Origin of the sequence: Paenibacillus cisolokensis, from assembly GCF_050481165.1 — a bacterium.
GTDB lineage: Bacteria > Bacillota > Bacilli > Paenibacillales > Paenibacillaceae > Paenibacillus_AH > Paenibacillus_AH cisolokensis.
On the sequence record NZ_JBCNFP010000018.1, the window covers coordinates 1 to 57,671 of the forward strand.

At 58.8% G+C, this 57,671-nt stretch carries 48 protein-coding genes and 1 pseudogene (1 of these 49 running past the window's edge); 38 read left to right on the forward strand and 11 right to left on the reverse strand.

Annotated features, from left to right (window positions below; genetic code table 11):
- The first annotated feature begins 214 nt into the window (after window positions 1-214).
- From biuH to ABEV74_RS03685, 9 genes are all read left to right on the forward strand, one after another.
- A complete protein-coding gene (biuH, locus tag ABEV74_RS03645; protein ID WP_430143489.1) occupies window positions 215-919 on the forward strand; it encodes a biuret amidohydrolase in 705 nt (234 codons plus the stop codon).
- A gap of 17 nt (window positions 920-936) precedes the next feature.
- Window positions 937-2,964 carry an allophanate hydrolase gene (locus ABEV74_RS03650; RefSeq protein WP_430143491.1) on the forward strand — a complete coding sequence of 676 codons (2,028 nt, stop codon included), beginning with the start codon at window positions 937-939 and terminating at the stop codon, window positions 2,962-2,964.
- A gap of 1,141 nt (window positions 2,965-4,105) precedes the next feature.
- Entirely contained in the window at window positions 4,106-5,647 is a 1,542-nt protein-coding gene (locus ABEV74_RS03655; protein WP_430143492.1) for an ABC transporter ATP-binding protein, read from the forward strand.
- Window positions 5,644-6,705: an ABC transporter permease gene (locus ABEV74_RS03660; RefSeq protein ID WP_213529133.1), complete on the forward strand. Its 1,062-nt coding sequence runs from the start codon at window positions 5,644-5,646 to the stop codon at window positions 6,703-6,705. Before ABEV74_RS03655 ends, ABEV74_RS03660 begins: the two co-directional genes overlap by 4 nt.
- A 3-nt stretch (window positions 6,706-6,708) precedes the next feature.
- Window positions 6,709-7,620: an ABC transporter permease gene (locus tag ABEV74_RS03665; RefSeq protein WP_062489142.1), complete on the forward strand. Its 912-nt coding sequence runs from the start codon at window positions 6,709-6,711 to the stop codon at window positions 7,618-7,620.
- A 90-nt stretch (window positions 7,621-7,710) separates the two neighbouring features.
- Window positions 7,711-8,889 carry a BMP family ABC transporter substrate-binding protein gene (locus ABEV74_RS03670; protein WP_213529131.1) on the forward strand — a complete coding sequence of 393 codons (1,179 nt, stop codon included), beginning with the start codon at window positions 7,711-7,713 and terminating at the stop codon, window positions 8,887-8,889.
- Window positions 8,890-8,911: 22 nt separating this feature from the next.
- Window positions 8,912-9,361, forward strand: a complete 450-nt coding sequence (locus ABEV74_RS03675; RefSeq protein WP_430143495.1) for a cupin domain-containing protein — start codon at window positions 8,912-8,914, stop codon at window positions 9,359-9,361.
- A gap of 5 nt (window positions 9,362-9,366) precedes the next feature.
- Window positions 9,367-10,065 carry a cysteine hydrolase family protein gene (locus ABEV74_RS03680; RefSeq protein WP_430143497.1) on the forward strand — a complete coding sequence of 233 codons (699 nt, stop codon included), beginning with the start codon at window positions 9,367-9,369 and terminating at the stop codon, window positions 10,063-10,065.
- 39 nt (window positions 10,066-10,104) lie between these two features.
- The gene (locus ABEV74_RS03685) at window positions 10,105-11,730 is read left to right on the forward strand and encodes a PucR family transcriptional regulator (protein WP_430143499.1); all 1,626 of its coding nucleotides are present in this window, start codon (window positions 10,105-10,107) and stop codon (window positions 11,728-11,730) included.
- Window positions 11,731-11,788: 58 nt separating this feature from the next.
- On the opposite strand, the gene erm is transcribed toward ABEV74_RS03685, so the two are convergent.
- A complete protein-coding gene (gene erm, locus ABEV74_RS03690; RefSeq protein ID WP_430143501.1) occupies window positions 11,789-12,592 on the reverse strand; it encodes a 23S ribosomal RNA methyltransferase Erm in 804 nt (267 codons plus the stop codon).
- Between the two features lie 459 nt (window positions 12,593-13,051).
- Window positions 13,052-14,317: a GTPase HflX gene (gene hflX / locus ABEV74_RS03695; RefSeq protein WP_430143502.1), complete on the reverse strand. Its 1,266-nt coding sequence runs from the start codon at window positions 14,315-14,317 to the stop codon at window positions 13,052-13,054.
- Window positions 14,318-14,937: 620 nt separating this feature from the next.
- On the opposite strand from hflX, the gene ABEV74_RS03700 reads away from it, so the two are divergent.
- The 21 genes from ABEV74_RS03700 to ABEV74_RS03800 all read left to right on the forward strand — a co-directional run bounded on the left by ABEV74_RS03700 (window position 14,938) and on the right by ABEV74_RS03800 (window position 36,428).
- Window positions 14,938-17,058 (forward strand): BglG family transcription antiterminator, encoded by a 2,121-nt coding sequence (locus ABEV74_RS03700; protein WP_430143504.1) that lies wholly within the window; start codon window positions 14,938-14,940, stop codon window positions 17,056-17,058.
- Between the two features lie 24 nt (window positions 17,059-17,082).
- Window positions 17,083-17,520 carry a PTS sugar transporter subunit IIA gene (locus ABEV74_RS03705; protein ID WP_062496323.1) on the forward strand — a complete coding sequence of 146 codons (438 nt, stop codon included), beginning with the start codon at window positions 17,083-17,085 and terminating at the stop codon, window positions 17,518-17,520.
- A 29-nt stretch (window positions 17,521-17,549) separates the two neighbouring features.
- Window positions 17,550-17,813, forward strand: coding sequence for a PTS sugar transporter subunit IIB (locus tag ABEV74_RS03710; protein ID WP_062496321.1), 264 nt, complete (start codon window positions 17,550-17,552; stop codon window positions 17,811-17,813).
- Between the two features lie 29 nt (window positions 17,814-17,842).
- Window positions 17,843-19,138 (forward strand): PTS ascorbate transporter subunit IIC, encoded by a 1,296-nt coding sequence (gene ulaA, locus ABEV74_RS03715; protein WP_430143506.1) that lies wholly within the window; start codon window positions 17,843-17,845, stop codon window positions 19,136-19,138.
- A 49-nt stretch (window positions 19,139-19,187) separates the two neighbouring features.
- The gene (locus ABEV74_RS03720; RefSeq protein ID WP_062496317.1) at window positions 19,188-20,180 is read left to right on the forward strand and encodes a phosphotriesterase family protein; all 993 of its coding nucleotides are present in this window, start codon (window positions 19,188-19,190) and stop codon (window positions 20,178-20,180) included.
- 13 nt (window positions 20,181-20,193) lie between these two features.
- Window positions 20,194-20,940, forward strand: coding sequence for a creatininase family protein (locus ABEV74_RS03725; protein WP_430143508.1), 747 nt, complete (start codon window positions 20,194-20,196; stop codon window positions 20,938-20,940).
- Between the two features lie 5 nt (window positions 20,941-20,945).
- The gene (locus ABEV74_RS03730) at window positions 20,946-21,674 is read left to right on the forward strand and encodes an SIS domain-containing protein (protein WP_062496313.1); all 729 of its coding nucleotides are present in this window, start codon (window positions 20,946-20,948) and stop codon (window positions 21,672-21,674) included.
- A gap of 19 nt (window positions 21,675-21,693) precedes the next feature.
- Window positions 21,694-21,963, forward strand: a complete 270-nt coding sequence (locus tag ABEV74_RS03735) for an HPr family phosphocarrier protein (RefSeq protein ID WP_062496311.1) — start codon at window positions 21,694-21,696, stop codon at window positions 21,961-21,963.
- A complete protein-coding gene (gene ptsP / locus ABEV74_RS03740) occupies window positions 21,963-23,699 on the forward strand; it encodes a phosphoenolpyruvate--protein phosphotransferase (protein WP_430143510.1) in 1,737 nt (578 codons plus the stop codon). Before ABEV74_RS03735 ends, ptsP begins: the two co-directional genes overlap by 1 nt.
- 161 nt (window positions 23,700-23,860) lie before the next feature.
- Window positions 23,861-24,640 carry a phytanoyl-CoA dioxygenase family protein gene (locus ABEV74_RS03745; RefSeq protein ID WP_430143512.1) on the forward strand — a complete coding sequence of 260 codons (780 nt, stop codon included), beginning with the start codon at window positions 23,861-23,863 and terminating at the stop codon, window positions 24,638-24,640.
- Window positions 24,641-24,702: 62 nt separating this feature from the next.
- The gene (locus tag ABEV74_RS03750) at window positions 24,703-25,755 is read left to right on the forward strand and encodes an SGNH/GDSL hydrolase family protein (RefSeq protein WP_430143514.1); all 1,053 of its coding nucleotides are present in this window, start codon (window positions 24,703-24,705) and stop codon (window positions 25,753-25,755) included.
- Between the two features lie 172 nt (window positions 25,756-25,927).
- Window positions 25,928-26,713 carry a protein-glutamine gamma-glutamyltransferase gene (locus ABEV74_RS03755; protein ID WP_430143516.1) on the forward strand — a complete coding sequence of 262 codons (786 nt, stop codon included), beginning with the start codon at window positions 25,928-25,930 and terminating at the stop codon, window positions 26,711-26,713.
- A gap of 197 nt (window positions 26,714-26,910) precedes the next feature.
- A complete protein-coding gene (locus ABEV74_RS03760; RefSeq protein ID WP_430143518.1) occupies window positions 26,911-28,173 on the forward strand; it encodes a ribulose-bisphosphate carboxylase large subunit family protein in 1,263 nt (420 codons plus the stop codon).
- A 21-nt stretch (window positions 28,174-28,194) separates the two neighbouring features.
- A complete protein-coding gene (locus ABEV74_RS03765; RefSeq protein WP_430143520.1) occupies window positions 28,195-29,571 on the forward strand; it encodes a four-carbon acid sugar kinase family protein in 1,377 nt (458 codons plus the stop codon).
- Window positions 29,572-29,611: 40 nt separating this feature from the next.
- Window positions 29,612-30,259 (forward strand): GntR family transcriptional regulator, encoded by a 648-nt coding sequence (locus ABEV74_RS03770; RefSeq protein WP_430143522.1) that lies wholly within the window; start codon window positions 29,612-29,614, stop codon window positions 30,257-30,259.
- Window positions 30,260-30,300: 41 nt separating this feature from the next.
- On the forward strand, window positions 30,301-31,323 hold the full coding sequence (locus ABEV74_RS03775) for a zinc-dependent alcohol dehydrogenase (protein ID WP_430143523.1): 1,023 nt from the start codon (window positions 30,301-30,303) through the stop codon (window positions 31,321-31,323).
- Window positions 31,324-31,413: 90 nt separating this feature from the next.
- Window positions 31,414-32,448 (forward strand): TRAP transporter substrate-binding protein, encoded by a 1,035-nt coding sequence (locus ABEV74_RS03780; protein ID WP_430143525.1) that lies wholly within the window; start codon window positions 31,414-31,416, stop codon window positions 32,446-32,448.
- A gap of 88 nt (window positions 32,449-32,536) precedes the next feature.
- On the forward strand, window positions 32,537-33,061 hold the full coding sequence (locus ABEV74_RS03785; protein WP_430143527.1) for a TRAP transporter small permease: 525 nt from the start codon (window positions 32,537-32,539) through the stop codon (window positions 33,059-33,061).
- Window positions 33,062-34,336, forward strand: coding sequence for a TRAP transporter large permease (locus tag ABEV74_RS03790; protein ID WP_062496293.1), 1,275 nt, complete (start codon window positions 33,062-33,064; stop codon window positions 34,334-34,336).
- A 95-nt stretch (window positions 34,337-34,431) separates the two neighbouring features.
- Window positions 34,432-35,094 (forward strand): class II aldolase/adducin family protein, encoded by a 663-nt coding sequence (locus ABEV74_RS03795; protein WP_062496291.1) that lies wholly within the window; start codon window positions 34,432-34,434, stop codon window positions 35,092-35,094.
- 47 nt (window positions 35,095-35,141) lie between these two features.
- Window positions 35,142-36,428, forward strand: coding sequence for an ArsB/NhaD family transporter (locus ABEV74_RS03800; protein ID WP_430143529.1), 1,287 nt, complete (start codon window positions 35,142-35,144; stop codon window positions 36,426-36,428).
- A 66-nt stretch (window positions 36,429-36,494) separates the two neighbouring features.
- Here the strand turns inward: ABEV74_RS03800 and ABEV74_RS03805 are convergent, their stop codons facing one another.
- The 3 genes and pseudogenes from ABEV74_RS03805 to ABEV74_RS03815 all read right to left on the reverse strand — a co-directional run bounded on the left by ABEV74_RS03805 (window position 36,495) and on the right by ABEV74_RS03815 (window position 38,441).
- A complete protein-coding gene (locus ABEV74_RS03805; protein WP_430143530.1) occupies window positions 36,495-37,184 on the reverse strand; it encodes a hypothetical protein in 690 nt (229 codons plus the stop codon).
- Window positions 37,181-38,073: pseudogene (locus tag ABEV74_RS03810) on the reverse strand (ABC transporter ATP-binding protein). The gene ABEV74_RS03805 and the pseudogene ABEV74_RS03810 overlap by 4 nt, the downstream one beginning before the upstream one ends.
- Window positions 38,070-38,441 (reverse strand): GntR family transcriptional regulator, encoded by a 372-nt coding sequence (locus ABEV74_RS03815; RefSeq protein WP_062496283.1) that lies wholly within the window; start codon window positions 38,439-38,441, stop codon window positions 38,070-38,072. The pseudogene ABEV74_RS03810 and the gene ABEV74_RS03815 overlap by 4 nt, the downstream one beginning before the upstream one ends.
- Before the next feature lie 195 nt (window positions 38,442-38,636).
- Here ABEV74_RS03815 and ABEV74_RS03820 point away from each other — a divergent pair, with 195 nt between their 5' ends.
- Together ABEV74_RS03820 and ABEV74_RS03825 are read left to right on the forward strand one after the other, a co-directional pair.
- Entirely contained in the window at window positions 38,637-39,530 is an 894-nt protein-coding gene (locus ABEV74_RS03820) for an aldo/keto reductase (RefSeq protein ID WP_430143532.1), read from the forward strand.
- Between the two features lie 126 nt (window positions 39,531-39,656).
- Complete coding sequence (locus ABEV74_RS03825) at window positions 39,657-40,775, forward strand: N-acetylmuramoyl-L-alanine amidase family protein (protein WP_430143534.1); 1,119 nt, start codon at window positions 39,657-39,659, stop codon at window positions 40,773-40,775.
- A 134-nt stretch (window positions 40,776-40,909) separates the two neighbouring features.
- Here ABEV74_RS03825 and ABEV74_RS03830 read toward each other — a convergent pair whose 3' ends face one another.
- From ABEV74_RS03830 to ABEV74_RS03855, 6 genes are all read right to left on the reverse strand, one after another.
- Entirely contained in the window at window positions 40,910-41,131 is a 222-nt protein-coding gene (locus ABEV74_RS03830) for a hypothetical protein (protein WP_062496277.1), read from the reverse strand.
- A gap of 99 nt (window positions 41,132-41,230) precedes the next feature.
- Window positions 41,231-42,052: a hypothetical protein gene (locus ABEV74_RS03835; RefSeq protein ID WP_430143536.1), complete on the reverse strand. Its 822-nt coding sequence runs from the start codon at window positions 42,050-42,052 to the stop codon at window positions 41,231-41,233.
- A 227-nt stretch (window positions 42,053-42,279) separates the two neighbouring features.
- The gene (locus ABEV74_RS03840) at window positions 42,280-43,206 is read right to left on the reverse strand and encodes a MerR family transcriptional regulator (RefSeq protein ID WP_430143537.1); all 927 of its coding nucleotides are present in this window, start codon (window positions 43,204-43,206) and stop codon (window positions 42,280-42,282) included.
- Between the two features lie 281 nt (window positions 43,207-43,487).
- Window positions 43,488-44,069 carry an LOG family protein gene (locus ABEV74_RS03845; protein WP_062496257.1) on the reverse strand — a complete coding sequence of 194 codons (582 nt, stop codon included), beginning with the start codon at window positions 44,067-44,069 and terminating at the stop codon, window positions 43,488-43,490.
- 157 nt (window positions 44,070-44,226) lie between these two features.
- On the reverse strand, window positions 44,227-45,300 hold the full coding sequence (locus ABEV74_RS03850) for a helix-turn-helix domain-containing protein (protein ID WP_430143539.1): 1,074 nt from the start codon (window positions 45,298-45,300) through the stop codon (window positions 44,227-44,229).
- Window positions 45,278-47,230, reverse strand: a complete 1,953-nt coding sequence (locus ABEV74_RS03855) for a cache domain-containing sensor histidine kinase (protein ID WP_430143540.1) — start codon at window positions 47,228-47,230, stop codon at window positions 45,278-45,280. The genes ABEV74_RS03850 and ABEV74_RS03855 overlap by 23 nt, the downstream gene beginning before the upstream one ends.
- A 242-nt stretch (window positions 47,231-47,472) precedes the next feature.
- On the opposite strand from ABEV74_RS03855, the gene ABEV74_RS03860 reads away from it, so the two are divergent.
- The 6 genes from ABEV74_RS03860 to ABEV74_RS03885 form a co-directional block, all read left to right on the forward strand.
- Window positions 47,473-49,782 carry an Ig-like domain-containing protein gene (locus tag ABEV74_RS03860; RefSeq protein ID WP_430143541.1) on the forward strand — a complete coding sequence of 770 codons (2,310 nt, stop codon included), beginning with the start codon at window positions 47,473-47,475 and terminating at the stop codon, window positions 49,780-49,782.
- Window positions 49,783-49,853: 71 nt separating this feature from the next.
- The gene (locus ABEV74_RS03865) at window positions 49,854-51,266 is read left to right on the forward strand and encodes an ABC transporter substrate-binding protein (protein ID WP_430143543.1); all 1,413 of its coding nucleotides are present in this window, start codon (window positions 49,854-49,856) and stop codon (window positions 51,264-51,266) included.
- Between the two features lie 24 nt (window positions 51,267-51,290).
- Entirely contained in the window at window positions 51,291-52,256 is a 966-nt protein-coding gene (locus ABEV74_RS03870) for a carbohydrate ABC transporter permease (protein ID WP_430143545.1), read from the forward strand.
- A 27-nt stretch (window positions 52,257-52,283) separates the two neighbouring features.
- The gene (locus ABEV74_RS03875; protein ID WP_430143546.1) at window positions 52,284-53,108 is read left to right on the forward strand and encodes a carbohydrate ABC transporter permease; all 825 of its coding nucleotides are present in this window, start codon (window positions 52,284-52,286) and stop codon (window positions 53,106-53,108) included.
- Window positions 53,109-53,220: 112 nt separating this feature from the next.
- Window positions 53,221-53,703, forward strand: a complete 483-nt coding sequence (locus ABEV74_RS03880; protein WP_430143548.1) for a class I SAM-dependent methyltransferase — start codon at window positions 53,221-53,223, stop codon at window positions 53,701-53,703.
- Window positions 53,704-54,641: 938 nt separating this feature from the next.
- Window positions 54,642-57,671 carry the 5' portion of a glycerophosphodiester phosphodiesterase family protein gene (locus ABEV74_RS03885; protein WP_430143549.1) on the forward strand. Its footprint extends 1,179 nt past the window's final position, so 3,030 of the gene's 4,209 nt are visible here — the first part of the coding sequence; the start codon lies at window positions 54,642-54,644; its stop codon lies off the right edge, out of view.

The following is a 57,671-nucleotide window of genomic DNA, read 5'->3' on the forward strand; positions in this document are numbered from 1 at the left end:
CCGTCAGGCGTTTTTCTTATTGGCTAAAACCGCACGCACGAGCAAAATGTCGAGCTGGGCTCGTCGTCAAAAGACATAGTTGTGGATGAAAAATAAAAATTTCCGTTTCGATCTGTTATCCGTGAACAATGACGCCAATCACTTTGGCGTTATATAATATAACATATATGGGACTATACTTTACACAAAAGTGACAAGAAAAGAGGCGATATGCGTGTTTATTCCAGGGAACCCGTATCCGTACCCCTATGACGGAGATTTCAGAGCCGACAATACGGCTTTGCTCGTCATCGACATGCAGACGGATTTTTGCGGCAAAGGCGGATATGTCGACCGGATGGGATACGACATTTCGCTCACCCGGCGGGCGATCGCGCCGATCGGACGTCTGCTTGAAGCGGCCCGGGCGATTCCGGGCTTCACCATCATCCATACCCGTGAAGGCCATCGGCCGGACCTGTCGGACCTGCCCGCGAACAAGAGATGGCGCAGCAGGCAGATCGGAGCGGAAATCGGATCGGAAGGTCCCGCGGGCAAAATTCTGGTCCGGGGCGAGCCGGGATGGGACATTATCGAGGAGCTCGCTCCGCTGCCGGGCGAAATCATTATCGATAAGCCCGGAAAAGGAAGTTTCTATGCGACCGACCTCGATCTCATTTTGCGGACGCGCGGCATCCGGAATTTGATCCTGACCGGCATCACGACCGACGTCTGCGTGCACACGACGATGCGCGAGGCGAATGACCGCGGGTACGAATGTCTCATTCTCGAGGATTGTACGGGGGCCACGGACATGGACAACCATTTGGCCGCGCTGAAAATGGTCACGATGCAGGGCGGAGTGTTCGGAGTCGTATCCGATTCGGAGAAGGTGATTCCGGCTCTTCGTTCGTTGGCGCGGCAGATGGAGAACAATTAAGGGGGTGAATCGTTTATATGGGAAAACGATTCGTGCCGCGCAAGCTGACCGTAAATTCGCTCCGAAAGGGATATCTTGCCCGAAATATAACGCCGGAAGACGTCGTGGGCTGCATTATCGAAAGGTCCGTCGCCGACGCGGACATGAATATTTGGATTACGCCGCCGCGCATGGAACGGATACGCCCGTATATCGAGCGGCTTGCCGCACTCGATCCCGCTAAGACGCCGCTGTGGGGCATTCCGTTCGCGATCAAGGACAACATCGATTGGGCCGGGGTGCCGACGACAGCAGGCTGTCCCGATTTCCAGTATGTGCCGGCGGAGCATGCATCGGCAGTCGCCCGTCTGATCGAGGCGGGCGCCATCCCGCTCGGCAAGACGAATCTGGATCAATTCGCTACCGGACTCGTCGGTACGAGGAGCCCGTACGGCGAAACCCATAATGCGCTGCGCCCCGAATTGATCAGCGGCGGTTCGAGCTCCGGCTCCGCCGTTGCGGTGGCGCGCGGGCAGGCGGCATTCGCGCTCGGGACGGATACGGCCGGATCGGGGCGGGTGCCGGCGGCGCTGAACGGCCTTGTCGGCTTCAAGCCGACAATAGGCGCCTGGCCGACCAAAGGTGTCGTGCCGGCGTGCGCCAGTCTCGATTGCGTTACGGTATTCGCGCATTCTGCGGAAGAGGCGCTGCAGGTGGACCGGGTGCTGCGCGGGCCCGACCCCGCCGATCCGTGGTCGCGAAGCGTTGCGCCGCCGATGCCGCGGATGCCGCACAAGCTCTGCTTGCCAGGGGAACCGTTGCGCTTTTACGGTCCGTACGCCGTGGAGTATGCCCAAGCCTGGGAGGCTGCGGTCGACCGCTTGAAACATTTGAACGTCGAGATCGAATATGTCGACATCCGGCTGTTCGCCCGGGCAGCTGCGATGCTGTACGACGGTCCTTACGTCGGGGAACGGTGGGCCAGCCTGGGAGGTTTTATCGACGACCATCCCGGAAGCGTGTTGCCGGTTACGGAACAGGTGCTGAGGTCCGGAGCGGCCGCGCGTTATGGAGCCGCTTCCGTATTCCGCGTTCAGCATCAGTTGCAGGAGATGAAGCTGGAAGCGCGCAAGCTGCTGGAACGCGCGGTGCTCGTGCTGCCGACGGCAGGAGGAACGTGGTCGCGCGAACAAGTGCGGGAGAGTCCGATCGAGACGAACAGCGAAATGGGCCGCTACACCAATCATTGCAATTTGCTCGATCTGTGCGCGCTTGCCGTGCCTGCAGGAGAGGCGGCGGACGGGTTGCCTTTCGGTATTACGCTGTTCGCGCTGGCGGAGGACGAAGGTCTGCTGTTCGGTCTGGAACGCCGTTTATCCGGAGGAGATCGGACAGTAGTAGCTTCGAGGGATGTGCCGAACGCCGCAGTGGAGGATATAACTGGGAATGTACCGGCTGCTGCGTCAGGGGATATAACCGGGAGTGTATCTGCTGCTGTATCGGGGGATGTAATCGGGAAGGTACCGGCCCCCGTAGCGGGGGATAGAACGGTGGATGCACCGGCTGTTGTATCGGGAGATATAACCGGAAATGTACCGGCTGCATCGGGGGATGCGCGAAACGATATGCCGGAGGATATACCGAATGATGTGCCGGCGTGTTCGGAGACGACCGAAAGCGGCGGCGCCCGGGCGGGCGTGCTTGTCGCGGTATGCGGTCTGCATATGCGCGGTTATCCGCTTGAAAGTCAGATGCGGGAGCTGGGTGCGCGATTTGTGCGCGAAGACCGGACGGCGGCCAAATACCGGATGATCAGGCTGCCGTCGACGCCGGCGAAGCCGGGGCTGATCAAGCAATGGCGCGGCGGTTCGTCGATTGCGATCGAAGTTTGGGAAATGCCTGCCGAGTCGTTCGGGCCTTTCGTATCCGCCATTCCGGCGCCGCTCGGCATCGGCAAGGTGGAGCTTCAGGACGGGACGGAAATTCCGGGCTTTATTTGCGAAGCGTATGCGGAGAACGAGGCGGAGGATATTACCGGCTACGGCGGATGGCGGGCGGCGACATAGCGTTTGGATGGAACAAAGACTATTTCCCGGTGCGGGAATAGTCTTATTTTGTAATGAGAGAAAGTATAAAATTCACTTCCTTTTTACCTGTCTAATCGTTCTCCCGTCCGTTGGTGCGCCATCGTCTTGCGTCTAATCGTTCTCCCGTCCGTTGTTGCGCCATCTTCTTCCGTCAAATCGTCTTCGGTTCGTCGATGTGTCCTGCCTTCCGTCATTGTCGCCCGTCTGTTGGTGGCCCCGCCTTCAGCGTCCCGTCTCCCGCTAGATTGCTTTGGCGAAATCCTGCGAAAGTGCAGGAATTTTTGCCCGAATAGATGACTATGGCGCGAAATCTTGCAAAAATACAGTAATTTTTGGAAATTTTCGCGTGTCTGGCTTAAACGGATCAAAAAAACTGCATTATCGCAGTAATTTTCGCGGTTTGGTTATTTTACGCCCGGAAAAGTTGCACTTTTGCAGCTTTGTCCTTTTATTGGGCTTCTATCTTCCGGATGCCAGCCGCCGCGGAGTCGGAGTAAAGCGCAATTTCGGGACCGGCGGCAGTTCACAGGGATGGTGGCGTGAGTGAATAAGGGGCCGGAGTCCGGAGGTTCGTAATCGAGCGCGCATGGCGGTGACGGCGCGGGTAAATAAAGCCCTGGAGGTTGGTAATCAGGCAGGCGGGGTTGGAGCGAATAAGGGCCCGGAGGTCCGCAAATGGCCCCGGCAGTGGTGGCGCGAGCGAATAACGGGCGTCCGGTGGGGTTGGAGCGAGTGAATAAGCCCTGGGGTTCGCGATTCGGACGCCTGGCGGGGATAGAGCGAGAATAAGGCCCTGCAGGTCCGCAACCGGCCGCGTGGCGGGGGCGTCGGGCTACCGCCCGGCGGGAATAGCGCGAGCGGATAAGGCCCTGGCCGCCATCCTGGTGTCTTTTGGCCTATATTTCACCGCGAAACAGTATCCGCCTCAGACAGGGACAATGGAGTTATTTCAGTTTATGTTATATATGTGTTAGTTTTATAGACAATTGATAAAACAAGGGCTGAAAAAATGTCAAAAATCGATAAAGAAAAACTTCGAAAAGTGTATTATAATTAGTTTTGTAATAATAACTAATCTATAAAGTTAGAAAACTTAACTCAAATGGGGGGTGGATCAGACATGAAGCCGTACGACAGCGAACATCCCTATCAACCGTCTCTCTTGAAAGCGACGGGCCTGACGAAGCGTTTCGGCGCTCTGGTCGCCAATCAGGGGATCGACCTGGAGGTGAAGCCCGGTTCGATCCATGCCATTCTGGGCGAGAACGGCGCCGGCAAGAGTACATTGATGAAGATGCTCTATGGCGTCTACGAGCCGGATGAAGGCACGATCGAGATGGACGGCGGTCCGGTCGCTCTGCATCCGCCGATTAGGGCGAGGGCGAAAGGCATCGGGATGGTGTTTCAGGATTTTCGCCTCGTTCCGGCGCTTACGGTGCTTGACAATATTGCGCTGGCCGTGGAGAAAGGCTGGCGGCTGAACAGAAGCAGGCTTCTTGCCCGCATCGAAGAAGTATCGGCGAAATACGGTCTGTCGATCGACCCCGATGCGTATGTCTGGCAGCTCGATCTCGGACAGCGCCAGCGGCTGGAAATTGTGAAGGTGCTGCTTGCTCCCGGTACGCGTGTCATTATTTTTGACGAGCCGACCAGCGTGCTCGTCCCGCAAGAGGTCGAAGCCTTTCTCCGCATGCTCGATTTGCTGCGCCGGGATCGTTACGGCATTCTGCTCATTACGCACAAGATCAACGAAGTGATGGCTTGCGCGGATGAAGTGACCGTGCTGCGGAGCGGCCGGATTGTCTATACTTCCGACCGCGAGCGGGGATTCGACGCCCGGTCGCTTGTCGAAGCGATGATGGGCGATAAGACGCTCAAGCCTGTGGCCAAGCCGCCGTCCGGTCGGGAAGGGGAAGCGCCTGTCCTGCTGCAGGTCGAGAACGGCACGATTGCCGGCGATCACGGCGAGACGGTGCTGGAGAACGTTCGGCTTTCGCTGCGCAAAGGGGAAATTACCGGCGTGGCAGGCATTTCCGGCAGCGGGCAGCGCGAGTTGGCGGAAGTGCTGTTCGGGCTCCGCAAGCTGTCGGGCGGCAAGCTGACCGTAGGCGGACAGCCGATCAAGGGAGGGCCGAAAGCTTTCATGGAAGCCGGCGTCAGCTTTGTGTCCGAAGACCCGATCAAGGAATCGGTCGTCCCGGGGTTTTCGATTCTGGAGCATATGGTGCTGGACGGCATTCCGCTTCGCGCCAAAGGGGTCGGAATCGATTGGAGCCATATTCGCAAAGCGCTGGACAGCAGCGCGGAGGCGAAGGCGCTCGCGCTTGCCGAGGCGAGCCGGCGCGCAGACCGGCTGTCGGGCGGAAATGTGCAGCGTATGGTGCTCTCCCGGGCGCTGATCCGTAAACCGGATGTGCTGATCGTCAGCTATCCGAGCCGGGGGCTTGATATCGGCACGACGCATACGATTCAGCAGCAGCTGATCGAGCTGGCGAGACAGGGAACGGCCATTCTGCTGTTCTCGGAAGATCTCGACGAACTGTTCAAGCTTTCCGACCGGCTCGTCGTACTGTCCGGCAAGCGGCTTCTCGGCCCCTATCTTCCCGCGGAAACCGATATATCGCAAATCGGCCGACGGATGCTGAAAGGAGAATCCGCATGAAACAACAAGCCGCTGCGTTGCCGCTGCAAGGCGCTTCCGATATATGGCGGAGCCGCGTCAGATCCGCTGGCGTGCAGGCGGCCGTCCTGCTTGCCCCGTTCGTCCTGTACGGCTTGTTCCTGCTCGCGAACGGCGTCAATCCGTGGACCTTGTACGTATCGATGATCCGGTCAACCTTCGGCGATCTGTACGGTTTGGGCGAGGTGCTGCTGAAAGCGACGCCTATTATTCTAACCGGCCTTGCCGCCGCGCTCCCCGCCAAAGCGGGTCTCGTCAATGTCGGGGGCGAAGGGCAGCTTGCGATCGGCGCGCTGTTCTCCACCTGGTTCGCCGTATTCTATCTCGATCAGATGTCCGCCTGGGTCGGCATTCCGCTCATGCTGCTCGCCGGCGCGCTCGGCGGGGCGGTATGGGCCGGCATCACCGCGGCGCTCAAAGTGAGCGGCCGGCTCAACGAGACGATTACGAGCCTGCTGCTCAATTATGTGGCGGCCTACACGGTCAGCTTTTTCGTTCACGGGCTGCTGAAGGATCCCGAATCGTTCAACTGGCCCTTCTCGCCCGAAATATCGCCGGCGCTACGGTTGCCGATCTTGGACGGGACGAGGCTTCATATCGGCTTCGCGGTTGCGATCGCATTCGCGGCGGTCGTCTGGTTCGTGCTGGCGAAGACGCGCGTCGGCTTCCGCATCCGCGTGCTCGGCAGCAATCGTCTGGCCGCGGAGCGGGCAGGATTCAACATCAACAGAACGTATGTCGCGGTGCTTCTCGCCGGCGGGGTTCTGGCAGGAATAGCCGGCATGATCGAAATTGCGGGAATCGAAGGGCGGCTGCGTCCCGAGACGGGAGCCGACTACGGCTACCTCGGATTTCTCGCGGCGATGATGGCCTGGAACCATCCCGTGCGGCTCATCGCAACCGGCTTTCTGCTCGGCATGATCAGTGTCGCGGGCAATACGCTGGAGATCGGCTCGGGATTGCCGTCGTCTTCCGTTCATATTTTGATGGGCCTTGTCCTGTTCTTTATTCTTGGCAGCAGAAGGCAGAAGGAGGGGTAAAGGATGATTGCCGATATTTTGACCGGCGCTCTGCGCTCGGGAACGTCCGTTATGCTGGCCAGCCAGGGGGAACTCGTATCGGAGCGGGCGGGCGTCATCAACCTCGGCACCGAAGGGGCGATGCTGGCCGGAGCGCTTGGCGGATTTGCCGTTACGGTATGGACAGGCAATCCGTGGCTGGGGGTGTTGGCGGGCGGCTTCTGCGGTATGTTGATCGCCGCGATACACGCTTTTCTGGTCTTGACATGCGGCGCCAATCAGCTTGCTGCCGGCTTGACGATCATGTTTTTTGCCATCGGGCTGACGTCGTTTTTCGGGCGGGAGTTCGTCAGCCAGCGGATCGTCGGGTTCAATCCGGTGCCCATCCCGCTGCTTTCCGATATCCCGTTCGTCGGCGGCATCCTGTTTAACCACGATCCGCTGACGTATTTGTCGATTGCGCTCGTCCCCTGCCTATGGTACGCGCTGTTCCGGACAAGGCTCGGCGTCATCCTGAGAGCGGCGGGCGAGCGGGAGGAAGTGCTGTTCGCAAGCGGGATCAATCCGAAGCTGGTCCGTTATTTGGCGGTGCTGGCCGGCGGTTGCCTCGCCGGCGTCGGCGGCGTGCAGCTGTCCGTCGCCTTCACCCACAGCTGGGTTGAAAATATGACCCAGGGGCGCGGCGTCGTCGCGGTGGCGCTCGTCATCTTCGCTTCGTGGAAGCCGGCGCGCGCCATGCTCGGCGCTTACCTGTTCGGCGCCGCCCAGGCTCTGCAGCTGACGGTGCAGCAAATGGGCTGGCCGATATCGACGTTTTTCCTGTTCATGGTTCCGTACCTGCTGACACTGGCGGCGCTTCTCGTCGTCGAGCGGAGAAAGCAGAGCGTAACGCCGGAAGCGCTCGGCAAAGTGCTGGCCGGGGATACGGGCGGTTGAGGAGACGGCGGATTTCAGGCAATCATTTCAGGCAATCATGTGTAAATCGTATGGATCGTATGGGTTGAGACCAACTGGAGGGAAACCGAGATGAAGAGAAGAGTATGGATAAAAGCGAACCAATGGATAGCCTGTGCGCTGACGATTGCCGTCCTCATGGCCGGGTGCAGCCAGCCGGGCGGCGGAGGAGGGGCTTCGGCGCCCGGCGCCGCGGACACGGAGTCCGCAAGCGGCGGGACGGCCGCTCCGGGAACGGGCGGAACCGCGGTCGGCTTTATTTTCGTCGGCACGAAAGACGATCACGGCTATAACCAGGCGGCCTATATCGGCAGCGAGGCGGTGGAGAAGGCTTACCCCGATCTGAAGGTGCTGCGGGCGGAGAATGTGCCGGAGACGGCCGAAGCCGAGCGGGTGATGGAGCAGATGATCCGGGACGGCGCCAAAATCATTTTCCCCACCTCTTACGGCCATCTCGATCCGGCGCTCAACGTCGCCAAACGGCATCCGGACGTCGCGTTTTTCCATCAGGGCGGATTGAAGACGGCGGAAAATCTGGGCACCTATTTCGGGACGATCTGGGAGCCGATCTATCTGGCCGGCGTTGCCGCGGGCAAAATGAGCAAAACGGGCAAGCTTGGCTATGTCGTGTCGGTGCCGATTCCGCAGGTGCTGCTTAATGTGAACGCGTTCCAGCTCGGGGCGCGGTCGGTCAATCCGAACGCGACGACCTCCGTCGTCTTTACCGGCAGCTGGTGCGATCCGGGGCAGCAGGCGAATGCGGCCAACTCGCTGATCGACGCCGGGGTGGATGTGATCACCCAGCATCAGGACTGCACGAAGACGATTATTGAAACGGCCGAACGCCGGGGCGTCATGTCGGTCGGCTACCATACCGACGCTTCGGAGCTGGCCCCGAACGGCTGGCTGACCGGCTCGAGCTGGAACTGGTCGGATCTGTTCGTCGATATGGTGAAGGTGGCGGTGAACGGCGAATTCAAGGGCAGCAAGTATGACGGCAAATATCGCGGCATGCTGAAGGACGACATCGTGCAGCTGGCGAATTTCGGCGCGAATGTGCCGGATGACGTGAAGGCGCTCGTCGAGGAGAAGAAGGCGGCGCTGATTGACGGCACGCTCCATCCGTTCGCCGGTCCGGTGAAAGATCAGACGGGGAACGTCCGGATCGCGGAAGGCGAGCTGCCGACGCTCGATGAACTCGAAGCGACGGATTATTTGGTAGAAGGCGTCATCGGGAATATTCCGAAATAACGGCATGGGAGGCGGCGGCAACATGACGGATGCGCGAACGATTGTAAAACGGGCGGCGGAGATGGACTGGTCGCTGATGCCGGACCATGTATCGCTGTACCACAGGGAAATTGTCTCGGCGGCCGAGGCGGATGCGCTTGGCGTCCGCGCCAGCTCGGTGCTGTGGGAAAAAATCGGGGTCGGCGGAGCCATTCTCCCCCATTATCACGATGTGGCGGAAATCATTCATATTACGGCGGGAAAAGTGCGGCTGCTGTGCAACGGCGAATGGCGGTCGTACGAGGCGGGCGACACCTTCCACGTTCCGGCCGGCGTCGTCCATTCGGTCGTGAACGATGACACGGCGCCGACCGAGCAAATCAGCATTTTTCTTCCGGTCGAAGAAGGGGCGCCGCGCAACCGCTATTTCGGAACGACCCAGGTGCCGGCGCCTATGCCGCCAGACCGTCCGCCCGCCGCGGAGGGAGAGTGAGCTCCATGCTTGCTCCGACGTATCAGGTGAGCGCGGCGCTGCCTTATCCTTACGAATGGCGGGCAGGCGCAGCCGCGCTCGTCATCATCGATATGCAGAACGACTTTTGCGCGCCGGGAGGCTTCGGCGAACGGCTCGGCAATGACATTTCGCCGGCGCGGGCGATCATTCCGGTCATCGCCGATGTGCTGGAAGCTGCGCGCGAGGCCGGGCTGCTGATCGTGCATACAAGGGAAGGGCATCTGCCCGATCTGTCCGACTGTCCGCCGGCGAAGCTCGAACGCAGCCGGCGGCAAGGCGCGGGCATCGGCGATGAGGGGCCGATGGGCCGCATCCTGATCCGCGGGGAGCGCGGTCATGCGATCGTTCCCGAACTGGCGCCGCTGCCGGACGAGATCGTGATCGACAAACCGGGCAAAGGCGCATTTTACGCGACCGGGCTTCATGATGTGCTGCAGGAGAGACGGATCGAGTCGCTGATCCTGTGCGGCGTAACGACCCATGTGTGCGTCCATACGACGCTGCGGGAGGCCAACGACCGGGGATACCGCTGTCTTGTGCTCGAGGATGCGACGGCCGCATTCGATCCGCGGGACCATGAGGCGGCGATTCGCATGGTGCGGCAGCAGGGCGGCATTTTCGGCTGGACTTCCCCGGCGGCGCCGTTCATCGCAGCGCTTCGAACCGGACATCCCGGCGCATAGATTCCGCCGCAACAGACCGGTATAGAAAGGATGGTAGCGATGGATTACGACATGCGGGGAGGACTGGCTGTCAAGGATCTGTTCGATATCCCCCATTTCCGTGAAGCGATTCTTCTCGGCGGCGAAGCGGGGCTGGAGAAGACGATCAGCCGGGTCAACGTGATGGAGGTGCCGGATGTAGCCGATTGGGTCCGCCCCGGCGAATTTCTGATGACGACCGGCTATCCGTTCAAGGACGACCCGGATACGCTGGTGACGCTGATCGCCGAGCTGGCGCAGAAAGGCGTCGTCGCTCTCGGTCTCAAGACGAAGCGGTTCGTCGACGCCGTGCCGGAAGCGGCCGTCCGGGCGGCCGACCGCTGCGGCATGCCGCTAATCGAGCTGCCTCCGGGGACGGCGTTTTCGGATGTCGTCAGGGAAGTGATGGAGCGGGTGCTCGTGTCGGAATCCAAAGAACTGACCGTCCTGCAAGGACGGGTGCAACGCCTGTCCCGCATGCTGCTGCATGGGGACGGGCTTCCCGCTTTTATGAACCATTTGCAGCTGATGATTCATCACCCCGTCGTCCTGCTCGATCCCGAGAACCGTCTTGTCGCGTCGCCTGACGCGGAACGGTATTGCCGGCTGATCGACGATGCCGGCTGGCATGCGCTGCGGTCGGCGCGCGACCGCGAAGCGAGCGTGCTGCAGGTTGCCGGCAGCAGCGTCCGGGTGCGGGTGATGCCGGTGTCCGCCGACCCGCTTCATCCGTATTTGCTGCTTGTATTCGAGGAAGGGGGCGGATACGGCATCGTCGATTCGCTCACCGTAAATTGGGCCGGCCGACTGCTCGGCTTCGAAATCAGCAATATGCAGGCGCGGAAAAAAATCGAGATGAAATATTTCGATCAGTTTCTGCAAGACTGGATGACCGGCCGGATCGTATCGTCCGTCGATTTGCGCCTGCGGGCGGAAGCGTGCGGATGGCCGCTCGAACGGCATGCCTCCTATATCGCGGGGGCGGCCGCTCTGGAGGACGGTCCGAACGATGCCAAAGAACAGCAGGAGTTGGCCAAGCGGCTGAACGGGGAAAGCGTATTGCGGGGCTGCGGCGGCATCAAATGGACCGTATTGGAGGGCGGGCTCGTCGTGCTTCTGACGTTCCGCGGCAACGACCGGGAGGAGGAAGAAGGTGCCGTGCAGGCGGCCTGGTCGATTTTGCAGTCCGTACTCCGGGGGAAACGGGCGGCGCTTTGTCTCGGCCGGACGGCGGACGGCACGGATGGCGTGCCGGACAGCTACCGCGATGCGAAACGGGTCGCCGAAATCAGGCGGGTGTGCCGGCTCGGGAACAATATTGTCCGGTATCGCGAGCTTGGTGTCTATATGCTGCTGTACCGGCTGCAAGGATCCGAGGAACTGGCGGAATTCAGCAGGATGTATGTCGCCCCGCTGCTGGAAATGGACCGCAAACAGCAGGGGTCGCTGTTGACGACGCTGCGCACTTATATCCATTGCAATTGCAACGCCAAGGAAACGGCCGAGCGGATGTTCGTGCACTACAATACGATCAGCTACCGGCTGGAGCGAATCCGCAACGAGCTCGGTCTTCGGCTCGATGATCCGGAGACGAAGCTGCTCGTCCAGCTCGCGCTCAAAGCGATCGATATCGGGGAAAGCGAATAGCAGGGCTTCCCGGAAATGATCCGGAATGTCGGGAAGCCCTGCCGCACATTGCACGGTATTATTTCCGCCTTGCCGGCCACCGGTGCCGCTCCACATGGGCGAGCATCGTGTGAAAGACGATTCCCCACTGCCGTTCATTCAGCCGGCAGATCGGATCGTTCCGATTAGCGCCGACCGCTCTCAACAGCTGCTTCAGCTGCGGCGGCGTATAGATGCCTTTCAGCGCTTCGTGAATCGGCAGATCGGGATACCGCAGCCCGTACTCCGCCAGCGCGATGAAGCGGGTGCGGTGTTGCAGCGGCACGGGCGGGCTGCTTTTGCGCCGGATATGAAGCAGCGCCGCGTCCACGCTCGGCGGGGGCGAGAAGCGGTGCCGCGGGACGACTTTGGCCAGCTTGATGTCGAACCACATTCTCCATGCCAAGAGCCGCGCGCTGCGAATACGGCGTGCGGTAAAGCCTTTCGCCGCGCCGTGCGCGACGATCAGCACCGCCCGTTGAAAAGCTTCCGCCGGCGAATCGAGCAGCCGGGTCAAGATGGCCGTCGTCATATAAAAAGGGATATTCGCCACGACGCAGAAAGGCTCTTGCGGGAGCCGCGTTATGGCAAAATCTTTTTCGACGACTGTAATATGGCGCAGCTCGCCGGTTCTTCTGCGCAGTGCTGCCGCCAAAACGGGGTCGTTCTCGACCGCCAGCACCTTGCCGGCTTTCTTCGCCAGCAGGAGCGTAATCGCCCCGGCTCCGGCCCCGATATCGACGACGGTATCGGTCGTTCGGATGCCGGCGATGCCGATCATTTCGAGAATGAGCTCGCGGTCCCGCAAAAAATGTTGTCCGTGGAGCTTGTCTCGCTCCGGCACCGCCAACGCTTCTTGGAGACGAACGCTCCTTCCGGACGGACGGCATCTAACCGCCGCGCGCCCGGCCTCTCGAACCGTCATTTCGGCTCAACCCAATCCGCTCAGGCATGCGTCATTGCACGCCAAAGGCTATCCTAGCGGTATTTTCGCATAGGCGTAAAAAGGCAGACCAAATCCGAGTCCTCTGCACACAGGCAGAGCTTTAAGCGCTATTCAGTTGGCGCAAAGCATGCGTACTCGGATTTTTTGGTCTACCATACGTAACCCTCCGTTCGGCTGAAAGCCGGGATATGGCCTAACCGTTCGACGAAACGAACGATCGAGATACGGTCTAACCGTTCGATGAAACGAACGATCGGGATACGGTCTAACCGTTCGATGAAACGAACGATCGGGATATGGCCCAACCGTTCGACGAAACAAACGATTAGGCGATTAGGCGATGCCCGGGTAACGGGCTTACAGCTCGATAAAATGAGCGCGGTATTTCTCGTAGTCCGCGGCTTTGCATTCGAGCCGCAGCCGCGTTCCTTCCGGTTCGTAGCTCGTTTCCTGCACATGAGCGTGCTCGTTGAAATACGCGACCAGCCGCGCCTGATCGTACGGAATGACGATTTCGCGCTGTACATAGCTGCTGAATATCTGTTCGCGTATCATGCCGACCAGCTCGTCGATCCCTTTCCGCTCCCGGACGGACAGGTATACGGAGCCGTCCTGCACTTGCGGGTACGGATGTTCCGTGATGTCCAGCTTGTTAAAGGCATAAATCATCGGAATGTGATCCGCGCCAAGATCCCGGAGCGTGTCGTTGGTCACTTCGATCTGCTTCTCATGATCGGGATTGGAAAAATCGACGAAGTGTATGAGCAGGTCGGCTTCGGCCACTTCCTCCAGCGTCGAGCGGAACGCTTTGACCAGATGATGGGGCAAACCGCTGACAAAGCCGACGGTGTCCGTCAGCAGGAACGATTTGCGGTCGGGCAGCTCGATGCTGCGCACCGACGTCTCCAGCGTGGCGAACAGCATGTCGCGGGCCAGCACCTGCTTCTCCGGTTGCGGATTGTACCGCTCGACGAGCGCGTTCATCAGGCTCGACTTGCCGGTATTCGTATATCCGACGAGACAGACGACAGGTATGTCGTTCTTGCGGCGCTGCTTCCGCTGGACCTGCCGGCGCGCGACCAGCTTCTCGAGCTCGTTCTGCAGTGCGGCGATCCGTTCTTCGATGCGGCGGCGGTCAAGCTCGAGCTTCGTCTCGCCGGCTCCTCTGTTGCGGAGCCCGGCTCCGCCGCCTTGCCGGCCGAGCGACGCGCGCAGCCCGACCAGGCGGGGAAGCATATATTGCAGCTGGGCGACTTCCACTTGCAGCTGGGCTTCTCTCGTCTTCGCCCGTTCCGCGAAAATATCGAGAATGAGCATGGTGCGGTCGATCACCTTTCGCTTGAGCGCCGCTTCCAGATTGCGAATCTGGGAAGGAGACAGCTCGTCGTTGAAGATGACGAACGCCTCTTCGTACGCTTCCAGCAGCGCGGCGAGCTCCTGGAGCTTGCCGGCGCCGATATAATGGGAAGGGTTGATACGAACGGCCTTCTGGCTCAGCTCGTCAACCACTTCCACCTGGCATGCTTCGGCCAGGCTGCGCAACTCCTCCATGGAGGAGGCAAAATCGGTGCGTTCCGGCAGGTGAACGCCGACAATGACCGCTTGTTGCTGTTGTTGTTTCATATTGAGATCATCCTCCGTTCCAAAAAAAAGCAATAAAAAAACACAGGCCGGCCGCCTGTGTCATCCGTGAAAACGGGTAGAGGATGCAGAAATAGCTATCCATGGAAAACGCGAACAAAGCAGCTGCATGCCGGAAACGACAGATCGCATACAAGGTACGACCGATCGCAACCGATGCCGGGAACGACAGATCGCACGCGGGGTACGACCGATCGCAACCGATGTCGGGAACGACAGATCGCACACAAGGTACGACCGATCGCAACCGATGTCGGCAGCCGAATGCTCAACGTTTGACGTAACGGGTACGTGAAAAAATGGACAGACCTATCCCGAATCCTCTGCGCACAGGCAGAGCCTTTGGCGTCATACAATTAGCCGCGCAAAGATCTGATCCGGATAGAATCTATCACACGTAACCCTCCGTTCCATTCGTTTGCATACGAGTGTACCACAACCGGCCCGTCTTTGGCAAACCCGTTTTGGAGAAGCCGCGAATCTATCGCCTATCCGTATAATTTTGCACAATAACACGGACAATAATTGCGCTGTTTTATTTTAATATCGTTAAGTACAATAGCTGACAAGAGAGAGTCGCACAAGGTTGGGAGGGCTTGTCCTTGCTGGATGAAAGAAGCGCTTCCATGCTCGCTTATTTGCAGGAAAAGCAGGATTACGTTTCGGTGCGGGAGTTGATGGGTGCGTTTCACATTTCGAAACGGACTGTTTATTACGATATGGATAAAATCGACGGCTGGCTGCGGTTTAACGGCATGGCTCCCGTCGAGCGGGTGCGCGGAGCGGGCTTTCGGCTGCCGGAGGAGACCCGTTCGCAGCTGCCCGCCAAAGCGGGAAACGCCCGAGTCTCCCAATATTATTTGTCCCGGGACGAACGGGTGGCCTGGCTCGGCTTGCATCTGATCCATCGGACGAAGCCGATGTTTCTGCACGATATGGAGCAATTGCTCCAGGTCAGCCGCGGAACCGTTCTTGCCACGCTGCAGCAGCTGCGGACCGAGCTCGCCGCTTTCGGCCTCGACATTGCGTTTCATCGCAAAGACGGCTACGAAGTGCGGGGGAACGAGAAGGATAAGCGAACGGCGCTCTCTCATATGCTTTCCGCGCTGCTGACCCATATGAGCTGGAAACAGTTCGTATCCCGGATGCGGGGGTTGGTCGGGGCCAATCTGTACCGCTCGCATTTTCCGCATTTAGGGGAAGACCGGCTGTCTTCCGTCTATGACATGATCGCTTCCGGTGAACGGGCGATCGGCATGGAGCTGGCCGACGAAACCATTGTTCATCTTGCCGCCCTGCTGCTGCTGTCCGCAGACCGGCTGGCTCAAGGGAAGCGGGTGACGATGGACGAGGAGGAGAAGCGGGCGCTGCGCAAGACACCGCAATTCCAGGCCGCGGTCAAAATCGCGCAGGAGCTCGAAAAGCTGTTCGGCGTGCCGTTTCCGGAGGACGAGATTTGCTATATGACGGTTCATTTGCTGGCTGCCAAGGTGAACAGGCTGGAGCGGGAATCCGACGATCAGGAAACCGCGCGTCTCCGCGAGGCGACCGGCCGGATGATCGATATGTTCGAACGTCTCGGCTGTGTTTATTTCCAGCATCGCGAAGCTTTGGAGAAGCAGCTGTTTCTCCATGTGAAATCCGCGTATTACCGGATCAAATACAATCTCAAGACCGAGAACCCGCTTACGGCCTCGATTATGGAGAAATATCCCGAAGTGTTCGAATTGACGAAAAAATCGGCGCTGCCGCTGGAGGAGTTGCTGGGCAAACCGATCGGCGACGACGAATTGGCGTATATGGCGATGCACTTCGGCGGCTGGCTGCGCAGGGAGCAGGTCAAGCCGGTCCGGCGCAAGTCGGCGGCGATCGTTTGCGTCAACGGCGTATCCGCCTCGCGCATGCTGAAAATCCAGCTTGAGCAATTGTTTCCGGCCATCGATATTACGGCCGTTCTGTCCTTAAGGGATTACGAGCATTTTACAGGCAAGGTCGATTTCATCTTTTCCACCGTGCCGCTGCCGAACAGCGAAGTTCCCGTCTTTACCGTCAACGCCATTATGAGCGATGCGGAGAAAGCCAGCCTGCTGAACCGGCTCCTTCCGCATCTGGATGGCGGAGCGGGGGAAGGGCCCGGTCCTTCCGCGCAGGCCATCGTCGAGCTGGTGAAGAAGCATGCGGTCGTTCGAAACGAAGGGCGGCTGCTCGAAGATGTCCGGCGATATTTGGCGGCGGCCCGAGGCGGGAGAGTGGAAGACCGGAAGCCGTCGCTCAAAGAGCTGCTGACGCCGGACCGCATGACGCTTCAGGGCGAAGCGGAGGATTGGCGGGCCGCGATCCGGCTCGCCGCGGAACCGCTGCTGAACGACGGCAGCATCGTCCGGCGGTATGTGCAGGCGATGATCGATAAAGTCGAACGCCACGGACCCTATATTGTGATCGGGCCGGGTATTGCGATCGCCCATGCCAGGCCGGAAGACGGCGTTGTCCGAAGCGCGATGGCGCTGCTGACCTCGGCCCGAGGCATCGACTTCGGCTCCGAACCGCGGCATCGGGTACGGCTTTTGTTCGTCATCGCGAGCGTGGACGGTGAGTCGCATCTGAGAGCTTTGGCGCAGCTGACGGAGATGTTCCGCGAGGAACGAAACCGTGAACGGCTTGCCCAGGCGACTGCTCCGGACCCAATCGTCCGGATAATCGAACAATATTCGACCTCTGTCTAAGCCCGAGTTGAGGAGGATGATAGGATGCGTTTTTTGGAACAAGACTTGATATCGCTGGATGCCGAGGCGAAGGACGCGGAGGAGGCGATCCGGCTGGCCGGCCGCCTGCTGGTGAACGGCGGAACGGCGGACAACCGGTACGTGGAGGCGATGGTGGCCGCTTATCGGGAGAAAGGGCCTTATTTCGTCCTCGCTCCCCATATCGCGCTGCCTCATGCGAAAGCGGAGGACGGGGTGAACGAGGCGTCCGTCTCCTTCGTTCGGCTCCGCCGTCCGGTACCGTTCGGCCATGCCCACAACGACCCGGTCGAGCTCGTCTTCGCGCTCGGATCGTCGTCCAGCGCGGATCATATTGCGCTGCTGCGCAAACTGACGACATTGCTCAATGACCCGGCGAACGTGCAGGCGATGAAAGAAGCCGCAACCGCCGGCGACATAGAGGCCTTGCTGGCAAAAGCTTGAAATCAAATCCAAAACGGGAGGTAATGGCGATGAAAGTGTTGTGCGTATGCGGATTAGGTCAAGGAACGAGTCTCATTTTGCGAATGAATGTGGAAAACGTTTTGAAGGAGATGGGCGTGCAGGCGGACGTCGAGCATACCGACGTTTCGACGGCTTCGTCCATGCCGGCGGATTATATCGTCACGAGCAACGAACTGGCGCAAACCCTGCAAGGGCATTCGGCCCAAATCGTCATCGTCAACAATTATTTCGACCTGAACGAGATTAAAGAAAAGTTGAAAGCCGTTCTATAGTTCTATAACCGAATAGGGGGGATTGTCCAATGGACGCTTTATTCTGGATTGCCACGAATATATTCGGAACGCCCGCCATTTTGCTCGGCTTTATCGTGCTGATCGGGCTGCTCCTGCAGAAAAAAACGGTCAGTCAGGTCGTCAGCGGAACGTTCAAAGCGGTGATCGGTTTTCTGATTATCGGCGCCGGCGCGAACGTCATCGTCAACGCTTTGAACGTGTTCGAGCCGATGTGGAAGGAAGTATTCGGCCTCGAGGCCGAATCGCTGGGGCAATTTCTCGGCCAGGACGCCTTTAATGGAAAATACGGCAGCGCCGTTACGCTCGCCATGCTCGTCGGCTTTCTCCTCAACGTGCTGCTGGCCCGGTTTACGAAGTTTAAATATATCTATTTGACCGGGCACATGATGTTCTGGACGGCTACCATTTTTGCCGGTATCGTCGTGCATGCGGCGGGGGATGTGGCGCAGTGGAAGCTGGTTGCGTTCATCGCGGTCATTCTCGGCCTGTACTGGACGCTGCAGCCGGCTTTGACGCAGCCGTTCATGCGCCAAATTACCGGCAACGACAACATCGCGCTCGGCCATACTTCCGCTTCGGTCGCGCTGCTCGGCGCGCTGTTTGGCAAGTGGCTCGGCAACAAAAACAACGACGCGGAAAAAATCAAAGTACCCAAAGGACTGGAATTTCTTCGCGATTCCAATGTCATTACGGCGCTCAGCATGGGCGTTCTGTTTCTGGTCGGCGCGCTGGTCATCGTGACGAAAGGCACGCCCGGCGCCCAGGAGCTGATCGCCAAGGCGGGAGAGCAAAATTTCATCATATACGCCATCATCCAATCGCTTACTTTCGCCGGAGGCATCGCCATCGTGCTGATGGGGGTGCGGATGTTCATCGGCGAGCTGGTTCCCGCTTTCAACGGGATTGCAACGAAGATCGTGCCCGGCGCGAAGCCGGCGCTCGATTGCCCGGTCGTATTTCCGTACGCGCCTAACGCGGTTATTCTCGGGTTTATCGGCGCTTTTGCCGGCGCGCTGATCTGGCTGGTCGTGCTGGGCAACACCGTTGCCTATATCTTCGTGCCGACGATGATCGTGCTGTTCTTCCACGGCGCTACGGCCGGGGTGTTCGGCAACGCGACCGGCGGCGTGCGCGGCGCATTGATCGGCGGTTTTCTGACCGCCACCGTCGTCGCATGGGGCCAGTACATTATGGTGCGCTTCCTCATTTCGTCGACGGTGCCGGATACGGCGATGTGGGCGGCCGATTCCGACATGTTCATCATCGGTCCGATTCTGCGCTTCCTGGCGCAATTGCTGTTCTGAACGTCCTGGCCGACGAACGCCAATCATCAAGATATGGGAGGGACGATCGATGAGTTTTATTCGGACGCTTGATGCCGACATTCCCAAAGAGCAGCTTGGCTTTACGTATTCCCACGAGCATATCGTATGCCGGCCGGCCTACTGGGCGGAACGCGGGGAAGATGATCTGCTGCTGGACGACCCGGAGAAATCGAAACGGGACGTTCTCGATTTCAAGCGGCATGGCGGGCAGGCGATCGTCGACGCGACGGCGATCGATTACGGGCGCGACGTGCCGGCGGTTCATCGCATTATGAAGGAGACCGGCGTCCGCATCGTCGGCACAGCCGGCTTCAACAAGAGCTTTCTGTGGAATGCCAAGGTTAAGGAAGAGCTGAAGCCGCTGATCGGCAACTACAACACGTATTACGAATGGATCGAGGCGAAAAGCGTCAACGAACTGGCCGATTTCGTCATCCGCGAAGTGGAGGAAGGGCTGGAGGGCACGCCGTTCAGAGCCGGACAGGTCAAATTCGGCACCGGCTACAACCGGATTACGCCGCTGGAGGAGAAGACGCTGCGCGCCGTCGCCCGCGCGCACCACGAGACGAAAGCGCCGATTCATTCCCATACGGAAGCGGGGACGATGGCTCTGGAGCAAATCGAGCTGCTCCGGAGCGAGAACGTCGATCTGAGCTTCCTCAGCCTTGGGCATATGGACCGCAATCCGGACCCGTATTATCACGAGCAGATCGCGAAAACCGGCGCCTATTTATCCTTCGACGGCATCGGCAAAATCAAGTACGCGCCCGAAAGCACGCGTATCCACCTCATTTTGGAGCTGGTCCGCAAAGGCTATGAGGACCAGATTCTGATTAGCGGGGATACGGCCCGCAAAACGTATTACAAGCATTACGATTACGGTCTCGGGCTGGAATATATTATCGCCAAGTGGGTGCCGCGATTTGTGGACGAGGCCGATCGGGCCGGGTTTGACGGACGCAAGCTGATCGAGAAATTTTTCGTGACGAATCCGGCCAATTGCTTCGCTTTCAAACGGTAAAGGAGCGGGAAGCATGATTTTTCAAGACGAAAATTCATTCGATATCGCGGCCAAAATCGAACGGATGCCGTGCGCGATTTTGCCGATCGGCGCCGTCGAGGCGCACGGCCCGCATCTTCCGCTCGGTACGGACAACCTGCTTGCCGAACGGCTCGCCCGCCGGCTGGCGGAACGGACGGACAGCTTCGTCCTGCCTACCCTTCCGTACGGCCAGGTATGGAGCCTGCAAAACTTTCCGGGCAGCATTAACGTTTCGAACGAAGCGCTGGTCCGGATGCTTTACGACATCGGGGAAAGCCTTGTCCGGCAAGGCTTCCGCATTTTTGTCATGCTGAACGGGCATCTCGGCAACGCGGTCGCCTTGAAGGAAGCGGCCCGACTGTTGTACCGGGATTATCCGGAGCTCAAAGTCTACTATTTCTTTTACCCGGGGGCGAAAGAAGCGATTAACGAGGTGCGGGAATCGCCCTCTTCGCACTCTTCCTATTTTCACGCGTGCGAGCTGGAAACGTCGTATATGCTGTATTTGGCGGAGGAACATGTGGATATGTCGAGAGCGATCAGCGATCCTCCGGAGATCGGCCTGGAGGCCGACTGCACGCCGACCCCGTGGGAGACGTTCACGCAGACGGCCGTGCTGGGGGATGCGACGCTGGCCGCGAAGGAGAAAGGCGAGCGGATCATCGAAGCGACGCTGGCCGCGATGACGACGATGATTCAGGAAGCCAAACAACGGATTCATACCGGCAAGGAGAAGTGATACGGTTGCTGCACACTTATTTCCGGCATATTCGTCAAATGTTGGACGAGATTGAAAAACGGCAGGCGGAAGCGGTCGGCGAAGCGGCCGCGAAAACGGCGGAAGCGATTATGAACGGCGGCGTCATTCATTTCTTCGGCTGCGGACATTCGCATATTTTGACCGAAGAAGTGTTTTACCGCGCCGGAGGACTCGTTCCGATCCGCCCGATTTTCGTCGAGAAGCTGATGCTTCACGAAGGCGCGGTCCGCTCCTCGGAGCTGGAACGGCAGAACGGACTTGCGGAGACGTTCATGAACGATCAGGATATCCGTCCCGGCGAAGTGATGTTCGTGCTGTCCACTTCCGGCCGCAATCCGGTGCCGATCGACGCCGCCCTTATCGCCAAGCGGAAAGGCGCGTTCACGATCGGCATCACCTCGCTGGCGTATTCGCAAAGCCAGCCGTCCCGGCACGAGAGCGGCAAGCATCTGTACGAGGCCGTCGATCTGGCCATTGACAACGGCGCGGTCGCGGGAGATGCGGTGCTGACCCATCCCGGCGTGCCGATCCCGTTTACGCCGACGTCCACCGTGATCGGCGCGGCCGTTCTCAATGCCATCCTGGCGCAGGCGATCGCCGTTATGGCCGAGCGGGGTTACGAGCCCCCCGTCTTTCTAAGCGGCAATATCGACGGCGCCGACGAGCATAACCGGGCGCTGATCGAACGCTATCGGGACCGGGTACCGCTTTAACAGGTAAGGAGGAGCAATGATGACAACAAGAGAATTGATCATACAGAACGAACAAGGATTTCATGTCCGTCCCGCGCAATTGTTCGTCGACAAAGCAAGCGAATTCGAATCGGCGGTCAAGGTGAGAAACGCGAGCGGCGAAGAAGCGGACGCCAAAAGCATGCTGGAGCTGATGACGCTCGGTCTTGCCAAGGGAGCGAGCATCACGATCGAGGCGGAAGGCCCGGACGAGAAGCAGGCGGTCGAAGCGCTCGCGGAGCTGATCGAAAGCAAGTTCGGTGAAGCGTGATGGCGGAACAGCGCATACAAGGCATCGGCGTATCGGAAGGAATCCGAATCGCGAAAGCGTTCGTACTGGCTTCCGAGACGCGGCCGGACGCGGTCCGCGAAACGGTATCCGCCGCGGCAACGGAAGCGGAGCTCGCCCGTCTCGGCCAGGCGAAAGCGCGCAGCGAAGCGGAGCTGACGGAGCTGGCGGAGCAGGCGAAGCGGACGCTTGGGGAGAAGCAGGCCGGCATTCTCGCCGGCCAGGCGCGGATGCTGTCCGATCCGGCCTACTTCCCGCAGATCGAGAAGCGGATCAGGGAGGAGAGATTCGCCGCCGAGTACGCCGTTCGCTCGGTGACCGAGCATTTCGCCGGACGATTCGAAGCGATGGATAACGAATATATGCGCGAACGGGCGGCCGACATCCGCGATCTTGGCAGGCGGCTGCTTGCGCATCTGCGGGGAGAAGAGAGGACGAGTCTCGCCGGCTTGCGGGAGGAAGTCATCGTCGTCGCCGACGATCTCGCCCCTTCCGATACCGTGCAGCTTGACCGGCGGTACGTGCAGGCGCTCGTCACCCGGATGGGCGGCCGGACGTCGCACACCTCCATCATCGCCCGTTCGCTCGGCATTGCGGCTGTCGTCGGCGCGGGAGACGCCGTGCGCGATATCGCCGACGGCGAGCTGCTGATCGTCGACGGCGGGGAAGGGCTCTGCATTCGCCGCCCCGACCCGGAGACGATCGAAGCGTACAAGCTCCGCCAGCAGCGCGAGCGGGACGAGCGGAGCGCGCTCGAACGATTCCGCGACCGGCCGGCGGAGACGAAGGACGGGCTGCGCGTGGAGCTGGCCGCCAATATCGGCACGGTCCGGGAAGCGGCGGAAGCCGCCGGGCAGAATGCGGACGGGATAGGCTTGTACCGGACCGAATTTTTGTACATGGATGCGGACCGGCTGCCGGACGAGGACCGGCAATTCGCGGCTTACCGGGAAGTGGCGGAACGGATGGCCGGCCGTCCCGTCGTCATTCGTACGCTGGACATCGGGGGGGACAAGGCGCTTCCGTATCTGGAGCTGCCGAAGGAAGAGAATCCTTTTCTCGGCTACCGCGCGATCCGCATCGGTCTCGACCGCCGCGAGCTGCTGCGCGTCCAGCTTCGTGCGATATGGCGCGCCAGCCGTTACGGCAACGTGAAAATCATGTTCCCGATGATTTCCGGTCTGGACGAATGGCGGCAGGCGAAAGCGATCAGCCTGGAAGTCCGGGACGAGCTTATTCGAGAAGGCATTCCCGTATCCGGCTCGGTGGAAATCGGCATGATGGTGGAAATTCCTTCGGCCGCTCTTCTCGCCGGCTCGTTCGCCAAAGAGGTCGACTTCTTCAGCATCGGAACGAACGATCTTGTCCAATATACGCTCGCGGTAGACCGGATGAACGAGAAGGTCGCCTATTTATACGATTATTTTCATCCGGCCGTCCTTCACCTGATCCGGCATGTCATCGAAGCCGCGCACCGCGAAGGCAAATGGGTCGGCATGTGCGGCGGAATGGCCGGCGATCCGCTCGCCGCTCCGCTGCTCGTCGGGCTCGGACTTGACGAGTGGAGCATGGAAGCGGGCTCTATCGTCAAAGTGAAGCAGGCGCTCGCGCGGCTCGACAGCCAAGATTGCCGGGCGCTCGCTAACCATTTGCTGGCGCTGGATACGGCGGCAGAGGTGCGGCGGGAGCTCGGCCGGTATGCGGAGCTAACCCGCTAGGTTTCATATGGAGAACCGGAGAACCGGCGCGCATCGCTGAAGCGGTGCGCGCCGGTTCGTCATTTCGGCGAAACGAAAGTTCATAAAAAAGAAAAAAATTTCGTCATTTTATATATTTTAGGTAGTTAATTTCTTTTATAATAAAGGAGGAGATATGAAAGATGGAGGGATCGATCGAGATGAAATTGACGCCAGAACAAGTTAGCAGCTTTCATGAAAACGGTTTTTTGGTCGTGCCGGATCTGCTGAGTCCGGAGCAGCTGGAAGAACTCCGGCAAATGACCGATGGCGTTCTGGACGGCCGCCTGAAGCCGGATGCGGACACGGGCCGCGACGATTTCGAGCTTCAATTCGAACCGGGAACGATCGGGAAAGACGACATACCGAGACGGGAAAAAATTCGCGTCGCTTTTCATCTGTGCCATAATCATTCGTATTTCTGGAACCATGCGACCCGTCCGGAAATCGTCGATGTGGTGGAATCGCTGCTCGGCCGGCATATCAAGCTGTATACCGACCAAATGTTTGTCAAGCCCGCCCATCACGGCAGCGAAGTGCCTTTCCATCAGGATCACGCTTACTGGACGCAGGTCGAGCCTTACAACATGATCAGCTGCTGGGTGGCGCTTGACGATGCGACGGTCGAGAACGGTTGCGTCCATATGATTCCGGGCACGCACCGGTCGCTCGTTCCGCACCGGGAGTTCGGCGGTAACCAAAAATACGGGCTGGCGGAAGAGGATGTCGATTCCAGCCGGGAAGTCCCGGTCGAACTGAAAGCGGGATCGGCGATGTTCCATCATTCCTTGACGATCCATCGCAGCTTTCCGAACCGCAGCGACCGCGGCCGCCGCGGCCTGGTCACCATCTACTTGCCGGGCGACGCGAAGTTCGTCCGCCCGTGGGACTTCCAGTACGGCTTCAAGACGATTCGGCAATAACGAACGGACCGGCCCTTGCGCACGTTTTTCACGATCATTCCGAGAATGGGGAGGTTTGGGACATGAGCTTGGGCGCAGCCGACTGGTCCTGGCACGATCCGCTGCGGCCGCCTATCGCGGTCGCCGGCTTTGCCTGGCTGCATGAGGAGGGCATCTATCGGCGATTCCCCGTCATGCCGCCGTATCCGCTGCCGGAGGCGGTCGATTATCTGGCCCGCCATACCGCCGGCGGGCAAATCCGGTTCCGCACCGATTCTTCCCGGCTGGCGATCCGCGTTCGCCTTGCGGGACCGTCCGACATGTATCATATGCCCGCCACGGGTCAGTCCGGCTTCGATTGCTACGAGGAAGCGGAAGGCGCCCTCCATTACCGGAGCACGGCGAGATTCGGCGCCGACGAGGCGGAATATGAAGCGGTGCTGATCGAGAACGGGTCCGGCAAGATGCGTACGATTGTGCTGAATTTCCCGCTGTACCAGGGCGTGGAGGAGGTGGCGGTGGGCCTCGCGCCGGAAGCTGCGATCGAGGCGCCTCCCGCTTATGACCGCAGCGGCAAAATCATTGTGTACGGCACGTCCATTACGCAAGGGGCATGCGCTTCCCGTCCGGGCATGTGCTATACCAACGTGCTGAGCCGGCGGATCAATATGGAGTTCATCAATCTGGGCTTTTCGGGGAGCGGCAAAGGCGAGCCCGAAGTGGCCCGCAATATCGCGGCTATTTCCGATCCGGCCTGTCTCGTGCTTGACTACGAAGCGAACAGCGTATCGCCGGAGCTCTATGCGGAAACGTTGCCGCAGTTTATCCGGATTTACCGGGAAGCTCATCCCGAAGTGCCGATTCTGGTGCTTTCCCGCATCCTGTTCGCCAACCAGTTGTTTGACGATAAGGCAAGAGAGATGCAGCAAAAACGCAAAGCGATGCAAATCGAGCTGGTCCGGTCGCTGCGGGAAGCCGGCGATGCCCATATCCGCTTTTTCGACGGGGAAACGCTATTGCGCCGTCATGGCCAGGACTGCACTGTTGACGGCATTCATCCGACCGATCTCGGGTTGATGCAAATGGCGGACGGCCTGGAGCCGGTTATCCGGGAGATGCTCGGCACGGTTGCGTGACGGCCTGGCCAAACCGCTGCACCAATCGGTGCACCAAAAGTTGCATCAAGACGCAGCACCGAGTCGCAGTACCAAATCGCAATGCCAATCGCAATGCCGAATTACTGCACCAAATCGTGACGCGCACGTACAATAACCTATATGCCGAACTTCAAGATGGAGGTGCGTGTTCATGATTATCGTTCCCGGGCTGAGCGAACAACAGATCGTCCGGCTTGCTCAGTCCGATCTGGAAAGAAGCATGCTGCGCAAAAAGCTGGGAAGTCCGGTCGTCTACCGTTACAGTTCTCCTGAAGCGCTCGTGTTCGAGCTGAACATGCGAAGCCGGATTGCGGAAGCTTCCCGGGCGATGAATGCCAGCCGCGCCGCCTTCGCCGTCTTCGAATATTCCCGGGCCAATCCGCAGTACTGGAACATGGACGCCAATGGCGGGATCAGGCTGAAGAGCGGCGTCAGGCCCTCGGACGGCCTGCGCGATATTTTTGTGAACGGCCGCCTTTATGCTTTCGAGTGCGCTACGGCTATGGTGATCATACTGTACAAGGCTACGCTCGATATGATCGGGAACGCCGCGTTTGACTATTATTTCCCCAATTTGCTGCTGTACGACTGGCAGTACGACAGCGATTTGCGCCTGATTACGACGAATAACCTGAACGAGGCGAATATCGGGGACATTCTGTATTTCAAAAATCCCGATTTCAATCCCGCAACGCCCGAATGGCAGGGGGAGAATGCCGTCGTGCTCGGCGATAACCTCTATTTCGGCCACGGCATGGGGATTCGGACGGGCGAAGCCATTTTGGAAACGTTAAACCGGAGAAGAAGACCGGGGAGCGTCATCCCCGCCTATTTGACCGACACTGTGCTGCGGCCCGATTTCAATTACATTCGCCGGTTGAGCGGGAGGACCGGTTCTGTCGTCGCCCGGATCGGTTCCGTCTCGTTTGCCGTATAACGGCGGTCATGTTCACTTGAACCCGAACAGCCTGCGGAGCATCGTCTCCGACCGGCTGTTCTTTTTCTTTTTTGACAAAATTGGACAAAAAAAGATACGGCTTGACAATTGAAAGCGGTATAACTAATATAGATATCACATAGATCTAAGATAGATCTAAGATGGATTTATGGTTCCGGGAAAGAGATGGTGCTGATTTGCATAATGAACGAGTCATTGCCACATATCTAATCGAGACGCCTTACCCGCTGGAGAAAGCGGCGGAAGCGATGGCCGGCGAGCAATCGACGGGAACGTTTGTTGCCGTGCCCGGCGAGACGCCGGAATTGAAAGCGCAACACGGCGCGCAGATCGTCGGCCTGGAACAGATCGGCGAATACGACCGGCCTTCGCTTCCGGAATGTTACGTGCCGCCGGGGATCGACAAGCCGGTCTATCGGAGAGCGATCGTGAAACTGTCCTTTCCGCTGCACAACTTCGGTCCTTCGCTGCCGAACCTGCTTGCGACCGTAGCGGGCAACTTGTATGAGCTTCGGGAATTTTCCGGACTCCGGCTGACGGATCTGGAGCTGCCGGAAGCGTTCGCGGCGCGTTACCCGGGGCCGAAATTCGGCATCGAAGGAACGCGGCGGCTGGCCGGCGTGCATGACCGCCCGATCATCGGGACGATCGTAAAGCCGAGCATCGGCTTGCCGATATCCGAGTACGGCCCGCTTATTCGGGAGCTGGCGGAAGCGGGGCTCGATTTTGTCAAGGATGACGAGCTGTGCGGGGATCCGCCGGCCGCGCCGTTCGAGCAGCGGGTCGCCGCGGTGATGGCAGAAATCGAGCGGGCCGCCGACCGGACGGGCAAGAAGATGATGTACGCGTTCAACATTAGCGGCGATATCGACGAGATGCGGCGCCGGCACGATATCGTAGCGAAGGCGGGCGGCACTTGCGTCATGGTCAGCATCAACAGCGTCGGATGGGCGGGCGTTGCCCATCTGCGCCAGTATGCCGAGCTGCCGATTCACGGCCACCGCAATCAATGGGGCGCCATGACCCGCTGTCCGCTGCTCGGGATGAGCTTTACCGCGTACCAGAAATTGTGCCGGCTTGCCGGCGTCGACCATCTGCATACGAACGGGCTGAACAGCAAATTCGCGGAGAGCAACGAGTCGGTCGCGCAGTCGATCCGGGATTGTCTGACGCCGATGTTCGGCGGCTACACGGTGATGCCCGTATTGTCTTCCGCGCAATGGGCCGGCAGCGCGATTCCGACGTACCGGGCGGTGCCGACGCAAGACGTCATCCATTTGGCGGGCGGGGGCATTCTGGCCCATCCCGGCGGGATTGCCGCAGGCGTCCGCAGCATGCGCCAGGGCTGGGAGGCGGCCGTGCAAGGCATCGAACTGAACGAGTATGCGCGCTCCCGCCCGGAATTGCAGGCGGCGATCCGAACGTTCGGGAAGAAGTAGCATCAAATTGGAGGGGAAACCATGACGACAGAACAACAGCTTCTTCTTGCCTTTTACGGGGACGACTTCACGGGATCGACCGATGCGATGGAAGCGTTGGCGCTCGGCGGCTACCGCACCATGCTGTTTCTCGAGGCGCCGACCCCGGACATGCTGAAGCGGTTCGAAGGCATTCGCTGCGTCGGCGTCGCCGGCACCAGCCGGGCCAAGACGCCGCGCGAGCTGGAGCGGGAAGTGCGGCCGGTCATGGAGCGGTTGTCGCGTATCGGAGCGCCGATCGTGCATTACAAAACGTGCTCGACGTTCGATTCCTCGCCGGAAATCGGCAGCATCGGCGAGGCGATTCGGGTGTCGCGGCCCTTCTTCGCCGGTCAGACGACCGTGCCGCTGCTTGTCGGCGCACCCGCGCTCGGACGGTATACGCTGTTCGGCCAGCATTTCGCGCGCATGGACGGCGAAGTTTACCGGCTCGACCGTCATCCGGTCATGTCCCGCCATCCGGTCACGCCGATGGACGAAGCCGATCTCCGGCTTCACCTTCGCAAGCAGCTTGACGAAGAGATCGGCCTGATGAACATACTCGAGCTGGAAGGGGATGCGGACGCCGTTGCCGCCCGTTTCCGGCGAAAGCTGGAGGAGAAGCCGTCCGTTCTGCTGTTCGACGTGCTGGACGAAGAGCGTCTGGCGCTCAGCGCCCGGTTAATATGGGAAGATGCGGCCCAAGACCCCCGGTTCGTCGTCGGGTCCTCCGGCGTCGAATATGCGCTGACCTCATACTGGAAGCAGGCCGGCATTGCGGGAGCGAAGCGGAAAGCGGCCGATGGCGGCGCATCGATCATCCCGGCGGACCGGATTTTGGCCGTATCGGGCAGCGCCTCGGCGGTCAGCAAGCGGCAAATCGAGACGGCGCTCGGCCAAGGCTTCCGCGGGATCAAAATTCCGGTCGAAGCGATCGCCGACAGGGACCGTCTGCCGGAGGAGCTGCTCGGACAAGCGATCCGGTGGCTGAACGAAGGGGAGAGCGTCGTGCTCTACACCGCGCTCGGACCCGACGACGAGGCGATCAAGGCGACGCGGGAGCGGCTGGCGGCCATCGGCGTGGACGGCTCGCAGTCCGGCGAATATATCGGACGCCAGCTCGGACGTTGGACGAAGCGCATCATGCTGGAAACCGGGCTGCGCAGAGTCGTGATCGCGGGCGGCGATACCTCCGGGTTCGTGACAAGCGAGATGGGCATCTACGGTCTCGAAATGCTGGCGCCGATATCGCCGGGGGCGCCGCTGTGCCGCGTTTACTCGCAGGATGAAAGGATGGACGGCGTCGAGCTGGCGCTGAAAGGCGGACAGTTCGGAAGCCCGGATTATTTTGCCAAAGTCCGGGACGCGGCCGCGAATTGACGGAAGAGCGATTGGACGACAGACAGAGGAGGTTGGAGGAATGGACAAGTCAAAAGGGTCGGGAGCCCGTCTTTTAAAAGACATTGCTTACGATGAAATCAAGGAAAGAATTCTGGATGAGCGATTCGAGCCGGGACGTTTCTTGTCGGAGCGCGAATTGATCGAGCTGCTGCAGATGAGCAAAACGCCGATCAAGTCGGCTCTCACCCGTTTGGAGTCGGAAGGCTTCGTGACGGTTTCCTCCAAGCAGGGCATTTTTATTAACGATTTGGCGCTGGACCGCATCATGGACATTTACGATCTGCGGACCGCGCTGGAAACGCACAACGTTCGCGAACTTTTGCGACGGTTGACCGCGGAGCAGAGCGAACGTCTGGAGGCGAATCTGCGGGAAACCGAAGAAGTCGTCAAGAAGCTGGACGTCAAAGCGTTCGCGAAGGCCGACCATCAGTTTCACCTGCTCATATGCGAATTTACCGGAAATCAGGAAATTTACCGGGTGCTTGTGAATTACCAGGATCATCTGCTGCGCATTACGCTGCGCCATCTGCGGAAAGATCCGCATCGGATGGAAGGGTTTTATAAAGAGCATTGCGACATATTCGAATTGCTGAAGCGGGGCGACGAAGCGAGCGTCGAACGAATGAGAGATCATCTGCAGCACTCGAAGCAAAAGCTTTTTATTTAAAGAGACATCGTTGATCAGACCGAAACGGAGGGAAACCGCTGATGAAGGCCGTCTATGTGGAGGATAGTTACAGCGTTGTTGTTAAAGATATACAGAAACCGGAAATAAAACCGGACGAAGTGCTCATCAAGGTGAAAGTCGCCGGCATTTGCGGGTCCGACATTCACACGTACAAAGGGCTGCATCCGTTCCGGAAACCGCCGGTCATTATCGGGCACGAAGTCGCCGGCGAAATCGTTCAAGTCGGCGAGGCTGTGGCGAAGTTTAAAGTGGGCGACCGGGTCACCGTCGAGCCGCAGGTCGGGTGCGGCAAATGCGAATACTGCCTCCGGGGCGAAGTCAATTATTGCGCGGATCGCAAGGCGCCCGGCGTAGGCGGCTGGTACGGCACGATGGCGGAATATTTCGCGGCGCCGGAAGTGACCGTGTTCAAGCTGCCGGATGACATGAGCTACGAGCAAGGGGTGCTGGTCGAACCGTTCGCCGTAGGGGTTCATGCCGTACGCAAAGCCGGCATTCAGGTCGGGGACAAGGTCGCGGTTCTGGGCGCGGGTCCGATCGGGCTGCTCGCCATGGCGGCGGCGAAGGCCGCCGGGGCTACGACGATACTCGTCACCGACGTCATGGACTATGCGCTGGAGAGCGCCCGCCGGATGGGAGCGACACATACGCTCAATATCACGAACAAGCAAGAATGGATGGACGAGGCGAAGGCGCTGGTCGGCGGGGAATTCGACAAGGTGCTGATCGCTGCGGGCGTTCCGAACATTATCGATCAGTCGCTCCGGCTGCTGCGCAGAGGCGGAAGGATCGTCACGATCGCGATGTTCCACGGCAACCAGACGTTCGATATCCACAACCTGCAAAATCAGGAGAAGGAAATTGTCGGCTGTATGACCTATACCCGCGAAGATACGATAACGGCCATCGATCTGATCGGCGCGGGCGCGGTCAACGAGGAAGTGCTTGTGACGCACAAGCTGCCTTACGAGCAAGCGGCCGAAGGGTTTAGGCTGGTCGACAAGAAGGAAGACTCGTCCCTGAAAGTGCTCGTTACCTTTTAATCGAACCTGGAAAAGCTGGCTTCACGCCGCTGCGCAGTGAAGCCGGACCGTATTCTCTACTTTCTTAAATGACATGGGGAGGTCAACAGCATGAAAAAAACAATTGCATTGTTACTGGCGCTGATCCTGTGTGTAAGCGCTACAGCCTGCGGCAAAGGAGGCGGCAACGAAGGGGGCGGAGCGTCTTCCGGCGAAGCGGGGGCGAGCGGCGGCGGCACGGGCAAAAAAGTGACATTGCGGCTCGGACATATCGCCGGTGACACCGATGCCTGGCACCTGGGCGCGCTGAAGTTTGCCGAGCTTGTAAGAGAGAAGACGAACGGAAGCGTTGAAATCGAAGTGTATTCCAGCTCCACGCTGGGCAACGACCGCGACCTGATTGAAGGGATGCAGCTCGGTTCCGTAGACTTTGCGCTTGTAGCAGGCGTATTGTCCAACTTCTATGAACCGTACGGCATCCTGGAGCTGCCGTATCTGTTCCGCGATCAGGAGCATTTGGAGAAAGTGCTGTATGGCGATATCGGGAAGCAACTGAAACAAGATCTGCTCGACAACGCGCAAATTCGCGGTCTGGAATTCTGGGTAAGGGGTCCGCGCGAACTGACGGCCAACAAAAAAATCGAAACGTTGGCCGATCTGAAAGGTCTGAAGCTGCGCGTTCCGGAAATTCCGGCATCGATCGAAGCCTGGAAGGCGATGGGCGCCTCTCCGACGCCGATGGCGTTCGGCGAAGTTTACTCGGCGCTGCAAACCGGCGTTATCGACGCGCAGGAAAACCCGTTTGCGCTCATTGCCAGCAACAAGATTCAGGAAGTGCAAAAATATCTCATGCTGACCCACCACGTTTACGGTTACGTCATGCTGACGATGAGCGATATTACGTATCAGAAGCTGACGCCCGAACAGCAGAAGGCGATCGAAGAGGCGGCGCAGGAAGCGACGCAATTCGAGAACGACCTGGTCGCCAAGCAGGAAGAAGAGCTGCTGAAGCTGCTCAAAGAAAGCGGCATGGAGGTTGTCGAGCCGGATACGGCAGCGTTCATGGAAGCGGCCAAAACCGTGCATGGCAAATTTGCGCAGCAATACGGTCAAGAATTGTATGACAGCATTGTGAACACACAATAACCCAATCGACGGGTACGGGCCGGTGTTCCGGGTATGATGTCCTTCCAGGGACGCCGGCTTTCCCGTTCACTCGGGAGGATTAAACCGTATGCAGACAGTGATCAAATGGATTGATGCAATAAACAAGGTTGTAGGCATAATCGTCGGCCTTATTCTGGCTGCTATGTCCGTCATTATTATCGCGCAAATCTTTAGCCGGTTTTTATTCCATTCGCCGCTGACCTGGTCGGAGGAAGTGGCGCGTTACCTGATGGTGTACATGGTGTTTCTGGGCGCGCCGCTGGCGCTGCGCCAACACCGGATGATCGCCATCGAGGTCGTTGCCGAAAGCGTCGGCGTGAAAGCGCGCAAGGTGCTTAAAATTGTTACGATGCTCATTTCGATTGTATTTTTTATCATTCTGCTCGTGCAGGGCAACGATATGATGGGTATTGTCGGACGGCAACATTCGGCCGCACTCGGGATTCCGATGAATATCCCTTATATGGCGATTCCGATCGGCGCCGCTTTGATGCTGTTGAATGCGGTAGCTGTCATTCTTGAATTTTTGACCAAAGATCACGTTGAAACTTCTGAGGTCGCCGAAGTGCTGAAGAAAGGGGAGCAGCTGTAAATGGGCATTATATTATTTTCGTTCCTCATTCTGTTTTTCGCGCTGGGCGTACCGATTGCGATATCTATGGGATTAGCTTCGGCGGTGGCGATCTGGTGGGACGGAGGCACACCGCTTACCGTTCTCGTGCAGCGGTCGTTCACGTCCATGGATTCGTTCCCGCTGATGTCGATTCCGTTTTTCGTCCTTGCCGGGGTGCTGATGGAGTATGGCGGCATTTCGAGACGCCTCGTCGCTTTCGCCAACGCGCTGACCGGCCATTTCTCCGGCGGCCTGGCTATCGTTACCGTCGTCACGTCGATGTTCTTTGCCGCGATTTCCGGATCGAGCGCGGCGACGACGGCCGCACTGGGCAGCATTCTCATTCCGGCCATGATCGCCCGCGGCTATCATAAAAATTTCTCCGGGGCGGTACAGTCCGTGTCCGGCGAGCTGGGCGTTATTATTCCGCCGAGCATCCCGCTTATTCTGTACGGCATTTCGACGGAAACGTCGATCGGCGATTTGTTTATGGCAGGGCTTATCCCCGGTATTCTGATCGGGCTGTCCTTGATCATGACCGTTGTCATTATTGCAAGGAAGCGCAAATATGCCAAAGAGACGCGGAAATCCGGCAAAGAGCTGTGGCAAGCGTTCAAGGAATCGTTCCTGGCGCTGCTCATGCCGGTCATCATTCTCGGCGGCATTTACGGCGGTTATTTTACCGCGACGGAAGCGGCCGGGATTGCGGTGCTTTACGCGTTCATCGTCGGTGTCGTCATTTATCGCGAGATCAAGCTGAAGCAGCTTTTGGGCATTTTGACTTCGTCTGTCGTCACGACATCGGCCATCATGTTCATTCTGGCCAGCGCCGGCCTGTTCGGCTGGATCTTGACGCGGGAAGGGGTTCCGCAAGATGTCGCCAATTTCTTTATCGGCATTTCGGACAATCCGATCGTGTTCCTGCTGCTCGTCAACCTGTTCCTGCTCCTTGTGGGCATGTTTATGGAGACTAACGCTTCGATCATCATTCTGGCTCCGCTGCTGGCGCCGGTTGCCGTACAGCTCGGCATCGATCCGGTTCATTTCGGCATTATCATGATCGTCAATCTGGCGCTCGGCATGTGCACGCCGCCGCTCGGCATCAACTTGTTCATTTCGTCGCAGCTGGCCAAAATCAATCTGCTGCAAATTACGAGAGGCATGATTCCTTTCTATACGGCGCTGCTTATTACGCTGCTGCTTATATCGTATATTCCGCAGATTTCAATGTTTATTCCGAATTTGCTCAAGTAATCGCCGGAATTTGCAAGTCCGGCAACGAATGGCCGCTTCAGGCGGCCATTTCGCATCATCATGATCGTTTTTGAAGATAGGAGGTTTGCTTCGCGATGACGCAACAGCAACTGATTCGACAGCAACTGCGGCATACGGGCAAATATATGATGGAGTACGGCCTGGCCTGGGGCAATGCCGGCAACATCAGCGCCAGAACCGCCGGGGATCGCTATCTGATTACCGCGAGCGGCACCTTCCTCGGCGAGCTTGACGACGACGACCTGATCGAATGCGATCTGTCCGGCAACGTCTACGGCGCCGAGGGAAGGAAACCGTCCAAGGAAACGCCGATGCACCGCGCCGTATACGAGAGCCGGCCGGAAATCGGCGCCGTGCTGCACGCGTCGCCTTTTTACAGCACGCTCGTAGCCTGCTCCAAAATCGAAATCCCGTCCAACTGGTTCGTGGAGACGATGTACTATCTGGAGAAGGTGGAGCGCGTTCCGTACCATCATCCGGGCAGCGAAGCGCTCGGCGAGGGGGTGCGGGCGAAGGCGAAGCAGGCCAACATCCTGCTGCTCGAAAATCATGGCGTGCTCGTCTATGACACGACGATTCGCGAGGCGCGGATGGCGCTGCAGACGTTGGAGATGGCATGCCGGATGCTGGTCGTGTCCCGATCCGCCGGTATTCCGATGTCCGGGCTTGCGCCGGAGACCGAACGGGATTTTCTGGAGAACGCCGGCTACAAGCCGCGCAGAAATTGGCCGCTGTAAATGCGGCATCAGCGAATCGAGCGAACTGAAGGATCGGTGAAGGAGTTATGACGGATCATCAGGCATTATTGGCAATAGGCATCTTCCTGATCACCTATGCGATGATTATAGCGGAGAAGGTTCACCGGACAATCGTAGCCATGCTGGGCGGTCTGATCGTGGTCGCGCTCGGCATCGTCGATGTCGAATCGGCTATCGAGCATCACATCGACTTCAACACGCTGGGCCTGCTGATCGGCATGATGATTATCGTCGGCGTAACCGCCAAGACCGGTGTGTTTACCTATATGGCGGTGTGGGCGGCGAAAAGGGCCAAGGGCGACCCGATCAAAATCATGGCGGCGCTGGCTGTTGTAACCGCCGTCTGTTCGGCGTTTTTGGACAACGTGACGACCGTGCTGCTTATTGTGCCGGTCACGTTCAGCATATCGAGACAGTTGAACGTTCATCCGTTTCCGTTTCTGTTCTCGCAAATTTTGGCGTCCAATATCGGGGGAACGGCGACGATGATCGGCGATCCGCCGAACATTATGATCGGCAGCGCTGTGCCGGAGCTGACGTTCATGGCGTTCATCAACCATTTGACGCCGATCGTCGCCATCATTATGGCGGCACATATTCCGCTCTTCATCTTCATGTTCCGCAAGCAGATGGCAACGTCCGAGGCGAACAAACGCGGCATTATGGAGATGGACAACAGCGGGCTGATTACGGATCGGCCGCTGCTTATTCGTTGTCTCATTGTGCTCGGTTTGACGATCGCAGGATTTTTTCTGCATCAGCTCTTGCATGTCGAGTCTTCCGTCGTGGCGCTGGCCGGCGCGTTCGTCCTGCTGCTTCTTGCCGGCGAGCATGCGATGGAGGAAGCGCTGACCCGCGTGGAATGGACGACGATTTTCTTCTTCGTCGGCCTGTTTACGCTTGTTGGCGCGCTGGTCGACACCGGAGTCGTCCGCAGCTTGGCCGTGCAGGCGATCGAGCTGACAGGAGGAGACCTGGCGGCGTCGTCCATGCTGATTCTATGGATGAGCGCGTTGTTTTCGGCGTTCATGGACAACATACCGTTCGTTGCGACGATGATTCCGCTCATTCAAGAGATGGGCAATATGGGAATCGACAATCTGGAGCCGCTGTGGTGGAGCCTTGCGCTCGGGGCCTGCCTCGGGGGCAACGGCACGCTGATCGGCGCGAGCGCCAATCTCATTACGGCAGGACTGGCCGCCAAAGAAGGATATCCGATTACGTTCCTGAAGTTTTTGAAATACGGTTTTCCGCTTATGATCATGTCGATTGTCCTGTCCGTCGTTTACATTTATTTCCGGTATTTAATATAAGTTGCGTTGGCATAAAAGAAACACCGTCGGGGCCGTAGCCCTGACGGTGTTGTCAGGCCGGGGAAGCTATGCCGCGGACCGGCGAAGCAGCCAATAGGAGAGCGCCGCATACAGGACGACGAGCGGAACCAGCCATAACGACAGCTGGAAAGCGGTATGGCCGGCAAGCCAGTTCCACAGGTCGATCCAGAGGTTGTACTTTAACATGACGAACGAGAAGATGCTGCTGAGCAGCAGGAAGGCGATGAACACCGCCAATATCCCGCTCATCCGAAACCGTCTATGAACGGAAGACAGGACAAAGCCGAGGAAATACATGTGCAGCAAGACAATAAAGAAGATGAAGAAACGTTGCAAAACGGTGCCGTCGGACAGATAAGGCAAATGGAAGAAATGGAGACCGGTGCCCCAGTTGACGATCCAGCGGCTTTCGATGACCGACAGTAACGTCAGCAGCAAGGCCGAAATGGCGCTGAAGCCGGCAACCGTCGCCGCCGTGCCCAGGAAGTAGTCCGTTCTGCGTATGCTGTAACCGAGCGCGAACGGAAACGTTTGATGCAATGTCATGAAACCGACCACGTTCGTGTAAATGATGATGGATGCCAGACCGCCGGTATACAGGTCTTCGTCAAGAAAGAAGCTGATCGTATAATTGACGGCGAATGCGAAAGACAGAACGAACACCCATGGGATAAAAAACCATGACATCCGGTCTTTCAGATGCATCTTGATGACGGTCGACGTTCGATTCCTCATGCTTTCGCCTCCTTGCCATATGATTTGCGGCTCGTCAAATGGACGATCAATTGCTGCAGCGGAACGTTGTCCAGCTCAAGCCGAAGCGATCGGGCAAGCTGCCGGTCATCCGCTCCGGGATTGCCGACTACGATGGCCGATGCGAGACCGCCCAATGTTTCGCGATGAAGAACGGTTTTCCCTTGGCGAAAGCTTCCACATCGGCGGTCGCGCCCGAGACGGTGAACGCGCGGTTGCGCAAAGAATCGGTTTCTTCGTCGATCAGCACCCGCCCGTCGTTGATTACGATCACATGCTCGAGAATCCGGCTGACCTCGTCGATCAGGTGAGTGGACAAAATGACCGTGCGCGGGTGTTCCGCGTAATCCTCGACCAGTAACTCGTAGAACAGGCTTCGGGAGGCCGCATCCAGTCCGAGGTACGGTTCGTCGAAGATCGTAAGCGGCGCGCGGCTGGCAAGGCCGGCGACGATGCCGACGGAGGAGAGCATCCCTCTGGACAGCTTGCGCATTTGCCGCTTGGGCGGCAGACGGAACGCCTCGACCAGCCGGTCGGCGAAATCCCGGTCCCAGTTCGGGAACAGGTCGGAACATAGATCGAGAACGTCGGCTACGCGATAGTTGTCCGGATATTTCTGGCTTTCCTTGATAAAGCAGATGCGGCTCAGCACCCGGTTGTTTTCGAACGGCGATTCGCCGAACACGCGCAATTCTCCGCTTGTCGGAAAGGCCTGCGCCGTAATCATTTGCATGAGTGTCGTCTTCCCGGCGCCGTTGCGCCCAAGCAACCCGTAAATTTTTCCCGCCTCGATGGCAAAGCTGACATCGTCCACCGCCGTGACATCGCGGTACGACTTGGTCAGCCGACTCACTTCTACGACAGCCGTCATCGATGATTGGCCCCTTTCTGAATCATTTCCGTCAGTTGATTAACGGTAATGCCCAGCTTCTCGGCTTCGCGAAGCATGGTCATCACATACTGCTCGAAAAACCGTTCCTTGCGCTTATCCATCAGCCGTGCCTTCGCGCCCGGAGCTACGAACATGCCGATCCCCCGTTTCTTGTACAAGATGCCCTGATCCACCAGCAAATTGACGCCTTTGGCGGCTGTAGCCGGATTGATCCGATAGAAAGAAGCGAATTGGTTCGTGGAAGGCACTTGCGACTCTTCCGGCAATCGCCCTTCCACGATATCGTCTTCGATCCGTTCTGCGATCTGGACGAAAATCGGCCTGCTGTCATCGACCATAAACTCCATCTGTTCACCACCAAATTGGTTCATTACTCATGTAACTAACCATACAACATTGCATCTTTCCGTTGTATACGGCCCAATTTCGGGCGATGCGGCCGACAAATGTGGATTTGGTATTTTTCAACAATAGGCCTGTATTTCCTGATAGAATAGAGTCAAGTCTGAAAGAAACGATCGAGGGAAGGGGATGAGAACGGCATGGCAAATAGGGAAGCGATTATGCGGATTGCCGAGGCGAATGCGAAGCGGACGGTAACGTTGCCGGACGGTACGCGAGTACCTGCCCTCGGGCAAGGGACGTGGAACATCGGGGACAAGCCCGGAAGCAGACAATCGGAAATTGCGGCGCTGCGGCTGGGCGTGGAGCTCGGCATGACGTTGATCGATACCGCCGAAATGTACGGGGAAGGCGAGTCGGAGCGGCTTGTCGGGGAAGCGATTGCCGGGATGCGGGACCGGGTGTTTCTCGTTTCCAAAGTGTATCCGCACAATTCCGGCCGGGACCGGATTGCCGCCAGCTGCGAAGCGAGCCTGAAGCGGCTCGGCACCGATCGGCTCGATCTTTACTTGCTCCATTGGCGGGGACGTGTCCCATTGGATGAAGTGGCGGAAGGAATGGAGCGGCTGAAAGAGCAAGGGAAAATTCTCCGCTGGGGTGTTTCCAATTTCGACGTTTCCGATATGCGAGAGTTGTTCGAAACGCCGAAAGGGGCCGGGTGCGTGCTCAATCAGGTGCTCTATCATCTCGGCTCCCGCGGCATCGAGTACGATTTGCTGCCGTGGCAGCGCGAGCGGCGCTTGCCGACGATGGCCTACTGTCCTCTGGCGCAGGCCGGTTCGCTCCGGAAAGGACTGATCGATAACGAGACGGTTCGGGACATCGCCGCGGATCGGAATATTACGCCTTTCCAACTGCTGCTGGCGTGGTGCATTCGCGGCGGGGACGTGATCGCCATTCCGAAGGCGTCCTCCGAGAATCACGTATGGGCCAATGCCGAAGCGGGCGCACTGATGCTGACCGAAGAAGAGCTGCAGCGGCTCGATAGCGCCTTTCCTCCGCCCACTCGCAAATTGCCGCTGGACATCGTATAACACTCCAAACGTTAAAAAACAGGAGTTTAGGAGGGTCACAGCCCCGCATGATTCTGGTATACTCGATCTGGAAACTTTTCGGCAACAGAAAATAGAGTAGAAAGACGACGAAACAAAGGAGAGCCTATGCGAAAAACATACTGGGTTGCCGCTATCCTCTGTATCGTGCTGATCGTTCCGACATTTCGCATTGCCGAGGCAAGTGTCGCCGGGGCCTATATCGTCAACGCGGACAATCTGAACGTCCGCAGCGAGCCGTCTAAAAGTGCCGATGTAATCGGCAAGCTGAACCGGGGCGAACAGGTTGAAGTTACGAAGGAGTCGTACGGATGGTATCGCATCGATGCCGGAAGTGTCGAAGGCTGGGTAGCCGGTTATTATTTGAAAAAGGCAAGCGAAGCCAAAAGCGGCAAAGCTTCGACGGCAGCGATTCAGAAAGCTAACCATAACCTGGAGCAGCAAGGCACGGTCACGGCCGACTCGCTCCGGGTTCGCGAAGGCCCGGGCACATCGCATCCCGTTATTGCCGGCTTGAAGCAAGGGGACAAATTAACCGTGTTGAAAGCCGACAACGGGTGGCTGAACATTCGTGTCGGCGGAACGACCGGGTGGGTTTCGCAAGCCTACGTCGAAATGGACGGAGCCGCGCCGGCCGTGCAGACGGCCTCGGTCTCCCGGAGCAGCGGGAAGCTGCAGGGCAAGCTGATCGTCATTGATCCCGGCCACGGCGGCGACGATCCCGGGATGATCGGCACGACGCTGGAAACGATTGAGAAAGAGTTGAATCTGAAGACGGCCAAGCTGTTGCGGGACGAGCTGGCAGCCCGCGGAGCGAAGGTAATCATGACGCGGACGAAAGACGGCAGCAACCCGAAGCTCTCGGAACGAGTCGACATCAGCGAACGAAATGCGGCCGATGCCTTCATCAGCATTCACTATAATTCCTCGCAAAAAAATACATCGGGTACGCTGGCTTTCTATTACGCGGATAAGGACGAGCTGTTGGCCCGCGCGATCGCAAGACGGCTGTCGGACGGCATCGGATTGAAAAACAACGGCGTTTCGTTCGGCAACTACCATGTGCTGCGTGAAAACGACCGGCCTGCCGCTTTGCTGGAGCTGGGCTTCCTGTCCAACGCCAAGGATGAGAAGATGGTGCGCACCGAACAGTACCAGCGCAATGCCGTCGTCGCCATCGCCAACGGGCTGGCCGATTATTTCGCCGGCAGCGCATCCCGGGTATAAGATTGCCCTCGGCAAATATCGAAGAGCCTGGCCCGATCCGTCGGGGCCGGCTCTTCGCTGTATTGTGCCGTTAAACATTCGTTCACTCGCATTCGTACCCGATTCCGCGCCGTGAATGGCCGGAACGGCTGCGCTCAGGACGGCCGGCGCCTCGTCTCGAAAAATTCGCACTCTTGCCGCGGATGGTAGGCGATGTCGCCAACGCCCGTCTGCACGACGACGGTCCTGTTGTCAAAGCGGACGATGACGCCGCCGGAATCGATGACGTAATCGTCCCGGAATACGCGCAGCGGATGCTGGCGCTCCATCGCCTCCTGAAAATCGCGGTCCGTCTCCAACTTGCGATATTGCGCCACAGCCATCTCTCCTTGTCATGGTCGTTCCTGCTGTCCCCATTGTAGCGCATAATCGGCACGATGCAAGCCGGACCGGATAATCGGACAATCCGTCTGCGATCAGAGCAAGGTTCGCAGCCGCGCGTCGGCATTGGCGATCGTCTTTCCGATCGAACGTTCCATTTCGAGCATCTTCTCCTTGAGCTTGACGTTGTCGGCGCACAGCGACAGCACGATGCCAAGCGCGTCTGCCGCCCTCGCGGCATCCTTCCGGCCAAGCGCCTTGGTAAAGTTGCTCCAGGCCGGCGACAGCTGCTTGTTCAGAGCCGCGACCGCTTTTCGCTCCGCGCTGATCCGTTTTTTGACGGCATCGGTTTCCTTCAACATGTCGCGGATGCCGCTCTTCTGCTTCGCTATTTCCCGCTTGGCTGCAGTCAACTGCTCCTTGCGATTGCGAATGTCCGCGCGGGCCAGCTCGATAGCCGGCTTCATGCCGTCCGCCTGCTTGCGGATGGCGGCGGCCAATTCCTTGTTGCCCAGCGATTTGGCCAGATCGGCGCTGTCGCGCAGGGCGTCATACGTGGCGAACAACGGCTGATACTTGTCGGTCGTCTTCTGAATGGCCGTCTCCAGCTGCCGGATTCGGGCTGCGCCAATTTCGTTGATCCGCTTCCGCACCTGGGCCGCGTATTGATTGTTGGCGGCGCTCGCCGACTTCAAGTCGCTGTCCAGCTGCAGCTCCTTCTTCTGCAGCAAAGCCAGCTTGTCGTAATCGGTGCGAAGACGAGATTTGAACGTTCCGGAGGCGGCGGCGACCGTTCCGTCCAATCTGGCGGCGACCGATTCGGTCATCGCCAGCTTGGCGGCGGAAACTTCGCTTCCAACCGGAATCAGCATGGAAAAAAGAAGAATCAAGACGACGGCCGACCATTTGCTGCGCATTATCGCTACCTCCCGTCATGCCGCGCCATTGCGGCAAAAAAAGCACCCGCAAGCCGGACCGTAGAACGATCCTTTGCTTGCGGGTGCTTCCCACAATGTGCGAACATATGTTTTGAATCGATCATAACGTATAGCAATTGCGGTGTCAAGCGGATCTTTTCCGGATACCGCGATACGATGCGTCGCAGCATCGTCTCGGCGGAAGATCGAATATCGCCGTCCGGCATTCAGATCGTCAGCATGCCATAGTCGTCGTAGCGCAAGTTCAAATCCCGTTGAAGTCGCCCAAGCGTCTCCAGATAGTTCCGATAGTCGGCGCTCAGAATGCGCATTTGCTCAACGAACACATCATAGAAGCCCGCTCTGTCGAGACTGTCCTTGAGCTGGCGGGTCAACGCCACCTGTTCCCGGTTGAACGGCAATTTCCCGAATTGTTCGGCTTGCCGGCGCATTTCCTCCTTCAGCGATTCGTATTCCGGCTCCGTCGGCGATATGAAGCGTTGCAGCGATTCCCGGTACGCGGCTGCTGCTTCTTCGATTTCTGCCTCGCTCATCCGGTCGATTTGCGCGGCCAGGGCAGGGGGGATATCGAACGGTTCTATGCCGTCAACGTAGTCGACAAGCCGTTTCCAGGCCGATTCTTTATCCTCGCCCGCAAGGGGCTCGTGCAGAAACGCTCCGAAGTGAAGGGCCATAAATTTGCCCATCGTTCCGGGGAACAGCTCCATTAGCTTGCGGCGCATATAGTCGTCCCGCCGTTTGCGTTCCTGTTCCGCCGCGTCGGCCCAAAGGTCCGCCTCCCGTATCCGCGACCGGCCGCCGTCTTCCGGCGCCTGTTCGGCCGCTTCGATCAAGACCGACAGGGCGTTGCGGCAGTGTTCCAGTTCGGACGCTGCCGTTTCGATCCGTGTCAGTTGTTTTCGAAGAAGAGAAACAGCCTGTTCGGGATGCTGCAGCATCGTTTGGATATCCCGTATCGGCATGCCCAGCCTGCGAAGGGTGCGGATATACCGCAGCCGTTCGATATCGTCCGAAGTATAGATGCGGTATTGATTGGAAGAATCGGTGGCTGGAGCGAGCAGGCCCGCCTGTTCGTAGTAGTAGATCGCTTTGCGCGTCAAACCGGTCAGTCTCACCGCTTCCTTGATCTTCATAATGGCATCGCCTCCCTGCAATTGACTATAAACGATTCCCCCGGGGAAAAGTCAAAGCTTTTTGCCATAAGCAGCTTGACCCGCCCAACCCCGATTATTCGACATGTTCAGACGACCGGCCGGTTTTATGACGCTGCTGTAGTTCATCAAAAGGTATGTTTAAATAAACGACATTCCATTAACGATTGGCGGCGTCGCCCCGCATGGGGCGGCGCTGTTTTGTCATCCATAAAAGCTGCGGCACCCTCCTTGCGGGAGGGTGCCGTCTGTGGTCGTGCCGGCTACACTTTCAGTTCCGCCCATTTATGCTCCAAAGCGGGGCGCTTGTAGCCGGCCAGGCTGTCGAGCAGCTCGGCTGCCCGGTCGTGCAATACGAACAACTGAAGATTGGAAGACTTGGCGAATCCGGCTTCGACGGCATGCGAAACCATCGCGACGAGCGGATCGAAAAACCGGTTGACATTGAGCAGCCCGACCGGCTTCCGGTGAATGCCGAGCTGGCTCCAGCTCAGCGCCTCGAACAACTCCTCGAACGTCCCGAGCCCGCCCGGCAGAGCGACGAACGCATCCGCCAGCTCGGACATGAGCGCTTTGCGCTCGTGCATGTCGGCGACTTCCCTGAATTCCGTCAAGCCGGTATGGATCATCTCGCCCGCGAACAGTCCGCGTGGCATAATGCCGGTCACTTTGCCGCCGCCGCGCAGCGCGGCATCCGCCACGCGGCCCATCAGCCCGATTCGGGAGCCGCCGTATATAAGCTCGATGCCCCGTGCGGCGAGCTCCGCGCCGAGCGCCTCGGCCGCTTCCGCATAAGCGGGCGAAGCGCCGGCGTTCGAACCGGCAAACACGCATATGCGCTTCATCTTGTAGCCTCCTCCGTCAATGCCGCCTGTCCGGCGGTCAAACCGTACATACTCCAGCCTATCATAAATCCGCCCGGCTCGAAATCCCCCTCTTGCCCCTCCGGATGCCCGAACTTGTTGCCGGCTGTCGACGGGTGACCGACATCGACATGATTATTCACTCCGGGCCGCGATATGCTTGCCCGCTGCGCAACTGTTTGCGGTAGGCGGTCGGGGTGAGACCGTACATTTTTTTGAACGTTTTGCTGAAATGCGGATAGTCCGAGTAGCCGACCTGCAGCGCAATTTCCGTCGTCGAATTGTCCGTATCGGCAAGCAGCTCCCTCGCTTTCGCCATCCGCAGCCGGGTCAGATGCTGCACGAACGTGACGTTCATCTCCTCCTTGAAAGACCGGCTCAAGTAAGGCACGGAGATGCCGAGCGCATGAGCCACTTCCGTGAGCGACAGTTCCTCCCGCGTATAATGCTCCTCCATATAGCGGACGGCGCGGCGAATGTAATGCCCGGCCCCGAGATTCCGCGAGGCGCGGATTTCCCGGATCATGGCGGATACGGCCTGGCGCAGGCGATCCGCGGCGCCTTCCGCATCCGCGGGCCAGTCAGCGCCCGCGCCGCGGGCGCGTTCAAAGCGGAAATTGCGCTCCTCAAGCGCCGCTTCGACGGCGGCGATAACGCTTTGCGCATAGGCGCCGCTGTCTTCGCTATTATGCGCATCCGCCGCCAGACGCTTGACGATCGCCTCGAGCGTTCCGGCGGCTTTATCTTCGGCAGCCGACCAGATATGTCCGGCAAGCTCGCGCGCCAGCGGCTGCAGCGCCAGAAACCGCCGATGGCGGTCCCGGAAGTCCTTCTCGCTGCTTGCCAGCTGTTCGCACACGCGGCGCAGCGTCTGCGTGAACTGCTCCGGATCGACGGGCTTGAGCAGGAAGTCGCTGACGCCGTAGCGGAGCGCCCGCCTGGCATACTCGAACTCGTCATACCCCGACAAAATAATAAACCGGATGCCGCTTCGCTTCGCCTGTGCCGCCTCGATAAATGAGAGTCCGTCCATCTCCGGCATGCGAATGTCCGTCACGACGATGTCGGGCGAGCATTCGTCAAGCATTGCGAGCGCTTCCGCGCCATCTTCGGCTTCGCCGGCAACCGTCAGGCCGAGGCCCGACGATTCCATCAGCTTGCGCAGGCTCAAATGGATCATATGCTCATCGTCAACGATCATGACGCGGTACATCGCTTTCCCCCGCTTTCATGTCTGGATTGTCCGTTTGCAACGGAAGAACAATTTCGATCGTCGTGCCGCTGCCCGGCGACGACTCGGCGATGCGAAGCCCGAACGGTTCCCCGAAGTTCAGCCGGATACGCCGGTGCACATTGACGAGGCCGATCCCGCCGTGTCCGCCGCCTCCGCTTGCACCGCCTCCGCCGCTTGCACTGCCTGCGCCGTCCGTCAGCGGTCCCGTCTGCGCCGTCTGCCCTTCCGGCTTGTCGCCCGCTATGTCGTCCGTTCCGTCGCCGGAAGCGAACAGCCGGTTGTAGCGGTTCATCGTATCGGACGGCATGCCGGCGCCCTTGTCTACGATGCGCAGCGTGAAGGCGTCCGCGCCCGGCTCTCCGATAATGCCGATATAGGAAGGCTTGCGGTTCCGGTACCCGTGTACGAAAGCGTTCTCCACGACAGGTTGAAGCGTCAGCCGGACGGCGGATACCCGGGGAAGCCACTCCTCGCCGACCGCGATTTCGACGTGCAGCTGCCGGAATCTGGCGCATTGAATGTCGAAGTACGAACGGATATGTGCGATCTCATCGGCAAGCGTGACGGTATGCTTGGCGTTTCCGGCATTGTACCGGAACATATGGGCGAGGGCGGTTGTCATTTTGCTGATCGCCCAATTATTTTCCACGATGGCATGCGAATTGATAATTTCGAGCGAATTGTATAGAAAATGCGGATTGATATGCGACTGCATCGCCTGCAGCGACGACTCCTTCTGCTTGATAATCAGCTCCTGCTCCTTCACCTTGGAGGAATGCACCTCGCGCACGAGCCGGTCCAGCTCGCCGGTCATCCGGAAGAAGCTGCGGAATACGGAACCGATCTCGTCGCTGCGCTCCACGATCTTCTTCGGACGGATATGGAAATCGCCATTTTCGACTTTGGCCATCAGCTTCTGCAGAAAGGTCAGCGCCCGCGTGATCGTGAGCGAGTAGCCGCCGACGATCGCGAGCGCGACGAACAGCATGGCGCTGCCGACCGCCAGGGCGATATTGCGCATCCGGATGAGCGGACCGGTCATCGTCTCCAGCGGGATGTCGGCGGCGACATGCCAGCCGGTAAGCGGGGAATAGCCGTGAATGACGATTTCGCCTTTGCCGCTCCCTGCCGACTCGTTCCGGTAATATCCGCTCCCTTCGCTTCCGAGTCGAGCGAGCGTCGCTTCCGGCAGAGGCTTACCGATCCTGCTTTCGTCGGGGTGATAGATCATTTGTCCGTCGCTATCGGCAATCCAGACATTGATATCGTTCAGCGATGCGTTTTTGCTGATATGGGCAATTTGCTCCAGGTTGAGATCGATGAGGAGCAGCCCTTCATACCGGTAAGTCGTCGCGTTGTGAAGCTTGCGGGCGACGGTTAGCACGGGCGTCGCGCCGACGCGTCCCGGTCCAAGTATCTGAAAGTTGTCCCATTGGTCCATTTTCGACAAAAACATTTTGTTCCGTTCCCGGATGACGCTCATGTCGATCCAGCCTTTGGCTTGTGTGAAATCGGTTATTTGCCAGTTGTTGCTCGCCACCACCGAAAGTCCGACAATGTCCGTCCGGCCGTATACCGTTTGGGAAAACAGCTCTCTCTCCATCGTTTCGGCAATGTGGAAATATTGATAAGGCGTGAAGGACGGACGGCTGATAAACTGCTGGATTTGCGGGTGATTGACAAACGGGAACGTGGAGTTTTCAAGGTTGGAAATATACAAATCAAGATAGGCATTCGTCTGCCCGACGATGCGGGAATAGGTGGCGATCGCCGCCGCCTCGATCGTTTCCGTAGACGATCGGTACCAATACCATCCGATGACCATGACCGGAAAACAGATGAAAAACCCGATGATGATGATGAGACGCTGGCTGATCGTGATCGTGCGTACTGCATCGGTTTTCGCCATGGCGGTGTTCCCCCTTGAGCGCATGGACGGCATCCGTCCGGGTCGTATCAAACATTTTAGCAAAAAAACACAAGTTGTAAATAAAAACACATGAGAGAACGACGTCATTTTTTTATAATGCAGTAAAAGAAACCGCTTTAACATAACATGAAAACGGGAGGTCGAGGTTTTTTCAGAGCATCATCTGCATTTTGTGTTAGAATTTCTGACAAAAACTCCGAAGAGAAGAGGAGAGGGCGACTATGGCTATCAAGCTACGAACTGCCCGAACGGGAAAATCGGACGAACGCGTACGCCGCATCGCGCTTCTGCTGTTTGCGGTTTTGCTCGTTCTCCCGGGAGCGGTCGCTCCGGCGCAGTCCGCGTCAGCCGAACAAACCGCCGTCCAAACGCCGCAGCTGACGATCGATACCCATACGGACGGCGCGAGCGTTGCCCCCGGCATCGTCCGGATAGGCGGGACATATACGAACGTCTATGCCATCGAGCTGATCGTCAATGCCGGAAAACTGCTGGACGCTCATCTGGACGACCCGGACGGCGACGACTCGGGCGTCTGGTATGCGGAATGGAATGCGGCCGAATATGACGGCGCGGTCGAGCTGGTCGCCCGCGGCGTCGATGCGGCGACCCGCTATGCAGCCTGGTCGGAACCGGTTCGCGTCAGCGTGGATAATCCGAGGGCCAATATTCCGGATGTGACGATTGTGTCGCCGGACGACGGCGGCACGGTCGGGGACAGCGCCGACATCCGCGTTGCCGTGTCCGCCCGCAACCGGCTCAAGCAGGTGCAGGTTCGCGTCAATGGCGGACCGTGGCGCAACGCCGCACGAAAGCAAGACGGGACGTACGTCGTGAAGTGGAATTTCCGGTCATCCGGCGAACGGTACTTCAGCATCGAAGCACGGGCGACCGACGCGGAAGGGAATGTCGGACGCAGCCTGTCGACCTACGTGCGGACGGCCGGCGCCGTGCCGGAGCCGACGCCGATTCGCGATCGGGAACGGTCGATGTGGATCTGGGAGAACGCATCGTATAATCTGATCCTGAATCCCGGCTCGCGGCATGTGCTCGATGCGATGGCGTCGGACACCGCAACGTTCGGACAGGAGCCTGTCCGCACGCTCTATCTCGGCATCGCCGCCCATGAAGGGATCGACATCGCCGAGGACGAGCGGCAGAAGCTGCGCGACTTTGTTTCGTGGGCGCACGGGCGCGGCTACCGCGTAGAGGCGCTTATCGCCGGAGGCACCGTCCCGCCGTTTTTCGGCGCGTATGAGCGGTACCGCAAGGAGGCTTTGCGCGAATTCGAGAAGGTGCTGAACTATAATCTGTCCTCCGCTCCGGACGAGCGGTTCGACGGCGTCAACGTCGATACCGAGCCGTACATTTTGGCCGACTTCAAAACCGATTATCCGCAGCTGCAGATCGAATATCTCGACATGCTGGCGGCGCTTATGGAGCGCAAGGAAGCGTCCGGCCTCGGTCTCTCCGTCGGCCCGGCGATTCCGCGCTGGTACGATTCGTCGCCGACGGCGGAGAAGATCGTCTGGAACGGGCAAGAGAAGTGGCTGTCCGAGCATATTCAGGATATCGCCGATTACATCGCCATTATGGATTACCGCGATCAGGCGGAAGGCAGCCCCGGCATCATTGCGCAGGCCCAGGGAGAGATCGACTACGCGAACGCCATCGGCAAGCCGAACTCGGTCGTCATCGGCGTCGAGACGAAAGACATCGCCGACGGGGGCGATCCGGAGACGATCAGCTTCCGTGAGGAAGGGCGCGATTACATGGAGCGGGAGCTGGACAAGGTAGAAGCCGCTTTCGGCGACAACCCGTCGTTCGGGGGCATTGCGCTCCATCATTACGACACGCTGCGGGAGCTGCCGTCGGCCTGGGGACCCGAGGCGCGGTTCTGGCAGCCGCCCGCCGATTCGAAGCCGCCGTCCCGGGTCGGTTGGCTGAAGGCGGAAGCTTTCGACCATCAGCGGATCGACATCGCTTACGGCCGGGCGAAGGACAATGGGGAAGTGAAGGAATACCGCATCTATCGCGGCACCGAACCCGGTTTTCCGGCGGACGAAGCCCATCTGGCCGGTACGGCGCGCGGGCTGAACTTCCGGGATCAGGGGCTGTTGCCGGGAACGACATACTACTACAAGGTGAGCGCCGTCGATATGGCGGGCAACGAAGGACCGGTATCCGCCAGGGCGTCTGCGTCCACCGGACAGACGTCGCTGAAGCCGATGATCGTCCAGGGCATGAGCGTCGCTTACGACGGCAGCCGTGCAACCGTCACGCTGCGCATCGTCGATCTGGAGACGGGCGAGCCCGTTCCGGCGACGGTTCACGGGCGGTTCACCTTCATGGGCGGCAGATATATCAGCGCCGCAACCGGAGCGGACGGCGTCCTGACCGCCTCGTCGGAAGCGGTGTCCGCTGTTTCGGGCGAGATCGGCTTCGCGCCGCGCCGGGTCATGGCGGCAGGCTACTACTGGGCCAGCGCCTACGACGATCCGCGCGAGGCGTCCGCCGTCTGGGGGCCGTAATCCGGCGGCGAAGCTTTGAGGTCATTCGGACATTTTAATATACAAGATAAGACGACAGGGGGAAAACGAACATGAAAACAAAGAAATGGTCGATCGCGCTGCTGGCTGTCATTCTCGCAACGGTACTGGCGCTTGCCGGTTGCGGCGGAGGCGGCAGCACCGAACCGACGGGCTCGACAGATGCGGGCGAAGGGCAAGGCGCCGAAGGGACGGGCAGCGGACCGTCCGGTCAGACGGAGCCGTCCGGGCAGAATGAGCAGGTAGAAATTACACTCGGCTATTACTCGGATGCCAAGTCCGACGCCAAGATGAAAGAGCTGATCGAGAAGTTCAAAGCGAAGCATCCGAACATTACGGTCAAGACGCAGAGCGCGCCTTACGGGCAATTTTTCCAAAAGCTCGACACGCAAATCGCCGCCGGTCAAGCGCCGGACGTATGGTTGTCCGACGGCGTATACGTAATGAAATATGCGGAACGCGGCGCCGTGCGCGAATTGACCGATTGGATCGAGAACGATCTGAATAAAGACGACTACTACGGCCTCGATTTCAACAAGGACGCGGAGGGACGGTATTGGGCCGTGCCGCAGGGCATCCAGGTCGGCGTCCTGTTCTACAACAAGGATCTGTTCGACAAGGCGCAGGTGCCGTACCCGACGGAAGACTGGACATGGGAAGATCTGAAGGAGACGGGGGCCAAGCTGACGGTCGACGCAGCGGGCAAGACAGCGGAGCAGGACGGCTTCGACAGCAACAACGTCAATCAGTTCGGTCTGACCTTCTTCAGCATTACGGAAGGCTGGTTCCCCGTGTTGAAGAGCTACGGCGGCGGCGTTCTCGACGAGACGCTGACCAAGTCGATCGTCAATTCGCCGGAGAACAAGCAGGCGGTCGAATGGATGGTCGACGGCATGAAGCGGGGCATCATTACCGATCCGGTCGACCTGAAGAGCTTCCAGAGCGCGATGGCGGTGTTCCCGAGCGGATCGGCCGCGATGCGGATCGGCATTTACTCGCGGGTACTGGCGGCCAACGAAGCGGGATTGAACTACGACGTGACCTTGCTGCCCAAAGGGCCTGACGGCAAGCGGTTCTCGCCGGTCATCGCCAACTCCTGGGTGATCAACGCCAAATCCGACGACAAAAAAGCCCAGGCTGCCTGGGAATGGATCAAATTTTGGGCAACCGAGGATGAGGTGCAGCGCGAATGGGCTGCGCTCGGCGAAGCGGTGCCGGTCAAGAAATCGGTGGCGCAATCGGATGTGTTCCTGACCCAAAGCGACAAGCCGGCAAACCGCAAGGCGTTTCTGGACAGTCTGGAATTCGCCGGTACGCTCGACAGCAATGCGGTGTGGGAGGAATGGGTCGGCAAGTTCAACGAGCATGCGCAGCGCGCGTTCCTCGGCGATACGACGGTCGATGAAGCGCTCGCCGCGGCCGACAAGGATATTCAAGGCATCCTCGATACGTTCTATCAGAAATAAGCGCACGAAAAGGCGGGACACGACATGACCAGCAATCAACAGACAGCCGGACGGGCGCTGACCGGGGCGGGGCCGTCCCGGTCAAAACGGCGCAAATGGCTCGATCAGGAAGGGAGATGGGGGCTGCTCTTCGTCTCCCCTTATCTTATTCATTTTATTGTGTTCGTTGCCGGCCCGCTGGCCGCCTCGCTCTATTTCAGCCTGTCGGATTACGATATGCTCAATCCCCCCAAGTGGACGGGGCTCGATAATTACGCCAGGCTGCTGCATGATCCGCTATTTTGGAAATCGCTCTGGAACACGCTCTATTTCGTTATTCTGTTCGTGCCTTCGCAGGCGTTCCTCGCGCTGCTGCTCGCGGTGGCGCTCAATCGCAAGCTGAAAGGGCTCAAGCTGTTCCGGATGGCGCATTTCATACCGGTCATCTCGTCCTGGACCGTTATTTTGTACGTGGCCGACTCGGTATTCAATCCGCGCTTCGGCTTCGCCAACGCTTTCCTGACGCGGATCGGGCTCGATCCGCAGCGGTGGCTGCAGGACGAGCAGCTTGTCATTCCGCTGCTTGTGCTGATCGCCGTCTGGAAAGGGATCGGTTACATGATGGTCATCTATCTGGCGGGGTTGCAGAGCGTACCTGGCGATCTGTACGAGGCGGCGGATATCGACGGAGCCGGCGCGGTCCGCAAGTTCCGGGCGATTACGCTGCCGCTCATCTCGCCGACGACCTTTCTCGTCATTGTGCTTAGCACGATTTCGACTTTCCAGGCGTTCGAACAAATTTACGTGCTGACGGGCGGTGCGGGCGGCATTACCGCGGCGGGCGGTCCGAACAATGCCAGCCTCGTGCTGATGCTGTATCTGTACCGCGAAGGGTTCGCCTTCATGCGGATGGGCTACGCTTCCGCGCTCGCCTGGGTGCTTTTCACCATTCTGTTCGTGCTCACGCTGCTTCAGCTGCGGCTGCAGGGCAGATGGGTCCACTACGATTGATCTTCATGCAAGAAAGGAGGACGCCCGATGCGACGCAAAACGGCTGCCGGCATTATCGGATGGACGGTCGTGCTGATCAGCTCGCTGGTCATGCTCGTGCCGTTTCTGACAACGCTGTTCAATTCGCTTAAGACGTACAAAGAGTATACGGCTGTACCGCCCAAATGGTTACCGGAAACGTTCCAGTGGTCCAACTATTCGGAAGTGCTCAAGCTCGGTAATTTCGGCGCGTATACGATGAACAGCTTCATCGTGGCGCTGCTGTCCGTCGCGGGCGCGCTGCTGTCCTGTTCGCTCGTCGGCTACGCTTTCGCCCGGCTGCGATTTCCGCTCAAAAATGCCCTGTTCGTAATGGTGCTCGGCACTATGATGATTCCGCCCGTCGTCATCATCATTCCGCATTTTATCATTTTCAACGAATTGAACCTGCTGGACACGCTGACCCCGCTATGGGTCATCGAATGGCTGGCTCAGCCGTTCGGCATCTTTCTGATGCGCCAGGCGTTCATGAACATTCCGAAGGAATACGAGGAGTCGGCGAAGATGGAGGGCTGCAATCCGTTTCAAATCTATTGGCGCGTCTGCATGCCGATGGCGCTGCCGACGCTGGCCACGCTGGCGATTTTCACGTTTATGGGCAAGTGGAACGAAATTTTGGCGCCCGTTATCTACTTGACGACGAATGAGAAATATACGCTGCCGATCGGCATTTTGTCACTTGGCGGACAGTGGTTCGGCAATGAGCAATATATGGTCGCCGCGGCGCTGCTCAGCCTGCTGCCGATTCTCGCGGTGTTTCTGTTCGCGGAGAAATATTTCGTCCAAAATCATGTCAGCTCGGGCATCAAGTAGAAGCGAAGACGCTTATTGATGAAACCTATAGAGCGAATAGAAATGATATATTTCACTTATGTTCCTGAATGTGCCACACTGGTTGCAGATCTTCATGCAAGGAGGCGGTGGCATGTGTCCGAAGCACAACTGGCAGCCTGACTTGTACGACGGCAAGCATGGCTACGTATCGGCATTCGGGAAGGACGTCGTCCGGCTGCTTCGGCCGGAGCCGGGCGAGCGCATTTTGGACGTCGGATGCGGAACGGGCGATCTGGCATACGAAATATCGAAGTCGGAGGCGATCGTCGCTGCACTGGATGAAGAACGCCCCGCAGGTGGCGGCATGTATATGGGATGTATTGCGGCCCGGCGGAAGATTTGTCGCATGACCTATGCCGTCCATTTCGACCGGCCGACTCCGATGGAGGACGGGGAGAGGGGGCTCCATCACTGGCTTGCCGCTTATGCGGGTTCCTTCTTCGCACCGTTTACGGAATCGGAAAAGGCCGATTTATTCGACAAAATCGCGGCCAGGTTAAAGCCCATGCTGTTTGAAGACGGAGTTTGGCGCCTCGATTACAGCCGGCTACGGATTGCCGCGGTCAAGCCGTAAATAGTGCGCGCGGCCGGATCGTCGCGTGCGGATAAGGCCCTGCAGGCGCAGTGGCGGCACCACGAGCCGTAAAAAACGGGACTTTCGGGAGTTATCCCCGGAAGTCCCGTTTTTATCTAGATTAAAGAAAGTATAAAACTCACTTCCTATTTGCCTGTACGTCCTCCGTCAAATCGTCGTCCGTCCGTCGGCGCGCCCCGTCTTCCGTCTAATCGTCTCCGGTCTGTCGGTATGCCCCGCCTTCCGTCAAATCGTCGGGTCCCGTCGGGGTGCTTCGTCTTCAGCGCCCCCGTCTCCCGGCAGATTGCGTTGGCGAAATCCTGCGAAAGTGCAGGAATTTTGGCCCGAATAGATGACTATGGCGCGAAATCTTGCAAAAATACAGTAATTTTTGGAAATTCTCGCTTGTCTGGCTTGAACGGATCAAAAAAACTGCATTATCGCAGCAATTTTCGCGTTTTGGTTCTTTTACGCCCGGAAATACTGCACTTTTGCAGCTTTGTTCTTTTATTGGGTTTCTATCTTCCGGATGCCAGCCGCCGCGGAGCCGGAGTAAAGCAATTTCGAGACAGGCGGCAGTTCACAGCGGGGTAGCGCGAGCGAACGTAGAGGTTCGCAATCAGGCGCCCGGCGGGGGTGGCGAGAGCGAATAAGGACCTGGAGGTTCGCAATTAGTCGCCGGGTGGCGAGAGCGAATAGAGTTCTGGCCGCCATCGCGAAACAGTATCGTCCCCAGACAGAGACGAAGAAGTCGTTTTTGCTTGCGTCTCCCCGACGGCCTATTCGGCATGAAACTTCTGCGCCGGACATATGGTTTATACGGACGTAAATCGGACAAGCCCTTCATCAAAGCTTTATTCTCCGATAGCTCCCGGTTTACATTCGCATGTTACTCTGGAATAGATTGAAAAACGCTAGCTGAAAAGGGAGAGGATGAAATGAGGAGGAAAAGCAGGTACAGAGCGTTTATGCGCTTCGTATGCGCATGGACGGCAGCGGCTGTGGCGCTCGGATGGACGACGGGGATCGGGCCGTCCGGGGCGCATGCGGCGGGAACGGAGCGCAAGACGCTGCAAGCGTCCAGAAGCGCGGCAGCCCCCGTTATCGACGGCAGTCTGGACGAACCGATGTGGCAGGTGAACGAAGCGATCGCCGTCCCTTTCGGAGACGGTCAGCATCAAAATGCGGCATTCGGTATGCTGTGGGATGCAAACTACTTGTATATTGCGGTAAAAGCGGAGGACGATCGTCTTGTTCATAACGGGGCCGGATACTGGTTCGAGCAGGACAACATGAGCTTGTACTTCGATCCTTCCCTGCACCGTTCTGTTCATTTCGCAGACAGCGATATGCAGATCGGCATCGTGTATGCGCCGGATTCGTCGACGCCCGGGTTTTATTTCGGCGGGGCGCCAAATCATGCGGGCAAGGATGTGACCCGGATTTTGCGGGCGATCCGGACGACCGGGGACGGCTGGACGGCGGAGCTTGCCGTTCCATGGGACATGCTCTCCTTCGATCCGATGAAGCAGAAGAAGCTCGGATTCGAAATTTCGGTCACCGATCGCGACGATCCGGCCGGCCCCTCTCCTTTTCAGGCCTGGAGCGCTTATCAATCCGAATCGTTCTGGAACGATACGTCCGGTTACGGTGAAATCACGCTGAGCGACACGATTGCGGACGGCGCCGTAAACGACGTTTTGATCGATGAAAATTTCGACGGCTATGAAGCGGGCGCGGTAATACCGAACTGGATTTCCGGGGGGACTGACGGCAGTCCGCCGCTGACGGTTACGCGCGATACGTATGGCAACGGCCGTCTGACATTCGACGGCGGGCAGGCCGGCACGGAAGCTTGGACGCTCGCGCCCGCGCAATGGGACAATTATATCGTCGAGGCGGATATCCGCTTCGAAGAGCCGCCGGGCGATGCGGGCCGCGCCGGACTTCTGTTCCGCGCCGCTCCCGAAGGCGCCCCGCCTTACCATGAGGCGGCAATCCGAAGCGATGGCCAATTCGAGGTAGCGCAGCGCAAGCCGGACAACAGCCGGAACGTAATGGACGCCGGCCAAGCGCCGCCATTGGAGCCGAATCAAGCGTATACGTATAAATTGCGGGTGTTCGACCGGAACGTCAAAACTTATATAAAGGCGAAGGAGGACGGCGAGTTCACGCTGCTGTCGGACCGTTCGTTCGATTCCGGGCTTCAGGAACGGGGCAAGGCCGGGCTGCAGGCGAGCCAAAGCGCCGTATCCTTCGATAATTTCAAAGTGACGCGAATATTCGCCGCCAGCTTGAATATGGACGTGCCGGAAACGGTGGAAGCGCTGACCGGTCCCATTGCGCCGGTCTTCGCGGCGCAATTCTCGGACGGCATCATCGAACCGGTCGCCGCCGAACGGGTCAGGCTGTACTCCTCCGACGAGTCGGTCATCCGCATTATCGACAACCGGCTTTACCCCTTAAAGGAAGGGCAAGCTACCGTAACGGCGGTTTACGACCGGGCGGAGACGGTCCGGACGCTGACCGTGTCGCCTTCCGCGACCGGCGCCAAAGTCGTCGGCCTGAAGCATGACCGGGGCTACTTGCTGGCCGTCGCCGGACAGCCTGTCGACCTGGCGAGCCTCTCGTTCGAAGCGGAGTACAACGACATGACGACGGGGACGATCGCGGGAAGCGAATTGGACTGGGCGTCCGAAGACGACGGAATCGAGATCGGGAACGGCACCCTTATGGCGGATCGGAAAGGGATTTTCACGGTAGCGGCCGCCAAGGACGGCGTCTCGCTGCCGCTTACGATCGTGGCCAAAGACGCCGGCGAGCCGGTCTATATGCTGTACGAGGAGACGTTCGACAGCGTGCCGGACGGAGCCATGCCGCAAGGATGGACGCGGATCGAAGGGACGACGGCAGCGAAAGCCGCTGTTCAGGCCGGCGCGTTCGTGCTCGATGCCCGCTCGGCGCCGGACAATCCGTCGCGCGTGCTGTTGCCCGATTATTTAAGGCAATTCGGCGATTACACGATCGAAGCCGACGTCACGCACATCGCCGCGAACGATCCGACCCGCTGGCATTCGATCATGTACCGGGTGCAGCCCGGCAATTACCCGTATTACCAGATGGCGGTCCGCCAGGATGCGGCGGCGCCGAACGGCGTCGAATTCGCCGAACGGACGCCCGCGAACGCCTGGTCCGTTATCGAGAAAGGCCCGTATGCCGAACAGATCCTTCCGGATAAGCTGTACCGCTATACCGTCAAGGTTCGCGGGAACCGGGTCCAGCAGTGGATCGGCGATCAGCTGATCGTCGACACCGACCAGGCTTTCTCCTACGGCAAAGGCGGTATCGGGCTGCAGGCGAATGGCAGCGTGATGAAGGTCGATAATATCCGGGTTACGTTGCAGGAAGAGCCGCTGCCGCCGCTGCCTGCGGATCGATTCGTACAGGTAACCGAGCCGCAGACCGCCATCGCACTTGCGCCGACGATTGCCGCCTATCCCGATTCGTGGGAACGGTTGACGGCCTGGGCGGGCGAGCCGCAGGGACGTCCGGCCACCGTATTTCTGCATGTAAACGCCAAGCTTCACGTGACCGATCCGTCCGGCAAGCGGGCGATCGGCACGCTCGACGAAGCGCTGCGGACGATCGGCACGACGATGATTCCGGCCTTCTATGTGCGTCAGGCAGGCGCGGTTGATGCGCTGCTCGAATATGTCGGAGACGAGCGCATCGAAGACGCGTTTATCGTCTCGGATAAAGGCGACCTGATCCGGCGGGCCCGACAGGCGAATCCGATGCTGCGCGGCATTATCGACTACACGGGCAACCATGGGCTGTCCGGAAAGCCGAATACGAAGAAGCTGATGGAGATCGTGAAAAAAACGAACGGCTACTCCGCCAAGATTGCCTTGCTCCCGGAAGATGCCGCGACGGCCGACAACGTCGCCTATTTGCAAACTCGGCTTATC

Excerpts from the sequence above, each read along its gene's own strand:
- ABEV74_RS03650 (WP_430143491.1), top strand. The coding sequence starts at position 937 with ATGGGAAAACGATTCGTGCCGCGCAAGCTGACCGTAAATTCGCTCCGA.
- ABEV74_RS03655 (WP_430143492.1), top strand. The coding sequence starts at position 4,106 with ATGAAGCCGTACGACAGCGAACATCCCTATCAACCGTCTCTCTTGAAA.
- ABEV74_RS03660 (WP_213529133.1), top strand. The coding sequence starts at position 5,644 with ATGAAACAACAAGCCGCTGCGTTGCCGCTGCAAGGCGCTTCCGATATA.
- ABEV74_RS03665 (WP_062489142.1), top strand. The coding sequence starts at position 6,709 with ATGATTGCCGATATTTTGACCGGCGCTCTGCGCTCGGGAACGTCCGTT.
- ABEV74_RS03670 (WP_213529131.1), top strand. The coding sequence starts at position 7,711 with ATGAAGAGAAGAGTATGGATAAAAGCGAACCAATGGATAGCCTGTGCG.
- ABEV74_RS03675 (WP_430143495.1), top strand. The coding sequence starts at position 8,912 with ATGACGGATGCGCGAACGATTGTAAAACGGGCGGCGGAGATGGACTGG.
- ABEV74_RS03680 (WP_430143497.1), top strand. The coding sequence starts at position 9,367 with ATGCTTGCTCCGACGTATCAGGTGAGCGCGGCGCTGCCTTATCCTTAC.
- ABEV74_RS03685 (WP_430143499.1), top strand. The coding sequence starts at position 10,105 with ATGGATTACGACATGCGGGGAGGACTGGCTGTCAAGGATCTGTTCGAT.
- hflX (WP_430143502.1), bottom strand. The coding sequence starts at position 14,317 with ATGAAACAACAACAGCAACAAGCGGTCATTGTCGGCGTTCACCTGCCG.
- ABEV74_RS03705 (WP_062496323.1), top strand. The coding sequence starts at position 17,083 with ATGCGTTTTTTGGAACAAGACTTGATATCGCTGGATGCCGAGGCGAAG.
- ABEV74_RS03710 (WP_062496321.1), top strand. The coding sequence starts at position 17,550 with ATGAAAGTGTTGTGCGTATGCGGATTAGGTCAAGGAACGAGTCTCATT.
- ulaA (WP_430143506.1), top strand. The coding sequence starts at position 17,843 with ATGGACGCTTTATTCTGGATTGCCACGAATATATTCGGAACGCCCGCC.
- ABEV74_RS03720 (WP_062496317.1), top strand. The coding sequence starts at position 19,188 with ATGAGTTTTATTCGGACGCTTGATGCCGACATTCCCAAAGAGCAGCTT.
- ABEV74_RS03725 (WP_430143508.1), top strand. The coding sequence starts at position 20,194 with ATGATTTTTCAAGACGAAAATTCATTCGATATCGCGGCCAAAATCGAA.
- ABEV74_RS03735 (WP_062496311.1), top strand. The coding sequence starts at position 21,694 with ATGACAACAAGAGAATTGATCATACAGAACGAACAAGGATTTCATGTC.
- ptsP (WP_430143510.1), top strand. The coding sequence starts at position 21,963 with ATGGCGGAACAGCGCATACAAGGCATCGGCGTATCGGAAGGAATCCGA.
- ABEV74_RS03745 (WP_430143512.1), top strand. The coding sequence starts at position 23,861 with ATGGAGGGATCGATCGAGATGAAATTGACGCCAGAACAAGTTAGCAGC.
- ABEV74_RS03750 (WP_430143514.1), top strand. The coding sequence starts at position 24,703 with ATGAGCTTGGGCGCAGCCGACTGGTCCTGGCACGATCCGCTGCGGCCG.
- ABEV74_RS03755 (WP_430143516.1), top strand. The coding sequence starts at position 25,928 with ATGATTATCGTTCCCGGGCTGAGCGAACAACAGATCGTCCGGCTTGCT.
- ABEV74_RS03765 (WP_430143520.1), top strand. The coding sequence starts at position 28,195 with ATGACGACAGAACAACAGCTTCTTCTTGCCTTTTACGGGGACGACTTC.
- ABEV74_RS03770 (WP_430143522.1), top strand. The coding sequence starts at position 29,612 with ATGGACAAGTCAAAAGGGTCGGGAGCCCGTCTTTTAAAAGACATTGCT.
- ABEV74_RS03775 (WP_430143523.1), top strand. The coding sequence starts at position 30,301 with ATGAAGGCCGTCTATGTGGAGGATAGTTACAGCGTTGTTGTTAAAGAT.
- ABEV74_RS03780 (WP_430143525.1), top strand. The coding sequence starts at position 31,414 with ATGAAAAAAACAATTGCATTGTTACTGGCGCTGATCCTGTGTGTAAGC.
- ABEV74_RS03785 (WP_430143527.1), top strand. The coding sequence starts at position 32,537 with ATGCAGACAGTGATCAAATGGATTGATGCAATAAACAAGGTTGTAGGC.
- ABEV74_RS03790 (WP_062496293.1), top strand. The coding sequence starts at position 33,062 with ATGGGCATTATATTATTTTCGTTCCTCATTCTGTTTTTCGCGCTGGGC.
- ABEV74_RS03795 (WP_062496291.1), top strand. The coding sequence starts at position 34,432 with ATGACGCAACAGCAACTGATTCGACAGCAACTGCGGCATACGGGCAAA.
- ABEV74_RS03800 (WP_430143529.1), top strand. The coding sequence starts at position 35,142 with ATGACGGATCATCAGGCATTATTGGCAATAGGCATCTTCCTGATCACC.
- ABEV74_RS03805 (WP_430143530.1), bottom strand. The coding sequence starts at position 37,184 with ATGAGGAATCGAACGTCGACCGTCATCAAGATGCATCTGAAAGACCGG.
- ABEV74_RS03815 (WP_062496283.1), bottom strand. The coding sequence starts at position 38,441 with ATGGAGTTTATGGTCGATGACAGCAGGCCGATTTTCGTCCAGATCGCA.
- ABEV74_RS03820 (WP_430143532.1), top strand. The coding sequence starts at position 38,637 with ATGGCAAATAGGGAAGCGATTATGCGGATTGCCGAGGCGAATGCGAAG.
- ABEV74_RS03825 (WP_430143534.1), top strand. The coding sequence starts at position 39,657 with ATGCGAAAAACATACTGGGTTGCCGCTATCCTCTGTATCGTGCTGATC.
- ABEV74_RS03835 (WP_430143536.1), bottom strand. The coding sequence starts at position 42,052 with ATGCGCAGCAAATGGTCGGCCGTCGTCTTGATTCTTCTTTTTTCCATG.
- ABEV74_RS03840 (WP_430143537.1), bottom strand. The coding sequence starts at position 43,206 with ATGAAGATCAAGGAAGCGGTGAGACTGACCGGTTTGACGCGCAAAGCG.
- ABEV74_RS03845 (WP_062496257.1), bottom strand. The coding sequence starts at position 44,069 with ATGAAGCGCATATGCGTGTTTGCCGGTTCGAACGCCGGCGCTTCGCCC.
- ABEV74_RS03850 (WP_430143539.1), bottom strand. The coding sequence starts at position 45,300 with ATGTACCGCGTCATGATCGTTGACGATGAGCATATGATCCATTTGAGC.
- ABEV74_RS03855 (WP_430143540.1), bottom strand. The coding sequence starts at position 47,230 with ATGGCGAAAACCGATGCAGTACGCACGATCACGATCAGCCAGCGTCTC.
- ABEV74_RS03860 (WP_430143541.1), top strand. The coding sequence starts at position 47,473 with ATGGCTATCAAGCTACGAACTGCCCGAACGGGAAAATCGGACGAACGC.
- ABEV74_RS03865 (WP_430143543.1), top strand. The coding sequence starts at position 49,854 with ATGAAAACAAAGAAATGGTCGATCGCGCTGCTGGCTGTCATTCTCGCA.
- ABEV74_RS03870 (WP_430143545.1), top strand. The coding sequence starts at position 51,291 with ATGACCAGCAATCAACAGACAGCCGGACGGGCGCTGACCGGGGCGGGG.
- ABEV74_RS03875 (WP_430143546.1), top strand. The coding sequence starts at position 52,284 with ATGCGACGCAAAACGGCTGCCGGCATTATCGGATGGACGGTCGTGCTG.
- ABEV74_RS03880 (WP_430143548.1), top strand. The coding sequence starts at position 53,221 with ATGTGTCCGAAGCACAACTGGCAGCCTGACTTGTACGACGGCAAGCAT.